This window comes from Glycocaulis sp., assembly GCF_051859565.1.
GTDB lineage: Bacteria > Pseudomonadota > Alphaproteobacteria > Caulobacterales > Maricaulaceae > Glycocaulis.
This window is the reverse complement of sequence record NZ_JBHYFK010000005.1, coordinates 226,333-280,968: the sequence shown is the minus strand read 5'-3', so window position 1 is coordinate 280,968 and position 54,636 is coordinate 226,333. Positions and strand designations below refer to the sequence as shown.

The following is a 54,636-nucleotide window of genomic DNA, read 5'->3' as shown; positions in this document are numbered from 1 at the left end:
GAGCCTTCTCCTCCGGCGCGCCATCAATCTGGTCATACGCACGGAACTCACCGAAATACTTCGTAATCGCCGCCGTCAGCGTCGTCTTGCCGTGGTCAACGTGACCAATCGTGCCAACGTTCGCATGCGGCTTGTTACGCTCAAACTTTGCCTTGGCCATCGCGCCTTGTCCTCGTCGCAACTTGCTGGAAAGGCAGCGCGTGCAGCACTGCCCAGGTTAACTGACGGCGCGGGATAGCGCCCGTCACGGCCTATTGCAAGGGGTTTGCGCGCAAGCATTGCCGCCTGCTTGCAGCCTGTAACCTTGCACCGGGCGGGTAGATGGAGCGGGTGGACGGGATCGAACCGACATATTCAGCTTGGAAGGCTGACATTCTACCATTGAATTACACCCGCGCCGCGCGAGCCGCGCATCCGCAATGCTAGCGGTTGGCCGCTCCCGTGGCGAGATGATTCCCGACCAAGGTATTGCGGCCTGATCAGCCAGAACCCGCTTTGCGGACGATGGCTGGTGGAGGGGGCTGGATTCGAACCAGCGTACGCTTGCGCGGGCAGATTTACAGTCTGCTGGATTTAACCACTCTCCCACCCCTCCGGGTCGCCAGCTACCGGGCGGACCGGCCGGGCCTTCCGATTGGGCCTTGTCAGAAACGCTCTTGCGCGGATGCGCCGGGCGTCCTAACGAGGCTGCCTCGTAAAGCCGGGACGCGACTTATACTTATGGCCCCTGACCAGCGCAACACCTCGAAACCGGCTTTCGCACACGCTCGCGCACAGGGCCGTGGACAGGGCCGCAAACCCGCGCGCCAGCGCGGCGATGCCCTGCCTCCCGGCGAAGGGTGGATATGGGGACGCCATGCGGTATTGGCCGCACTGGCCAACCCCAAACGCGCCCTGCTCTCGCTGCATGTGACGCGCAACAGCGCGAAAGATCTCGATGAGGCAATGCGCTCGCGCATCGAGGCGCGGATCGAAGAGCCGTCCGACATCAGCGCACGCCTGCCGGACACCGCCGTGCATCAGGGTTTCGCCCTAAAGGCCAAAGCGCTGGACGCAGAACCCGTTCAGGCCGTTCTGGACCCCACGCACGGGCTTCTGGTCGTCCTCGATCAGATCACCGATCCGCACAATGTCGGCGCGATCTTCCGCTCTGCTGCGGCTTTTGGTGCCCGCGCCATCATCATGCAGGACCGCAAATCCCCGCCGCTCTTCGGCACGGTGTGCAAGAGCGCGGTGGGGTGCGCGGAGAAAGTCGGCCATGTGGAAGTCACCAATATCGCCGATACGCTGAAAAGCTTCCGCGATGAGGGACGCTTCGTGATCGGACTTGCGGGGGAGGCGGAAATCTCCCTGGCCTCCGCCGTGCAGACCGGCGCGGACACGATGGGCCGCACGACCGGCCTCGTCATCGTACTGGGGTCAGAGGACAAGGGACTGCGCCCGCGCGTGGCCGATCATTGCGATGTGCTGGCGCGCATCCCGATGGGACCGAAGGCCGAGAGCCTGAATGTGTCCAACGCGGCAGCTGTCGCGCTCTACGAGGCCTCCCGGCACGATCCGAGAATCAATCCGGCCTGATCCTTCGAGACGGCCTTCGACCTCCTCAGGGTGAGGGCTTTTCCCTCATGCTGAGGGCGAGCGTAGCGAAGCGTCTCGAAGCACGGGGGAAAAGCGCATCCCCGCTTTACGCCAGCTCTCCCCTCGCGCAAAACTGCATCCATGACACAGCCCCATGCGCCGCGCAGCCAGTTGCGCACCCATAGCGTCTTCAACCAGTCCGAACCGTTGAGCGGGATCAATCTGTTCAGCGCGGACCGCGTGCTGAAAGATGCCGTCAGCCGCAATGGCGGGGATGCCCACCAGGGCCATCTCTCGGCCTTCGGTGCACGCGTGGGCTCGGCTGAAGTGCAGGAATGGGGCCGTCAGGCCAACGAAAACCCGCCAAAGTTCAAACCCTTTGACCGTTATGGCCACCGCATTGACGAGGTGGAGTTCCACCCCGCCTACCATCAGCTGATGCGTGCGGGTCTGGAAGCGGGCGTCTCGGCAGCGGCGTGGAACACAGACACCGCTCCGCATACGCTGCATTCGGCCCTGCTGATGCTGATGGGCCATGCCGATGCGGGCGTGTGCTGCCCCATGTCGATGACCTATGCCTGCGTGCCTGCCCTGCGCCACGCCAGCTGGGCCGGAGACTGGATCAGGGGCGCAACCGCCAGCGCCTACGATCCTGCCATGAAGCCGATGGCCGAAAAGGCGGGCCTGACCATCGGCATGGCTATGACCGAAAAGCAGGGCGGCTCGGATGTGCGCGCCAACGAGACCCGCGCCGTCAGTATTGGCGGGGATGAGGTGGAGCTTACGGGGCATAAATGGTTCTGCTCGGCGCCGATGAGCGACGGTTTCCTCACCCTAGCCTATGAGGGTGACGGTGAGAACGCTGCCCTCTCCTGCTTTCTGGTGCCGCGCTGGCGCCCGGACGGCACGCGCAATACAATCGAGATACAGCGCCTGAAGGACAAGCTCGGCGACCGCTCCAATGCCTCCTCGGAGATCGAATATCACGGCGCTTATGCCCGCCGCGTGGGCGAACCGGGACGCGGCGTTCGTACCATTATCGACATGGTCAACCATACCCGCCTTGATTGCCTGGCAGGGTCAGCGGGCCTGATCCGCACGGCGAGCTTTCACGCCATCTGGCACGCCGACCGGCGCACCGCCTTCCAGCGCCGCCTGATCGACCAGCCATTGATGCGCGAAGTGCTGGCGGAACTGGCCATGGAAGCCGAAGCGGCGATGGCGCTCGCCTTCCGCGTTGCACACGCCTTCGACAAAATGGCCAGCGACCCGAACGAGGCGGCGCTGGCGCGCATCCTCACCCCCATCGCCAAATACTGGATCTGCAAGCGCGCGCCCTACCTCGTCTATGAGGCGATGGAGGCCCATGGCGGCGCGGGCTTTGTGGAAGAATCGCCCCTGCCCCGCATGTTCCGCCAGAGCCCGTTGAACGCTATCTGGGAGGGTTCGGGCAATGTCATCGCCCTCGACACGCTGCGCGCGCTTTCGCGCGACCCTGAGAGCCGCGAGGCGCTGCTGGCCTATCTGGCACGCGGCAAGGGGCAGAATGCGGCGCTCGATGCCCTGATTGGCCGCATCGAGGCTTCACTGGCGGGCGGCATCGGGGAGGCCGATGCCCGCCGGTTCAGCGAGGAAGCGGCGCTCGCTCTCTCAGCCCTTGCCCTGATGGATGCGGGGCTGGATGCGGCATCAGACGCCTTCCTCGCCCGGCGCATCGCCAGCCAGTCGACGACGCTGGGCGCGGGCCACGGGCAGATCGACACCGAAAAACTGATTGAGCGCGGACGGCTGGCGGTCTAGTCGGGATTTGTCTGCGAACGGCAGATTCAAGGCTTCGGGGGACGCCCATGATTCTCGCTGCGCTCATCCTGTACATCCTTATCCAGCTTGGCATTGCCCTGTGGGCATCGCGCAAGATGAGCACGCATACCGACTATCTGGTGGCGGGCCGCAGGCTGGGCTTCTGGGCGGTCGGTATTTCGGTGTTCGCCACCTGGTTTGGCGGCGAGACCATTATGGGCTCCACAGCCACCATCGCCGATGAGGGGCTCTCAGGCGCGCGCGCAGAGCCTGTGGGCTATGCCATCTGCCTGATCGTGGCGGCGCTGTTCGTGGCCGGGCAGCTGCGAGCAAAAGGCTATCTCACGCTTGCCGATTTCTTCCGGGACCGCTTCGGTCCGCGCGCGGAAATCGCTTCTGCCTGCGTCTCCATCCCTACCTCCATCATCTGGGCGGCGGCACAATTGCTGGCGCTTGCCTCCATCATCGCGGTGGCCAGCGATTTGCCGGTGGAGTGGGCGCTGGTGGGGGCCAGCCTGCTCGTCATCTGCTACACGCTGCTGGGCGGCCTGCTGGGCGATGTGGTGACCGACATTCTACAGAGCGTGGTGGTGCTGGCCGGCCTCATCATCCTCACCTTCGCCCTGTTCGGGCGTGCCGGCGGCTTTGACGAAGCCATGGCGCTTATCGACCCGTCACAGCTTGTACTGATTGCCCCCGGCGAAAGCTGGCTGGAGCGCCTCGATGCCTTCGCCATTCCGATTCTCGGCTCCATCGTGGCGCAGGAGATGATTGCGCGCTTCCTCGGCTCGAAATCGGCGAAAATCGCCGTGCGTGGCGGGTTGATGGCAGGCGGGCTCTACCTGGTTGTGGGATTTTTCCCGGTCCTGTTCGGGCTTGTCGGCCCCGGCCTCGGCTTTGACCCGGCAGCGGGCGATCTCTTCCTGCCCAACCTTGCCATGGACCTTCTGCCGAGCGCCCTTTTTGTGGTGTTTGCCGGCGCGCTGTTCTCTGCCGTGCTGTCGACGGTGGATTCCGCGCTTCTGGCCGTCTCCGGCCTGGCAACGGAAAACCTCTATAGCCGGGTGCGCACCAAAGCCTCGCCAGAGGAGAAGCTGCTGGCCGCGCGTGGCTTTACAGTCGTTGCGGGCGTGATGGCCTACATTGTCGCTACAACAGGCGAGACGATTTACGGGCTGGTAGAGCTTGCCTCGTCGCTGGGATCGGCAGGCCTGCTGGTCTCGCTGCTGATCGGCATACGCAGCCAGTTTGGCGGAGAATGGTCGGCGCTTGCCGCGCTGGCCAGCGGGCTTCTGGCTATCTGGCTGGGAGATTTCGTATTCGAGATACCAGGCGCCTTCCTGTTCTCGATCCTCGCCGCGCTGGCGGGTTATGTGGCGATGGGGTTGGCCAGCCGGGTGCTCAGCCCGTCACGCGCATAGGATTTATGCCGGTTCTCCCCCATGCCGAGGGAGCTTCTCGTCTCCAGGCGCGTTGACCCGTTAATCGGGATTTCGTGGAGCTACGTACCAGCACGGCATGAAACTTCTGCGCAGCACGCTATTTGAGATCGCATACTGGGTCACGACGCTATTCTTCGGTGCCATCTGCACCGTTCTGGCCATCGTCCTGGGCAAACGTCTGCTGGGCTATGGGATTTTCAGCTATGCGCGTGTGATCGCCTTCCTGCTGCGGTTCGTCGCCGGAGTGCGCATTGACCTGCGCGGCACGCATCATCTCAGCCACATTCCCAGCGTCATCGCCGCCAAGCATCAAAGCTGGGGTGATCCGCTTATCATGGTGGCGACCGTGCGGCCCCTGGCCTATGTCGCTGGGGATCATCTGGTGAAATATCCTCTCGTCGGTTTTATCCTGAAGAAGACCGGCGCAGTAGTCCTCTCCAATCAGGGCGGCGAGGCTGCCCGCGCGCGCATCGACGAGGGCATGAGGCGCCTGCAGTCGGACAGACGTCACATACTGATCTATCCGGAAGGTCATCTGTCAGCACCCGGCGAGAAGCACCCCTACAAGAAGGGCGTGTTTCATCTGGCTCACGATCTGGACCGTCCGGTCGTGCCGGTCGCCACGAGCCTCGGCCTTGCCTGGGACAGAAAGGCGTTCATCAAGCGGCCGCGGACCGTGGTCGTGGAATTTCTCGAGCCGATACAACCGGGGGAAGACAAGGACGCGTTCATGCTCCAGCTTGAAGAGACGATAGAAGCGCGCACGGCGGAGCTGATACGCGCTGATATAGGGGAGGCATAGCCGGATGAACTTCAGCGTCGCCCTGCACCTGCTGGTGCAGAAGAGGTTCGGCCCGCTCGTGGCTGCGCAGGCAATGGGGGCCTTTAACGACAATCTGTTCCGTTTCGCCCTGGTGAATCTTGCGACATTTCACGGGCTCACGATTATGGGCCTCGACCGGGAACTCATGGTGCCAATTGCGGCGACGGCGCTCACCCTTCCCATTTTCCTCTTCTCGGCAGTCGCCGGCCAGGTCGCCGACCGCTATGACCGCGCCTGGATCATGCGGCGCACCAAGCTGGCGGAAGTTGTCCTTATGCTGGCAGCCTCGGTGGGCTTCTTTCTCAATAATGCGCTCTTGTTGGTGATCGTGCTCTTTTTCATGGGCATGCAGTCGGCCTTCTTCGCGCCCGCGCGTAACGCGGCCATCCCGACCCTGCTCAAGGACAACGAGCTTGTTACCGGCAACGCTCTTGTGTGGGGCACGCTGAACGTGGCCATTCTCGGTGGTGCCGGCCTCGCTGCCCTGTTTGTGATCAGCGACGATTCGGCGTGGCTTCTTTCGGCCACGCTGGCAGCCGTCGCTCTGGCCGGGTTCGCGGTCATGTGCCTGAACAGCCCCGCTCCGCCAGACGCCAAGGACGTTAAGGTCAGCTGGAACATTATCGGCCAGACATTCCGGGTGATGAGCTTTGCGTTCAAGGCGCCAGAGGTATTGCGGCCATTGCTCGGCGTGTCCTGGTTCTGGATGCTGGCAGCCTCTGTGGTGACACTGATGCCCCTGTTTACCGCCGAGGTAATGGGAGGCGACGAAACGGTGGGATTCGCCTTCACTGGCCTCTTTACCATTGGCGCAGCGCTAGGCGCCATTCTTTGCGGCCTGTTCACGAAGGGCAAGGACGCTCTGGGCTTTACCATAGCCGGCGCGTTCGGGCTTGCCATCTTCCCCGCCTTCGTAGCGCTCTATACGCTGGGCTGGCCGGAACCGGACGAAGACGCGCTGGCCGGTGCGCAGGTGTTTCTCGCCGATTCCCGCAACTGGCCTGTCCTGGCCGGGCTGACGCTGTCCGCCATGAGCGCCGGACTTTTCATGGTGCCCTTGCAGGCCATGGCTCAAAGGCGCGCCAACCCGGAACTGCGCGGGCGGGTTCTGGCGGCCGGAGGTATCATGAATGCCGCAAGCGCCAGCCTTGGCCAATTCACCCTGTTTGTGATCGGACTCCTGACTCTTCCCCTTCAGACAGCTTTCGCTTTCATCGCCGTCATTTCCGGGCTTTTCGGCGTGCTGGGAATGTGGCGGCTGGCGAAGCGCGGGAAATCGCAAGAGTAAAGCCCGCTCGCCAAATGGCTTTCGGCGCGCTAAGCGATGGACTCATGGAGCTGATTCAAACGACCGACGCACTGGCCAATGCCTGCACGGTGCTGGGCAAGGACCGTTTCGTTGCGGTCGATACCGAATTCATGCGCGAAAGCACGTTCTGGCCGCAGCTGTGCCTGATACAGGCGGCTGGCTCGAAGGCCGAATTGCTGATCGACCCTCTGGCGGAGGGCATTGATCTGGCGCCGTTTCTGGAGCTGCTGCGCAAAAAGGACACCGTTAAGGTGTTTCATGCCTGCCGGCAGGATCTGGAGATATTCTTCCACAAGGGCGGAGAGCTGATCCCCGAGCCCCTGTTCGACAGCCAGATCGCCGCCGCCGCGGTGGGGCTTGGCGATTCCATCTCCTACGACAATCTGGTCCGCGAGCTGTTGGGCGAGCAGATCGACAAGGGATCGCGCTTTACCGACTGGTCGCGCCGCCCTCTGTCTGACAAGCAAGCGGAGTACGCGCTCGCCGATGTGACCCATCTGCACAAGCTCTACCCGATCCTGCAGGAGAAGCTGGAGCAGTCAGGCCGCGAAGAGTGGCTGAAAGAGGAGCTGCGCCTTCTGACCAATCCGGAAACCTACCGGATGGATCCGGAGAATGCGTGGAAGCGGCTCAAACCCCGCAAGACAACCGCCAAATGGCTGGCGGCGATGAAGGCCGCCGCCCGCTGGCGCGAGATCGAGGCGCAGACCCGCGATATCCCGCGCAGCCGCGTGATGAAGGATGACGGGCTATACGAGCTGGCGCAGTCCGCGCCGGTGTCCCAGGAGCAGCTCGCCGCGCTGCGCGCTGTGCCGAAGGGCTTTGAACGCTCCAAACCTGCCGAGCGCCTGATAGAGATGATGCGCGAGGCGATGGCAGCGCCGGAAAAGCATGCGCCCAAGCTCGCCCGCCAGACCCATCTGCCTAACAATATCGGGCCGGTCGTGGAGCTGTTGAAAGTGTTCCTGCGCGTCGTGGCCGAAGAGGAGGGCGTTGCGCCGCGCCTGATCGCCACCGTGCCGGACCTTGAACAGATCGCCGCAAGCGACAAGGCCGACGTGCCTGCCCTCTCCGGCTGGCGCTACAAGGTCTTTGGCGAGGCAGCATTGAAGCTGAAGCGCGGCGAGCTGGCGCTGATACTCGAGAATGGCAAGGTCGTTGCCATCGAGCTGGAGGACTAGGCGGGATCAAGCACGGCCTTGAGGCCGAGCACGCTGGCCAGCGATTCAAACCGCGTGAATGCCCGCTCGACCACCAGGTCCTCGCGCCCCTTTTCCATGCCGAGTACAAGCTGGTTTTCCGAACGGGCAAGCGTGAAAAACTTCAGCACGCCCGCCGAGCCGCCCGACAGGGCCGAGCCAAGCCTGATGCCATAGCCAAGCTGCAGCGCGGCCTCTTCCTGCGCGTCGTCCAGCATGCGGCGCGACGGGCATTCCTCCGGCCTTGGCCGCTTGCCGGCATAGCGATGATGGATTGTCAGGGCGAGGAAAGCCCGCTCCGGGTGCGAGATGCCGCCAAAGGGCGCGTACAAGACCTCGGTCGCCGCCAGTTCAGCGCGGTGGTCGGGATGCATGCGCGCGCCAAGCTGGGAGAGGCGCGTCGCCGCGCCGCGTAGGACATGGTCGCGTTCGTCATCAAAGACAGGTGCGCTGCCGGCAAACACAGGCTCCAGCCACGAGGCCAGCGCCGGGCCAAACTCCGGATCGCTGGCCGCGTGGCGCGCCATGGCTTCGGCACCAGCCAGCAACGGATCATGACGCTGCTCCAGCGCTGCGCTGCGGCTGAACGCAACCCCTTCACGCAGGCCGTTGGCCGAGAAGATCACGCGTTTGAACTTACCGCGCTTGACGATGCGTTTGAGGAGCTGGGCCGCATACGGCAGCGTGGTCGCCCGCTTGGAGGAGACGCCTGGCGTGGCGGCCAGTGACGCCTCGCTCTGCGCCATCGCGAAATCGGCCGCGCGTGCCACCTGCTGGGCGGACAGCGCATATTGGTGAAGCAGGGTCAGCGGATAGCGGTCGAGCGCCATCGCCAGATGCGCGAAAGACCGCCACGCCCCGCCAACCGCATAAAAGTCTGGCCCGGAGCCGTCCAGCGCACCGGCGGCGGCGTCCAGACCGTCATCAATTTCGCCGCGCACGCGCTTGCTGTCGTCTCCATCGCCATTGAGTACCGATAGCGGCCCTAGCGGCAGCGAGAAGACCGGACCGATCTCGCGGCCCGTGAGGCGCGCGATCTCCAGGCTGGACCCACCCAGATCACCCACGACACCGCTGCCCGCGCCGATACCGGCTACGACCCCAAGGGCCGAGAGGCGCCCTTCCTCCTCGCCGGACAGGACTTCAATCTTCAGCCCGGTCTCCGCTTGCGCCAGCTGGACAAATTCCGGCCCATCTGAGCACTCGCGCACGGCTGCGGTGGCAACCGCGTGCCGGTCCCTGATCCCCTTGGCATCGAGAAGACTGGAAAACCGGCGCAAGGTGACAAGCGCGGTCTTCACACCATCCGGGTTCAGCGAACCGCGCGAGCCCGCGCCCTTGCCAAGCCCTGCCATCGTCTTTTCGTTGAAGACAGGCCACAGCGCGCCGTCCTCCAGCCGGTACTGGACCAGGCGCACCGAATTGGAGCCGATATCGATGACGGCTATGTCCCGGCCCGCCGGGCCGGGCTTTTTGCCCTTGTGCAGCCTCATGAGCGCCGTGCCAGCTGCGGCACCGAGGGCGGCTGGTCATTGCGCAAGGCCTCACCACGCCCCGAGAGGGAGGGGTTGGTCATGAAATAGTCGTGCGCACTGAAGGGCATGGAAATGCCTTGCGTGTTGACGCGCGTATAGCTGCCATCGGGGTTCATGTACCAGCTCTGCGCCTCGTCATTGAGATTGGCGACCATGATCTGGTCGAGAACCTGCCGGTGCACGGTCGGGTTCACCACCGGGCACAGTGTCTCTATGCGCCGGTCGAGATTGCGAGGCATCCAGTCAGCCGAGGAGATCCACACCTCTGCCTTCGCCGACGGCATGACCTCGCCATTGGCAAAGCAGACAATGCGCGAATGCTCCAGAAAGCGGCCCACAATGGACTTGACCCGGATATTCTCCGACAGGCCCGGCACGCCGGGGCGCAGGCAGCAAATGCCCCGCACGATCAGATCCACGCGCACGCCCGCCTGGCTGGCTTCGTAGAGCGCGTCGATGATCTCGGGGTGGACCACCGAATTCATCTTCGCCCAGACAGCAGCGGGCTTGCCGGCACGGGCATTGTCCGCCTCGCGGCGGATTTTCTCCACCAGCAACTCCTTCATGCCCAGCGGCGAGATCGACAGGCGCTCCAGCCCGGTCGGGCGGGCATAGCCCGTCACATAATTGAAAATCCGCCCTGCATCACGGCCAAAGGCCGGATCAGCGGTGAACAGGGAGAGGTCGGTGTAGATGCGCGCGGTGATGGGGTGGTAATTGCCAGTGCCGAAATGGGCATAGGTGCGAAGGGTCGCGCCCTCGCGCCGCACCACCAGTGAAATCTTGGCGTGGGTCTTGTACTCGACGAAACCATAAACGACCTGCACGCCCGCGCGCTCCAGATCGCGCGCCCATTTCAGATTGGCTTCCTCGTCAAACCGGGCTTTGAGCTCCACCAGTGCGGTGACGTTCTTGCCAGCTTCCGCTGCCTCGATCAGAGCGGCGACGATGGGGGAGTTTTTCGAGGTGCGGTAAAGCGTCTGCTTGATGGCCACGACATCAGGATCGTTGGCCGCCTGACGCAGGAACTGCACCACCACATCGAAGCTCTCATAGGGGTGGTGGACGATCAGATCCTTGGCGCGTATGGCCGCAAAGCAGTCCCCGCCATGATCCTTGATGCGCTCAGGAAAGCGCGGCTCGTAGGGCTCGAATTTCAGCTCAGGCCGGTCATCGGGAATGAGCTGTGAAAGCTGGGCGAGGCCCAGATTGCCGTCCACCAGCACGACATCGCGCGATTCTGCATGCAATTGCTGGATGATGAAGCGGCGCAGCTCCTCCGGCATCGAGGCTTCCAGCTTCAGGCGCACCAGCACGCCGCGCCGGCGCTGTTTCAGGCGCGCCTCGAACTCACGTACCAGGTCTTCAGCCTCTTCCTCTATCTCGATATCGCTGTCGCGGATAATGCGGAATGCGCCCTTGCCCAGCAAATCATAGCCGGGGAACAGCGCATCCACGAAGACGATCAGCACGTCCTCAAGAGCGATATAGCGCCTGACGGGCCGCCCGCGCCGGTCCTTGCGGGTACATGGAATGTCTACAAAACGCTTCACCCCGGCGGGCAGCGGCAGGAGCGCGTTCATCACCTTGCCGTCGCGCTGGCGTTTCAGCTTCAGCACGATGGCAAAGCCCAGATTGGGAATGAACGGAAACGGGTGTGCCGGATCGATGGCCAGCGGCGTGATCACGGGAAGCGTGTGGGCGAGAAAGTCGTCCCGCAACCAGGCGCGTTCGGCGCGGGTCAGCTCGTCCGGATTGAGCAGCTGCACGCCGTCCTTCCCCATCAGAACGCGCAATTCCTGCCAGCGTTCCTGCTGGGTGCGCATGAGACGGGACGCGGCCTCATTGATGCGCTCCAGTTGCTCGGTGACGGTCAGCCCGTCCTGCCCGGCGCGGTCCACACCATTGCGCAACTGCGCGCGCAGGCCCGCGACGCGCACCATGTAGAACTCATCGAGATTGCTGGCAGAGATGGACAGGAAGCGCAGCCGCTCCAGAACCGGGTGCGCCGGGTTTTCCGCTTCCTCCAGCACACGCTGGTTAAACTGCAGCCAGGACAGCTCCCGGTTCAGGAAGCGCTCGGGCGAGTCCATCAGTCCGTCGATGGCCTGCTGACGATCCGGGCCGGCCGGGACGCTGGCGGGCACACCTTCCACAATATCGGTCATGACCGCGCGCCGCTCTCCTGATCGGGGTTGCTGTCTGCTGATAGTCCAGCCAGCACGTCGCGTGCAAGCACACGCGTGACGCTGCTCTTGCCGGCCAGAGCCGCGTTGTCGAGGCGAGCGACAAGCAGCCGGGCGAAATCCACCGAGCGCTCCATCCGTGTGAGCAGGTAATCGAGAACACCGGGGCTGAGCGGCGTGCGCCGGTCGCGGAACAGCTTCTCGAGCACCTGGCGCAGCAGGGCATCGTCCGGCTCCTGCAACACAGCCGCCTCCGCTGCGCTGAGCCGGGAGGCCAGATCAGGCAAGGCAATCGGCCAGCTGCGTGCCGGCAAGCGGCCCGTCAGCAACACGCTGATACCGGAATCGCCTGCCGCCCGGTTGAGCAGGTGGAACAGGCCCAGCTCATCCACGCCCTGATCGCCATCCTCGATCACCACGCTGGCACCGCGCTGTATCGACTTGAGCGCCGCCGATATATCCTGCCGGTCCACCCGGGACGCGCCTGTGCGCTGCTGCCACATATGAGCCAGATGGGTTTTGCCTGCCCCTGCCGGGCCCGTCAGCACCAGATGGCCCATACGCCAGCGCGGCCAGCGGTTCACCAGCGCCAGCGCAGCCGCGTTGGCTTCGCTTACAGCAAAGCTCTCCGGGCGGTAGTCCGGCTCAAGGGCGAGATCCAGGGCAAGCTGGGGAGTTGCCATCTGCTGTATCAGTTGCGCGTGCGCGCCACCCAGCCCAGCCCACGCTCTTCCTCAAGCCGCGCGCCGCGCTGGGCCAGCTCGCGTACGAGCTGAGCACGCTCTCCGCGATGGGTGATCGTCATCACCGCGCCGGTGGTCGTGACCGCATCAAGCCGGGCGTTGGAAATGAGGGAGGCGCCGGTTATCGCGCGTTGCAGCGAGCGCCATTGCCCGATCGAGTCGTAGAGTACCGAGACCGTGATCTCGCTGGCTTCGCCGCCGCGCACCACGACCTCGCGCTTCCAGCCCTCCTGCGCGGTCTGCACAACGCGCCGGGCGAGCTCGTTATAGCCGCTCTGGCTGGCAGCAGACTCAAATTCGGACGCCACGGCGTCAGGGCCGGAAAAATCATACACGGTTCCGCTGGCGCGGATAATGCCCTCTCCCTCGCGCGCGGTGATGACCGCCACGCGGGTAACACCGTAAAGGGAAGCCAGCTCGCGCAAGGCGAACTCGTCACCGGATTGCGCTACGGATGCACTGATCACATTGCGCCCGACCGGCACGGCGTCATCACCCTCACCCGTCATCCTTGAGCCAAGGCCGATGAAGGGCGTCAGGGCATTGGCATGTGCGCCGGAAAGCCAGGCCTCATACCAGCTGCCCCCCCAGAGACCCGCGCTCCCGTCGCGCTCCACCACCGGAATGACCAGCGTGCGCGCCGCTTGCGATTCGACGAAGGGGATGTTCTGCCCGCGCAGATAGCTGCGCACCGAACGCGCATCGAAATTCACCGTCATGTTGGCGATATAGCGGTTGGCAGAGCGTCGCTCGTCAGCCACCTGAAGCCCGGCGACCATTTCCTGGGCCACATCAGCGGGAATGGACGTCACGCCGGCATTGATCCGGTCCTCCGGCAGTGTCAGCCGCTCCAGAAGCGCTTGCGCTGCGGCGATCTGGCCTGAGCGAAAGGCTGCCGCCTGCGCCTCGGTGGTGGTGCCCGCGCGTTCATCGACCGGGACGCCTGTCACCGTGAATACGTCCTGCGCGCTGGCAGGCATCGCCAGGAAGGCCACACACAGGATTGCCGTCAGCAGAGCGGCAGCGGCAGCCTGCGTCCGGTGGGTGAGATGGGTCATGGTGGCGATCCTGACTGAAATTGAAGCGTTGGCCCTGACTATACCCTGACCCGCGCCCCGGTGAAGGGCTTACAGGCTGTGGAGCCCTGATCTTCCATCATAATACACCCGATCCGCCGCGTGGGGGTAAGTGACACGTCATTGCCCGCAAGCGGCTGATTTCACGCGCCTGTTGTGGCAGCGAAGCGGGGACAGGCGCTATTTACAGACCCGCCCTCTTGCCAAGCCCGTCCCCTTGCAGTTGTTTGCGCGAGAATCCCGATCCCTTTGCCGGAGCGACGATCTTGGCCAGCAACCCGCCCTCACAAGGCCTCACCTATGCCTCTGCCGGTGTCGACATCGACGCGGGTGACGCCCTCGTAGAGGCCATCAAGCCGCTGGCAAAATCCACCGCCCGGCCCGGCGCGGCAGCAGACCTTGGCGGGTTTGGCGGCGCGTTTGATCTGAAAGCCGCTGGCTTCAAGGACCCGATCCTGGTGTCCGGCACGGACGGGGTGGGCACCAAGCTGCGCCTCGCCATCGATACCGGCATTGTGGACACGGTCGGCATCGATCTGGTGGCCATGTGCGTCAATGACGTGCTGGCGCAGGGCGCTGAGCCCTTGTTCTTCCTCGACTATTTCGCCACCGGCAAGCTCGACCCGGCGCGCGGCGCGGAGATCGTCAAAGGCATTGCCGCCGGGTGCCGCCTTGCGGGCTGCGCGCTCATTGGCGGGGAAACGGCTGAAATGCCGGGCATGTATGAGGGCGAGGATTTCGATCTGGCAGGCTTTGTCGTCGGCGCAGCCGAGCGCGGCAACCTCCTGCCCCGCGAAGCCGACATGATGGCTGGTGATGTGCTGATCGGGCTGGCCTCCTCCGGCCCGCATTCCAATGGCTATTCGCTTGTGCGCCGCGTGATCGAGCATGCTGGCCTGAAGTTCGACAGCGAGGCGCCCTTCGCGCCGGGCCGCAAACTCGGCGAAGCGCTGCTGGAGCCAACCCGCATCTATGTGAAATCGCTGATGCCGCTCATCCGCGCCGGGAAGATCAAAGGCCTAGCCCACATTACCGGCGGCGGGATCACCGAGAACACGCCGCGCATGCTCCCGGGTCACCTGGGCTTCGAGGTCGATTACGCAAGCTTTGAACGCCCCGCCGTCTTCCGCTGGCTGGAAAGCGCGGGCGGCATCGCGGAAAGCGAAATGCGCCGCACCTTCAATTGCGGGATCGGCATGATCGCCGCTGTCGCTGCCGAAGACGCCGATGACGTGCTCGCTGCTCTGAAAGAGGCAGGCGAGACCGCTGCCATCATCGGCCATCTCACCGCGAAATGACCGGCAAGACGCCGATTGCCGTTCTCATCTCCGGGCGCGGATCGAACCTGCAATGCCTGATCGATGCGTGCGCGCAGCCGGACTACCCCGCCCGCATCGTGGCCGTGATCTCCAACCGGCCTGACGCCTATGGGCTGGAGCGCGCAAGAGAAGCGGGCATCGCCGCCATCGCCATCGACCACAAGGCCTTTGACAGCCGGATGAGCTTTGAAGCCGCGCTCGATGCGGCCTTGCGCGAGGCCGGCGCGGAGTTTGTCTGCCTTGCCGGTTTCATGCGCATCCTCACCGAAGGCTTCGTGAACCAGTGGGCCGGGCGGATGATCAATATCCACCCCTCCCTGCTGCCGAAATTCAAGGGCGTGGACACGCATGCGCGCGCCATCGAGGCAGGCGAAGCCGAACATGGCTGCACCGTCCACTGGGTCACGCCTGGCATGGATGAAGGCCCGGTGATTGCGCAGGCCCGCGTGCCGGTCCTCCCCGGCGATACGCCCGAAACGCTCGCCGCGCGCGTGCTGGTGGAGGAGCACCGGCTTTATCCGGAAGCGCTGAAACTGGCGCTTGTAAAGCTACTTTAAATCCATCTTGTCAGAAGAACCAGGTGACGACCGGCAGTAGCAATATGCAAGACAGAAAAATGCGATCAATAAAAAATTAGCACCCCCTATTGCGATCGCCTTTATTAGGTCGAAATTTCTCTGAAAATCAACGCCAGCCCAATAAACGCATATAATTTCAAATATCAATGTAAATATAATCGCAAGGCATAAATTTAATAAAGTGTATAATTTTGATACAGAAAATTCCTTTGGCTCAATAATATCTGTGATTTTTTTATTGTGCGTTTCATTTACGGGGCCATCGCGCATTTCTTTTAAATGGTGGATGTCTTGGGTGGAATGAAATAGCCGTCCTATAACCTCCCGCTCAACAATTTCCGCCCTCAGTTCCCAGATCACTTGCCAACGTTTGGAGCCTCTCGCGACGAGATACGATGCAAACGAAGCCGCCGCTCCTAGCCCGGAAGTCACCATCGCCAAATACAAGTGCGTTGCGCCATCAATTAACGCGTGCCCAGTTCCTGCTGCTGCCAGCGCCACAAAGCCCCAGAAAAACAACCCGCGCTTCCAAACGAGGTCAATCTCGTGGCGCCGGGCGTCGAGGATGATTTTGAGCGCTTCGAGCTTAGGGTCGTAGTCCGTAATCTTTGACATTCACGTCCTCATCGTGACCGTGGACCAGTACGCAAACGTCGCCTTCAGCCGATAATTGTGCAAGCTGTAGTTCGGTCGAGTTCGCTCTTTGCTTCACTGATTCAGACTCGCACGAGCTAGACCAGCAGCCTCAAACCCACTTCAGGCCGACATGCGTATAACTGACGACATCATCCTTGATGAGGGCCTGATAACCGAGCGCTTCGTGAAAGCGTCCGGACCGGGCGGTCAGCATGTAAACAAGACCGCCAGCGCGGTGCAGCTGCGCTATGACGTCGCCGCGAGCGCCCTCGCCCCCGCCATCAAGCAGCGCCTCATCCGCCTGGCCGGCAGCCGCATGACGCAGGACGGCGTGCTTATCCTGCATGTGGAGGATCACCGCTCCCAGGAGCGCAATCGCGCGGAGGCCCGCGCCCGCCTGATACGCCTGATCCGGCAGGCCAGCCGCAAGCCGAAACCGCGCATCAAGTCCCGCCCGTCCTTGAGCTCGATCAAGCGCCAGAAAGACGCCAAGGCGAAGAAGGGCCAGACCAAGGCCCTGCGGAAAAAGCCGGGGATCGATTAGGGGGGGCGGGGCGGGAAAACCCAAAGCCCTCCCCTCGTCATCCCCGCGCAGGCGGGGATCCAGAGATCGAAGAGCGAAGACAGTGCCAATTGGCTCTGGGTTCCCGCCTGCGCGGGAACGACGAGAGGGGAAGTTCTGCACCAGATCCCGGCTCTGCGCTGCGCTTGGCCGGGAGTTCAGGGAATCGCGAAAGCGCTCACCCCTCCAGCAATCTCGCCCCCGGCCCGTCCTTGGCCAGCGCATCGCCCGGATTGCGCAAGGGGCAGTCGGTCAGCGACAGGCACCCGCAGCCAATGCAGCCCTCCAGCTCGTCTTTCAGCTGGGTCAGCGCCGTGATGCGTGCAGCCAGCGCGGCTTTCCAGCCCGCCGATAGCTTCGCCCAGTCCGCCGCATCAGGCGTGCGCCTTGCAGGCAGCGCATCGAGCGTGGCGGCGATTTCAGCCAGCGGCACCCCTGCGCGCTGCGCCACCCGGATCACGGCGACCCGGCGCAATACATCGCGGCCATAGCGGCGCTGATTGCCGCTCGTACGGCTGCTGGCGATCAGCCCTTTTGTCTCGTAAAAGTGCAAGGTGGAGACGTTGACACCGGCGCGGGCGGCCAGCTCGCCAACGCTCAAGCCGCGCACCGGCCTGACCTTCTTCATGGATGACATGTCTTTTGCCTTTGAGCTCAACTTAAGTTGAGGTTCTAGACCATTTCGGGCCGACACGGCAAATCGTCCCCCAAACCCCGGCCGCCGGGGCTCGCCCACAAGGTTTTTTGATGTTCCGCTTTTTTGAATCCCGCATTGATCCCTTCCCCGCCAACGAGCCGGAGGCGCCGCCCAAAACCCTTCTGGGCTTTGTGGCCCATTACACACGGCCCGTCTGGCCGTGGCTGATCACGCTATCGGTGCTGACCGCGATCCTGTCGGTGTTCGAGGTGGTGTTTCTGGGCTTTCTCGGCACGCTGGTGGACTGGCTGGCGGCGGCTGACCGCGAGACATTGTTTGAGGAGCACGGCGCCGGCCTTATGGCCATGGCGGCCTTCATCCTGATCGGGTTTCCGCTGCTGGTGCTGTTCAACTCGCTCATCACCCACCAGACGATTTTCGGCAATTTTCCGATGCTCGCGCGCTGGCTGACGCACCGCTACATCCTTGGCCAGTCCATGAGCTTCTTCCAGGACGAGTTCGCCGGACGGGTGAGCCAGAAGGTGATGCAGACCGCGCTGGCCGTGCGCGAGACGGTGATGAAGGTGCTCGACATCTTCGTCTATGTGGCCGTCTATTTCGTGGGCGCCCTGGTATTGGTGGGCGGGGCCGAGCCCTTCCTGATGATCCCGCTCGTGCTGTGGCTGGCGGGTTATATCTGGCTGCTGGTCCACTTCATCCCGCGCCTGCGTGACATCTCGATGAAGCAGGCCGATGCGCGCGCGGAGATGACCGGCCGCGTCGTCGACAGCTACACCAATATCCAGACCATCAAGCTGTTTGCCCATGCCCGCCGCGAGGAAGGCTATGCCCGCGAGGCGATGAGCGGCTTCATGGGTACGGTTTATAAGCAGATGCGCCTCGTCACCGGGCTCTACACGCTTCTGCAGACGCTGAACGCCGTGCTGCTGGTGGCCGTGACGGCTTCCACCATCATCGCCTGGCAGATGGGTCTGGTGGGTCTTGGCGTGGTCGCCGTGGCGGTCGCCATCGTGATGCGCATCCGCGCCATGTCGGACTGGATCCTCTGGGAGACGGCGGGCCTGTTTGAAGCCGTCGGCACCATTCAGGACGGCATCAACACCATCGCGCAGGAACAGGCGATCCGGGACGTGCCGGACGCGAAACCGCTTGCCGTCTCGCAAGGCGCGATCGGCTTTGAGAATATCGCCTTCCACTATGGCAAGGAGAGCGGCGTCATCGAGGGGCTCGCCCTCGACATCGCGCCCGGTGAGAAGGTGGGGCTTGTGGGCCGGTCGGGCGTTGGCAAGTCCACCCTCGTCAATCTGCTCTTGCGCTTTTACGAGCTGGAAGGCGGACGCATCACGATTGACGGACAGGACATATCTCAGGTGACGCAAGATTCCCTGCGCCGCCAGATCGGCATGGTCACGCAGGATACCTCGCTTCTGCACCGCTCGATCCGGGACAATATCGCCTATGGCTCGGCGGACGCCGATGATGCAGCCGTGATGGACGCGGCCCGCCGGGCGCAGGCCGACGCGTTCATCCCGGATCTTTCCGACATTGATGGCCGAACCGGCTATGACGCCCATGTCGGCGAGCGCGGCGTGAAGCTTTCCGGCGGCCAGCGCCAGCGCATCGCGATTGCGCGCATCCTCCTCAAAGACGCGCCGATCCTCGTGCTGGACGAAGCCACCTCTGCGCTCGATTCTGAAGTTGAAGCTGCCATTCAGGAACAGCTCTACCAGCTCATGGAGGGCAAGACCGTCATCGCCATCGCGCACCGTCTCTCCACCATCGCCATGCTGGACCGGCTGGTGGTGATGGAGGAGGGCCGCATCATCGAACAGGGCAGCCACGACGCGCTGCTGGCGCAGGACGGCGTCTACGCCCGCTTGTGGAAACGTCAGTCGGGCGGCTTCCTCAACGTGGATGCGGACTGGACGGTGGCGGCGAAGTAGCGAGTGGGCCAACAAAAAAGCCCGGCATCGCTGCCGGGCCTTTTTTTTCAGTCCTGCCGGGGGGCGAGCCAGATGGCGCTCTCAGCGAAGTCGACAACCAGGTGAAACCGCGTCAATAGGCCCAGCCCGATATTGGCGCTGCCCGCCTCGCTCTCGCGAGGGTCAATCTCGGCCTCCACCGTGTCGAATACAGCGCCGGCCACCTCCACGCTGCGCGCTTCGAGAATGCGGCGATCAACCGCGCCGCCAATGCCGCCGCCAGAGCGGAGTGTCTCCGCCCGGCCGTCAAGCAGGCCAGCCGCCTCTGCGGCTGTCGTGTCGAGCAACAGCGCGCCTCTGTTTCCGGTATCGAAATCAGCCAGAACCGTCTGGCCCTCGATGGCGATCTCGAACGCCATGATGCCGGCGCGAGACACCAGGGCGCGGCGCGCCCCGTCCGGCTCTGCGGCCCGGTCCATCCGGCACACCTGGCCGGCGTCGAAATCAATGGCGAGGCGGGAGGCGTCGAACGCTTCCCGGCCCAGTATCGCAGGGACCGGACGCCCGACAAGGCGTTCTGAAATATCCGACAGGTCCATGACCGCGATGACGGAGTCAGCCAGCTCGAGCCCTGCCGCGCCGATGCTGACGCCCTGCACCAGACCGGCGCTTACGGTAGCAGCGCCGGTGCCACGGGCCTCGACCGTCTCGGCGTCGCCCTGAATGGCCTGCGCGGCAAAGCCTAGATCTACGACGGTGATTTCCGAGCCGGAATCAAACAGCGCCTCTGTAGCGACGCCATTGATGGTGATGTCCGTCCAGACCCGTCCGTCGACGACACGCAGATCGCCGCACGTCCCTGCGAAGAGCTGGAGGGAAAGGCCGAGCACAAACGCGGTAAGCATGGCGATCCGCCTTTCCCTTTATGTGGTGGCTGTTTACCCCACCAGCTCCAGACCGGCGAAGAAGTAGGCGATCTCGACGGCAGCCGTTTCCGGAGCATCAGAGCCATGGACCGAGTTGGCTTCGATGGATTCGGCAAACAGCTTGCGGATCGTGCCTTCATCGGCATTGGCCGGGTTGGTGGCGCCCATGACGGTGCGGTATTTGGCGATGGCATCTTCGCCTTCGAGCACCTGCACGACGACCGGGCCGGAAATCATGAAGGACACCAGATCGTTGAAGAAGGGGCGTTCGCGGTGCACACCGTAGAAGGTCTCGGCCTGCGCCTTGGTCATGTGGATGCGCTTCTGGGCGATGATGCGAAGGCCCGCATCCTCGATAACGGCGTTGATCTTGCCTGTGAGGTTGCGCTTGGTGGCGTCGGGCTTGATGATGGAGAAGGTGCGTTGCAGCGCCATGGTGTATTTTCCCTTGGGTGATGGTTGGGGAGGTGGTGTTTGGCGCGGCTTATAGCGGCGCTTTCACGGGCCAGCAAGGCATGCTACGCGGCGCCCCATGCTGCACATCAACGACCTCACCTACCGCATTGAAGGGCGCATCCTGTTCGAGCAGGCTACCCTCTTCCTGCCGGCGAAAACCAAGATGGGCCTTGTCGGGCGCAATGGTACCGGCAAGTCGACCCTGTTGCGGCTGATCCGCGGTGAGGCGAGCCCGGAGACCGGCGATATCCGCATCCAGCCGGGCATGCGCATGGGCAGCGTGGAGCAGGAAGCGCCCGGCGGCCCCATCTCCATCATCGATTTCGTGCTGGCCGCCGACACAGAGCGCGCGAGTCTGCTCGCAGAAGCCGAAACCGCCACCGACCCTAACCGCATCGCCGACATCCAGACGCGGCTGGCCGATATTGACGCCCATTCAGCCGAAGCGCGCGCGGGCGCGATCCTGCACGGGCTGGGCTTTTCCAATGAGGAGCAGCAACGCCCCTGCTCGGCCTTCTCCGGCGGCTGGCGCATGCGCGCGGCGCTGGCGGCCACGCTCTTTGCCCGGCCTGATCTTCTCTTGCTCGACGAGCCGACCAACTATCTCGACCTTGAAGGCGCGGTGTGGCTGGAAAACTATCTGCAGAAGTTTCCGGGCGCCGTGCTGCTGATCTCCCACGACCGGGGGCTGCTCAATGCCTCCATCGACATGATCGCGCATCTCAAAGACGCCAAGCTCACCGTCTGGGATGGCGGCTACGACCAGTTTGAAAAGCAGCTCGCCGAGCGCCAGCGCCTGACCATGAAGCTGGTGGAAAAGCAGGAGGATGAGCGCCGCCGCCTGCAGGCCTTTGTCGACCGCTTCAAGGCCAAGGCCAGCAAGGCGAAACAGGCCCAGTCGCGGGTGAAGCGGCTGGAGAAAATGCAGCCCGTGGCGACCTCGGTGGCCGATCCGGTGGCACCCTTCGACCTGCCTGTCGCCCCGCGCCGCATGGCCAACCCGCTGGTGCGCCTTGATGGCGCCGCGACCGGCTATGATGAGGATACGATCATCCTCAAGAACATGGATCTGCGCATCGATATTGATGACCGGATCGGCCTTCTGGGCCGCAATGGCGCGGGCAAATCCACTTTCGCCAAGCTGCTGACCGGGCAGATCCCCGTGCTCGCGGGTGCGATGCGCATGCACAAGAAGCTGGAGATCGCTCATTTCGCGCAGCACCAGATCGACGCGCTGCACCCGAACACGTCTGCCTATCAGCATATTCTCGAACTGATGCCGGATGCGACCGAGGCCCAGCGCCGCGCGCGCCTTGCCCGCTTCGGCCTGCCCGGCGACCGGCAGGAGACGCCCGCCAAATCCCTGTCCGGCGGGGAGAAGGCACGCTTGTTGATGAACCTCATCAGCTTTCACGGCGCGCATTTGCTGATCCTCGACGAACCAACCAATCACCTCGACATGGACAGCCGCGCCGCCCTGATGGACGCCATCAACACCTATGAGGGCGCGGTGATCCTGATCAGCCATGACCGCCATCTGATCGAGGCGTGCGTTGACAGGCTGTGGATTGCCGAAGGTGGCACGGTAAAGCCCTATGAGGGCGATATGGACGAGTACCGCAAGCAATTGCTGCGCCCGGATACGGACGGCAACGCACGCGGGAAAGCCAAGCCGGATGTGAAGCTTGAGCGGCGCAAGGATGCCGCCGAAGCCCGCTCGAAGCTGAAACCTCTCAAGGCCGAGGCGCTCAAATGGGAGCGTGAGGCTGAACGGCTGAAAGCCGTCCTCGCCACCATCGACAAGGGGCTCGCCGTGCCGGGCCTGTGGGAGAAAGACCCCGGCCTTGCCACCGAGCTGACGAAGAAGCGCGCCCGCGCCGAGGAGCTGATCGACGCGGCCGAGATGAAATGGCTGGAAGCCGACGACGCCTATGAACAGGCCCGCGAGGCGGCGGGGGTTTAGGCCCCTACCCGCAGCTCACGCGCTCCACGCGGCCATTATCGCCAATCACGATATTCATCCGGTCAGGCCGGTAGTCCATCGTGACGGCGTCATCGCGGCCATAGATGCGGTAGGGGACTGGCAGGGTGGAGGTATCGATCTCGCCGCGCATCTGGCCAACAAGCAGCTGGAATTGCGCAGCGGGGCAGTCGCCCGATCCCGAGCGGTCGATGACCTCGCCGCCATCAGTACCATCTACGGCGGTGGCGCAGGCAGCCAGCATGGCCAGCGAAGCAAAAGTGGCGGCGTATCGGATCATCCCTGTTTCTCCCAGCGTCCCTGATCGGACTGTTTCCAGTAGGATACGGTCGTTCCCGACTTTTTCATGGCGGACCAGAGTGAGCGCGCGCTTTGCTTGGCGGCCTCATCGCTGTCCTCGAACAGGAGTATAACGCGGCTCCAGCCGTCCGGGTTGCCGGGGTCTGCTCCACCAAGGCAGAACAGCATGTCTGCCTGGTTCACATTGCGCGTTTCGGTAGAGATCAGAACAGGCTGGCGCGGCGCATGGGGCTCGCTATCGCGCCCGTGCGGCAGGAAGCTCTCCTCGCGGAAACTCCATAGTTGTGCGTCCAGCCGGGCCGCGGCCTCATCGTCAGGCACTACGACCAGCGCCCGCGAGCCGCGCTCAAGCACCTTCTGGAGCAGGCCGGGCAGGACATCGCCCACACCGGCCTTTTCCAGATGATAAAACCAGAGCTCGGCCATCAGCGCGCGTTATCAGCTCTCGTAGAAATCGCGGACGAAACGGTCCAGCACGCGCACACCATAGCCCGTGCCGAAGGCGGGCAGGCGCGGATCCTTGGAGCCCGCATACATGGCCGTTCCGGCAATATCCATATGCACCCATGGCTTGCCGTTGACGAAGCGCTGCAGGAACACCGCGCCGGCGATCGAGCCGGCGTTGCGGCCCTGCCCCAGATTTTTCATGTCAGCGATGTCACTGTCGATATGACGGTCATATTCCGGACCGATGGGCAGGCGCCACACGCCTTCGTCAGACGCCTTGCCGGCCGCATAGAGCCTGTCAGCCAGCTTGTCATCATTGGAGAAGATGGCCGCGTGCTCGTGGCCGAGCGCCACCAGAACGGCGCCGGTCAGCGTGGCCAGATCGATGATGAAGGCGGGATCAAACTTCTCTTGCGTGTACCAGAGCGCATCAGCCAGGACGAGACGGCCTTCGGCGTCCGTGTTGAGAATCTCGATGGTCTGCCCGGACATGGAGGTAACGACGTCCCCGGGGCGCTGCGCATTGCCATCGGGCATGTTCTCCACCAGCGCGACAACGCCCACCACATTGGCTTTGGCCTTGCGGCCAGCGAGCGCGCGCATCAGGCCGACCACGGCAGCAGAGCCGCCCATATCGCCCTTCATCTCCTCCATCCCGGCTCCGGGTTTCAGCGAGATACCACCCGTGTCGAAGGTCAGACCCTTGCCGACGAAGGCGAGCGGCTTGTCGCCCTCCTTGCCGCCATTCCAGCGCATGATCACAAGCTGGGCTTCGCGCACCGAGCCCTGGCTGACACCGAGAAGCGACCCCATGCCGAGCTTTTTCATCTGGGATTCGCCCAGTATCTCGACCTCGAGGCCTTCCTTTTCGAGCTTGGAGATGCGCCTGGCGTACTCTTCGGGGTGAAGGATGTTCGGCGGCTCCATGACAAGATCACGGGCAAGCTTCACGCCTTCGGCAACGGACTCCCAGCTCTTCCAGACCTTTTTCGCGGCCTTGTCATCCGCCGCCACGATCTCGACCGTTGTCAGGGAGGGCTTCTTGTCCGATTTCAGCTTGGTGCGGTACTGGTCGAAGCGGTAGGCGGCCATGGTTGAACCGAGCGCCGCACGCGACGCCAGTTCGCCGTCCTCCGCATCAATGTGAACGGAAAGAATTTGCGCACCGCCCAGCAGAAGCTGCTTTACGGCCGCCGCGACAGCTTTCTCGTAAACATTGCCGTTGGCCGTCTTCTTGGACCCCAGGCCGAACAGGACAATCCGCGCAGCCTTCACACCTGCAGGCGCCGCAATCTCAAGCACCTGCCCGGCATCGCCGGTAAACCGTGAGGCCTTGATGGCCCGGGTCAGGCTGCCGCCGCTTGCCTCCTCCAGAGCCTTGGCCGACGGCGACAGGCTCGCCTTCTCGTAAACGGCAACGGCCAGGGCGTCGCCGGAGGGTTTCGAGGAGAACTTGATTTGCATGGAATTCCTTTCTGAACGACACGTACCCGGCTCGGTTTCCGGCAGGCCCGGAGCTCCATCGCGGCACCGGGCAGCCGAACTGCGGGAATTTGGCTGGCTTTAGTGGTATCCGATCTGAAGCCGGGGTAGAAGTCTGTCGTCACACAGAAGACCGCAAAGCATCCAAATGAAGCTGTTTCAGCGTTACGCCTTCCGGCAGGCCATGCTGCCATTCCTCATTACGCTGGCTGCGCTGACTGGCCTGGCGATTCTCACGCAATCGCTGTCCAACCTGAATCTGGTCGCGGACCGGGGCGAAACGCTGCTCGTATTCCTGTGGGTGACCATTCTGGCGGTGCCGCAGATCGTCGCCCTGCTGATGCCCATCGCGGTCTTCATCGCCTGCGCGGGCGCGCTGAACCGGATGATGAGCGAATCCGAGCTGACAGTAGCGGCCGCCGCCGGGCTCAGCCGGAGAGAGAGGCTCTCGCCGTTTTTGCGAGTAGCGATCTACGCAACCCTGATCAATCTGGGGGTGAATCTTTTCATCCAGCCTGCCGCCTACCGGGAGATGCGCCAGGCCATATACGATGTGCGCACGGACATCGCCGCCAGCGTCATGCGGCCAGGCGAGTTCGTCGCCATGGGCGTGGATGTCACCTTCTACGCCCGCACACTGGGCGATGGCGGCGTGATGAGCGATGTCTTCATCGAGGATGGGCGCGGCACTGCCAGCACGGCGTATTCGGCCCGGCAAGGCCAGATCGTACGGGCGGAACGCGGGCCGGTCATGCTGCTGCGCGACGGAGTTGTTTCGCAGATCGAGGAATCCGGCACGCTGTCCAGCCTGACCTTCGACAGCTATGAGTTTGATCTTACCGCCTTCATTGATCCGACCGATGCCTTCTTCTTCAAGGAAAGCGATCGCTACCTGCCCGAACTGTTCAACCCCAGTCCTGGTGAAACGGCCCGGGCAAGGGGACGCGGCAACCTGTTGGCAGAAGGCCATTACCGGCTGGCGGCGCCGCTATATAATCTCGCCTTTGCCATGATCGCGCTTGCCGCCTTCCTGAGCGGCCCGCCCCGGCGGACCGGATATGCACGTGCGGTTGCCCTGGCTGGCGCATGCGCACTGATCGTCCGGCTGACGGGGTTCGCCGTTCAGGCAGGCGCCGCCAGCACGCCGGAACTGAACTGGCTTCAGTACGCGATTCCGCTAGCCGCCATCGCTGGCGCCTACATCGTGATTCACCGTCCCGTACGCTTTGCTGCCCGGCGCCTCTCGCCTCACCATGACAAGGCCGTGGCATGAGGGTGCTTACACGATACCTCCTCTGGCAGACACTTCTGGGCCTGCTGGGCGCCGCGACTGTCGTCATTGCGGTGATCTTGCTCATCGACTTCGTCGAAACCTCGCGCGATATCGCAACGCGGGTGGATATCTCGCCCGCCGACGCAGCCCTGTTCAGCCTGCTGAAGCTGCCGCTGCTCCTGCAGGACACCCTGCCCTTTATCGTGCTGTTCGGTGTGCTCTGGACCTTTTTCCGGCTGAACCGGCGCAGCGAACTGATCGTGATGCGTGCGTCGGGGGTATCGGTCTGGCGCATCATGGCGCCGGTGGCCGCGCTTGCCTTCGCCACCGGACTGGCAGGCAGTTTCCTGCTCAACCCGCTGGGCGCGGCGACCAGCGCGCATTTCGAGGCACGCCGGTCTGCACTGTTCGAGGGCCGCCCTGTGGAGGAAGTCAGCGGGGCGCGGGTCTGGCTGCGTGAAGTACGCGAGAACCAGTTCGTGGTCATCGCCGCACAGGGCATAGATGATTCACGGCTGATCTCGCCAATATTCCGGATTTACAATCCGCAAGGGGCCAATGGCGGCCCGCCCGAACTCGAACAGCAGGTACATGCCAGTCAGGCCAGCCTGGCTGGCGGCTTCTGGCAACTTAGCGGAGCGGTGGAATACCGGCCGGAATCCGGAGCAACCGTACTGGGCGATGTTTCCATCCCTACCACCACCGGACAGGAAGCGCTTTTTGAGCGCACGCGCTCTGCGCAGGGCGTTTCGTTCTGGCGCCTCCCGGAGGTCATTGTTTCGGCGCGCGAAGCGGGACTTTCCACGCGCACCTATGAGCTGCGCTGGCAGTCCCTTCTCGCCCAGCCGCTCCTGCTTGTTGCTGCGGCGCTGCTAGCGATAGCCGCTACCTTGCGTCTCACCCGGCTGGGGGGCGCCGCCGGTTTTGCCCTGGCAGGCGGTGCGGGCGGGTTCCTTCTGTATTTCCTGCAGCGCATGCTCACCGGGTTGGGCAGCGCCGGCAGCCTGGACGTGGTCAGTGCGGCGTGGTCGGCACCGGCTCTGTTCGCGCTGGGCGCACTATTGTATATCGCCGTCACCGAGGATGGCTGAAAGCTGTCATCAAGCTGCCGTTATGATTGCCTACAGGCTCCTGATCAGTATGGTCTGCGGGTCGACAACCAGGAAGCTACACTCATGCCGATTTCGTCCCTGAAGCGTCTGATGCTGTGCCTGGCCGCACCGTGTGCCCTGGTGCTCGCAGCTGGCGCGCAAGCACAGCAGGTCGAGGGCATTGCGGCGATCGTGAATGATCAGCCAATCACCACCTATGAGGTGCGTGACCGGATGCGCTTCATTCTCACCACCTCAGGCATACAGCCCACCGAGGAAGTGCTCGGGCAAGTGCAGCAACAGGCCTTGCGTTCGCTCGTCGAGGAGACGCTGCAGCTTCAGACCGCCCGGCGCTACGAGGTGCCGATTACCGAAGAGGAAGTCGACGAAGCGATTGCCGATATCGCTGCGCGCAATGGCGTTACGGTGGCGGACATTCAGGCAGACCTTGAAAGCGCCGGCGCCAGCATCGACACGATGCGCCAGCAGCTTCGCGCTGAAATCGCGTGGTCCTATCTCGTCAGCGGCCGCTATCGCAGCCGTATCCGTGTTTCGGACGCGCAGATAGAAAGCGCGCTGGAGAGGCTGGCTGAAAGCGCATCCCAGACCCAGTACCGGGTGGCCGAGATACTGGTGAACCTGCCAGCCAGCGGGGACGAGACGGACGCCGAGCGCCGTATCACCACCATTTACCGCGCGCTGGAACAGGGCGCGCCTTTCCCGGCGGTTGCCGAGCAGTTGTCCGATGCTCCCACAGCAGCGTCCGGCGGCGATGCAGGCTGGCTGAGCGCTGCCCAGGTACGCCCGCAGGTCGCTCAGGTTCTGCAGCAAATGCCCGTCGGCAGCATTTCCAACCCCATCCGTGTGCCGGGCGGGTACATGATCGTTGCCCTAGCGGACCGCCGCGACGGTCAGGTGACCGAGCAGTTTACGCTGCAGCAGGTCACACTGGTCACCTCCCAGGTTACGCCTGAGCGGCGTCAGGCACTGGAACGCGCCGCCAGCCGTACTCAAGGGTGCAGCAACGTCCAGGCCGCGTTTCAAAGTGTGCCGCAGGCGATCGTTACAGACATCGGAACGGTAGGCGCAAACGCCCTCGTTCCGCAGATCCGATCAGCGCTGTCCGGCCTGCAAAACGGACAAGCCAGCCCGGTTCTGGAAACCGCAGCCGGGCTTCAGGTCTTCGTTCTGTGTGAACGCAGGCTCGGCGGGCCGGGGCTTCCCGGTTCGAACGAGATCGAAAACCAGATCGTCAATCAGCAGCTTTCCTTGCTGGCGCGCCGCTGGCTGCGCGATCTGCGCAATGACGCCACGGTGGAGATGGTTGGCGATTTCTGATGCCGCAACCGCAGGCGCCTCTGGTCCTGACGCTGGGAGACCCTGAAGGCATCGGTCCTGAAATCGCGCTGAAGGCGTGGGCTGCGCTGCGGCCGGACGGGCCGGTATTTGCTGTGGCAGGCGGGCTGGACATCCTCGCTCATACGGCCCGTTTGCTGGATTTGCCGGCTCCCGCCTCCATTACTGACTGCACATCCGCTCGCGATGCGTTTCCAAATGCCTTGCCGGTTCTGCCGGACGGTCGCGGTTCTCCGGCTCTGGCCTCGATCGAAGATGCAGTGTCGCGCGTGCGTTCAGGCGAGGCAGCTGGCCTTGTAACCAATCCTGTCTCCAAGGCGGCACTATATGCGGAAGGCTTTGCCTTTCCCGGACATACCGAATTTCTGGCCCATCTCACGAATGATATGACAATGCCCGGCGAGCGTGGCCCGGTGATGATGCTGGCGGTGCCGGGGCTGCGCACCGTCCTCGTCACCATTCATCAAGCCTTGCGGGAGGCCATCACCTCGCTGAGCGCCGGACGGGTTGTGCATACCGCCCGCGTCACGCATCAGGCCCTGCAACAGGATTTCAACATCGCCAGCCCCCGTCTCGCACTGGCCGGGCTGAACCCCCATGCCGGCGAAGGCGGCAGTATGGGCCGCGAAGAGATCGACATCCTGGCGCCGGCGCTGGAGCAGTTGCGCAGCGAAGGTATCGATATAAGCGGGCCATTGCCGCCCGATACGATGTTTCACGCCGAAGCGCGCGAGCGCTATGACGCCGCCGTTTGCCTGTATCACGATCAGGGGCTGATCCCGGTCAAGACGCTGGACTTCCATGGCGGGGTGAATGTCACGCTGGGCCTGCCGATCGTGCGCACCTCACCAGACCACGGCACCGCGAAGGACATTGCCGGCAAGGGTATAGCCCGGGCCGATAGCCTGATTGCCGCTATCCAGCTGGCCCGCCAGATCGCCCAAAACCGGAGCCGGGCAGGATGAGTGCCGATACACTGCCTCCGCTTCGCGAGGTGATCGCGGCTCACGGGCTGGCCGCCGACAAGCGCTTCGGCCAGCACTTCCTGCTGGACCTGAACCTAACAGCCAAGATCGCACGGCTGTGCGGCGAGCTGCCGCAAAGCACCGCTATCGAGGTGGGGCCGGGCCCCGGCGGGTTAACGCGCGCGCTCCTGAGCGAAGGCGCAAGGCGTGTCGTCGCGATCGAAAAGGATTCCCGTTTCCTGCCCGCCCTTGCCGATATAAGCCATGCCTTCGAGGGCCGGCTAAGCGTGATTGAGGCAGATGCGTTGAAAGTCGGGCGTGAGGCTCTGGGCCTGCAGGATGGCGAGCGCGCCGTCATTGCCGCCAACCTGCCCTACAATGTTGGCACGGCCCTCTTCACCGGCTGGCTGGAGGCCGAACCCGTCTGGTGGTCGCGTGCCGTGCTGATGTTCCAGAAGGAAGTGGCAGAGCGGATTGTGGCGCGTACTGGCGAGGAGGCCTATGGGCGCCTCGCCATCCTGACGGCCGCGCGGGCAAAAGCGAAATACGCCTTCACCCTGCCGGCCCGCGCCTTCACCCCGCCGCCCAAGGTCGACAGCGCCGTAGTGGTCGTCGACCCGCTGCCTGAAGGCGAACGCTTTGCCGATGTCGAAGCATTGTCCGTCGTGACGGCGAGCGCGTTCGGCCAGCGGCGTAAGACTTTGCGCAAATCGCTGGGTCAGGCCGCCTCTCAGACCCGTGCCAGCGCCGAAGAGCTGCTTTTGTCCTGCGATATGGATCCCGGCGCACGGGCCGAAACGATCCCGCCGGAAGGCTTCATGGCGCTCGCAACAGCGTGGCGGACGGCGCGGGGCTAGCCTTCTTCCATCAAGGCACTGACAAAACCGCTCAGCCAGGGATGGCGGACACGGCGCAGGCGCTCTGCGTGCAGGATCAGCGAGAGGCGTTCGAGCGCTTCGGAAAAATCGTCATTGAGGATGACGTAATCATACTCGTCCCAGTGTTCGATCTCGGCCTTGGCTCTGGCCATGCGGCCATTGATGACCTCGTCTGAGTCCTGCGCGCGCTTGGTCAGCCGGTCACGCAGCAGACTGAGCGACGGCGGCAGGATGAATACTTTCACGCAGTCCAGCGGCGCACCGGCAGCGAGCGCCCGCCCGCCTTGCCAGTCCACGTCGAAGACGACGTCCCGGCCCTCTTCCAACGCTTCTTCCACCGGCCCCTTTGGCGTGCCGTAATAGTGGCCGAACACGCGGGCATATTCGTAGAACTCGTCATTCTCGGCCCGACGCTCAAACTCTTTTTCGGTGAGGAAGACGTAGTCCTGCCCGTCCACCTCGCCGGGGCGGGGAGCACGCGTCGTCGCCGAGACCGACAGCACCAGATCCGGGTTAGACGCGATCAGGCGGCGAGACAGCGTGGTCTTGCCCGCGCCGGAGGGACTGGACAGGACAAGCATCAGCCCGCGCCGCTGTCCGCGGAAAACCGGCCCTGAAAGCGATCCGACAGGCATGGGGCTACTCCAGATTCTGAACCTGCTCGCGGAACTGATCGACGACATGCTTCATGGCAAGCCCGATCTCGGTCAGCCCGCGATCAGAGGATTTGGAACACAGCGTGTTCACCTCGCGGTTGAACTCCTGTGCCAGAAAGTCGAGCTTGCGCCCACATGGCGAGCCGCCGGCCAGAAGGCCTCGTGCCGCCTCGACATGGCCCGTCAGCCGGTCGATCTCCTCGCGTACATCGGCTTTGACGGCGAGTATTGCAGCTTCCTGCGCCAGCCGGTCGGGATCTATGCCCGAGGGCAGGAGATCATCAATCTTCTGTTTCAGGCGCTCGCGGATCGCGTCCGCCGTCGCTGCCGGATGTGCCGCCGCCTGCTGCTTGAGTGCGTCAATTTCACTGATCTGCGCTTCCAGCACCGCTTTCAGCTGCGCGCCTTCATCCTGCCGGGCAGATTTCAGGGCGGCGATAACCTCATCAAGCAGGCTGAGAACAGCAGCATCGGACTGTGCCGTATCCACCTCCTGGCGGCCGGACTGATCTTCGCTGACAATCACACCGCGCAAGGCCAGCAATCCGTCAATGCGTGGCGGTGCGGCCAGCCCCTTGGCGACCAGATCACGCCCGGCAAGCGCCAGAATACGCAGGCGCGCCTCATCGATATGAACCGCAGCCTCAATGTCTGCAGGCTTTTCAAGGCTGATATTGATCGACACCGAACCACGCTCGAACGCCGCCTTGATGCGGCTGCGCGCCTCGGCTTCGAGATGACCTGTGCCGTCGGGCAGGCGCAGACGCATGTCCAGACCACGCCCGTTTACCGAGCGCGCCTCTGCCGACAACGTCCCGAAATTACCGCTTGATGTGGCGCGGGCAAAGCCCGTCATGCCGGACAGCACAGACATGTTACCGCCCCCCGGAGCGGGCGCGCTCGCGTTCGATCTGGCGCCAGCGGGCGACATTGCGATTATGCTCGGCGAGCGTGCGGGCAAAGGCGTGCCCGCCCGTGCCATCGGCAACGAAATAGACGTACTCGCTCTCCGGCGGGTTCAGCACTGCCGCGATAGCCTCCCGCCCCGGATTGGCAATCGGCGTGGGGGGCAGTCCATCGATATGATAGGTGTGATAGGGGTTGGTGGTGTCATCCAGCTCGGAGCGGCGAATGCCGCGGCCCAGTGGTTCACCGCCGGTAATTCCGTAAATGATGGTCGGATCGCTCTGAAGGCGCATGCCGCGGCGCAGCCGGTTTACAAACACTGCCGCCACCATGGGGCGCTCATGGGCAATGCCGGTTTCCTTCTCCACGATGGAGGCGAGATTGATGGCCTCTTCGCGGGTCGAGAAGGGCAGGTTCGGATCGCGGCTGTCCCAGAGCTGGTCGAGAAGGCGCGTTTGCGCAGCCGCCATGCGATCCAGCACGGCCTGACGGCTGGTGCCCCGGTCAACCAGATAGGTGTCAGGCAGTAACGAGCCTTCGGGCGGAACACGCTCGATCTCGCCGGTCAGCACGTCAGATGCTTCGACAATGCGGACGACCATCGCCGTGGTCAGGCCCTCAGGGACCCGGACAGGATGCTGGATCACCTCCCCATAGGCGAGTACATCATAGATTTCCGCCATGGAGGCGCGGGCCGGAATGGCAAACTCGCCTGCACGCATCGGTGCGCGCTCCCGGCCGAGTTCATCATCAATCCTCAACTGAGCCAGAAAAATGCGCTGGTCCGTGATGAGACCGTCTGCTTCCAGCCGCGCCGCGATGGCCCGCACACTGGAGCCACGCTCAAGAAGGATCGTGGTGTCGGCCTCAAGCGGGCCCTCTGCACGGAACTGATACCCCAGCCACGCATAGCCGCCGACAATGGCAGCGCCCGCCATCAACGCGAGCGCGCCAAGCAGGAAGAGGCCGATAATGAAAAGACGCAACGCACCCAGCCCCTTGCTGACCTGTTTGCCGGGAGGCGTGCTATCCGTGCTCATGGCGTAAGGCCCCTCACCCGCAAAAGAGGGCTTTAGTCGACGGCCTTGAGGACCACCGAGGCGTTCGTGCCGCCAAAGCCGAACGAGTTGGAAAGCGCTACCTTGATGTCTTTCTTCACCGCCTTGTGGGGGGCCAGATTGATGGGGCTTTCCACGGACGGATTATCAAGGTTCAGCGTGGGCGGACAGATCCCGTCGCGGATGGCGAGGATGGAGAAGATCGCCTCGATAGCACCCGCAGCACCCAGAAGATGGCCGGTTGCCGATTTGGTCGAGGACATCACGACCTTGCCAGCATGGCCGCCCAGCAGGCGCTCAACGGCTTTGAGCTCGATCTCGTCACCCTTGGGCGTCGAGGTGCCATGGGCGTTGACATAGTCGATGTCGGAGGGGCTGAGGCCCGCGCTCTTCAGCGCAGCGCTCATGGAGCGGAAGCCACCATCGCCATCTTCGGCAGGCGCAGTGATGTGGTAGGCGTCGCCCGACAGGCCATAGCCCACCACTTCAGCGTAGATCGTCGCGCCGCGGGCCTTGGCCGCTTCGTATTCTTCAAGCACGACAACGCCAGCGCCCTCGCCCATGACAAAGCCGTCGCGGTCAGTGTCGTAAGGGCGCGAGGCCGCTTCAGGCCTGTCGTTAAATCCAGTGGACATGGCACGGGCGGCACAGAAACCGCCAAAGCCAAGCCGGGTGATCGCGCTCTCGGCGCCGCCAGCCACCATCACATCAGCATCACCATAGGCGATCAGACGTGCCGCATCGCCAATGGCGTGCGCACCAGTGGAGCAGGCCGTAACCACGGAATGGTTCGGCCCTTTGAGGCCATGGCGGATCGATACCTGGCCGGAGGCCAGATTGATCAGCATGGCGGGAATGACGAAGGGAGAGAGCTTGCGCGGCCCACGCTCATGCAGCGTGATCGAGGCGTCATACATGGTCTGCAGACCGCCAATGCCTGAACCGATCAGAACACCGGCACGCTCGCGCGCGGCATCATCAGCAGGCTGCCAGCCGGAATGGGCGATCGCCTCGTCGGCAGCAGCGATACCGTAAAGAATGAAATCGTCGATGCGTTTGGCGTCGCGGGCGGGCATTACGGCATCGGGATCAAATGATCCGGCGATGTCAGGCCCGCCCCCATTGCGGCCGTCCACGCGGGGGATCACGCCTGCAATCTGGCAGGGAAGATCCTCCGTCTCGAAATGGGTAACCCGGGCAAGCCCGGATTTCCCTGCGAGCAATTGCGCCCAGACATGCTCCACGCCGCATCCGAGCGGGGAGACAATGCCTAGGCCGGTGACGACAACACGACGCTTGGACATGGTCCGGTGCCGGCCTAGCCGACTTTCTCGGAGATGAATTTCACCGCATCACCAACGGTCTGGATGTGCTCGGCTGCGTCATCGGGGATTTCGATGTCGAACTCTTCCTCGAAAGCCATGACCAGCTCGACATTGTCCAGCGAGTCCGCGCCAAGATCATCGATGAAAGAGGCTTTCTCGGTGACTTTATCCTCTTCGACATCGAGATGCTCGATGACGATCTTCTTAACGCGATCAAAAACGTCAGACATGACGGACCCTTTATCTAATATTTCCGGGCAGGGTCATGTGACCCCTTGTGCCCCCTGACTGGAATGGGGCCGGAACACCTGCACCGGCACCCACAAGGTTGCGGCTGATAACACGCCAATTCCGGCAAGGCTAGCAACCTCAGCGGCTTGACGCCAGCGCGAAGACGATCCCCCGTTCCGCCGCGACTCAGCTGGCGGTCAGATCATGGCCATCCCGCCATTCACGTGCAATGTCTGACCTGTCACATAGCCTGCTTCTTCGCTAGCGAGATAAACGCAGGCAGCGGCGATGTCCTTGCCCGTGCCAAGATCGCCGGCAGGGATTTTGGTCAGGATGGCTGATTTCTGCTCATCATTGAGCGCGTCGGTCATCGGCGAGGCGATGAAGCCCGGCGCGACGCAGTTCACGGTGACGCCGCGCGAGGCGATCTCTTGGGCCAGTGCCTTGGAGAAGCCGATCATGCCCGCCTTGGAAGCCGCGTAGTTCGCCTGCCCCGGATTGCCGGTGACGCCCACAACAGAAGTAATGCCGATAATGCGGCCCCAGCGGTTCTTCATCATGCCGCGCATGGCCGCCCGGCAGAGGCGGAAATGGGCTTCAAGGTTCACCTTGATGACCGTCTCCCAGTCCTCATCCTTCATGCGCATAAGGAGCTGGTCGCGTGTCACACCGGCATTTGAGATGAGAATATCGAGCCCGCCGAGCGCCTCGCTGGCGGCTTTCGGCAGATTGTCCACCGCCTCGGCGTCGGAGAGATTGCACAGGACGACCGCCGCGCGCTCACCCAGCTCGTCGGCCAGCTTTTGCAGCACTTCAGCGCGCGTACCCGACAGCGCAACCGACGCGCCTTGCGCATGCAGCGCGCGGGCGATCTCACTGCCGAGCCCGCCCGTTGCGCCGGTCACCAGCGCCTTTTTTCCTTCAAGAGAGAACATGTTACGCATTTCCTTTCAGTGAGGCGGCAAAGGCTTCCAGATCGGCCGGACCGTTGAGGGCCACGCCTTCAACGCCGTCCACCGTACGCTTGAGCATGCCGGATAGCACCTTGCCTGCGCCGGCCTCGGCAAAACGGGTGATGCCGCCCTCGCCTGCCATCCAGATCACGCTTTCGCGCCAGCGCACGCGGCCCGTCACCTGCTCGACCAGCTGGGCGCGGATGGCCTCCGGATCGCTGACCGGACCGGCAGAAACATTGGTCACTACCGGCACTTTGGGCGTATTGATCGTCGCGGCTTTAAGCGCCTCGGCCATAGCATCAGCAGCGGGCTGCATCAGCGTGCAATGGAAGGGCGCGGACACGGGCAGCAGCATCGCCTTGCGGATACCGTCGGCCTTGGCCGCCTCGATGGCGGCCTCTACGGCTTCCTTCGCGCCGGAGATCACGATCTGGCCGGGCGCATTGTCATTGGCAATCTGCACCACACCTGCGGCAGAGCCCGCCTCGACGGCCTTCTGCACCTGAGCTTCCTCAGCGCCGAGAATGGCCGCCATCGCGCCTTGCCCCACCGGCACGGCCTTCTGCATGGACTGACCGCGCAGCCGCAGGAGTTTCGCCGCATCGTCAATGGACAGGGCCCCGGCTGCGGCCAGCGCGGAATATTCGCCGAGCGAATGGCCCGCGACGAACTTCGCCGCCGTTACGTCGATGCTGAACCCCTCTTTCAGCGCCGCCATCACGGCTAGCGATGTGGCCATCAAAGCGGGCTGCGCGTTCTGGGTAAGGGTGAGGGTCTCGATCGGCCCGTCCCAGATCAGCGCGGAGAGCTTCTCGCCCAGCGCCTCGTCCACCGCCTCATAGACGGCGCGGGCCGCCGGGAAAGCCTCGGCCAGCTCGCGGCCCATGCCGACCGCCTGGCTGCCCTGACCGGGAAATATAAACGCAAGCGCCATGAAGGCGTCCTCCCTTATGGTTCATTGCCTGCCCGGATAGACTGTCAGGGATAGGGAAGGCAAGCCGGGGCGTGGGGTGGCAAGCTAGAAATGCGCGTCGGGCAACATGTGACTGTGCAGCACGCGCACGATCTCCACGCCATAAGTTTGAGGCCGGTAGAAGATGGCGTGCGAGCCGCATAACCGCTGGCGGTATCCTTCGCGGATATCGCTGGCATCCTGCCCGGAAAGCGGGAAATCGGCGAGGGCCGCAAAGGCGTCAAACAGAAGCGAGATGTAGGTTTCGGCCTGCTGCACTGACCAGCGTTCCGCCGTGTCCCGCCATATGCCTTCAAGATCAGCGCGTGCAGCCGGACGCAGCCGGAACTCAGCCATGCGCCGGGGCTTTGGCGCGCATCGCCGCCACGAACTGCTCACGCGTTATGGCTTCTGCAGGACCGCTCTGCTCGCCCTGTTCCAGAGCATGGCGCAGCGCTGTCAGCCGCGCCTCACGCTCTTGCAGAAGACGCAAACCAGCCCGCACGACCTCGCTCGCCGAGCCGTAGCGCCCGGACGCCACCTGCTCATCAATATAGCTCGCCAGCTGGTCGTTGAGAGCGATGGAGGTGTTGCGGCTCATCGGGCGCTCCTTGTCTGAGGTTTGCAGATTACCAGAAATTGGTAATTTGAGCCAGCCGGATGCCCCGCCCTGCTTCAACCAGCCATTATCCCCGCTCGCCGCGACCTTGGCGGATAGTTCAACCTGGAAAAGCCGGCTAACAGGCTCACTTAATTTAGAGTTGGATAATGGGGATGGACCACCTAGTCTTTCCGCAGGAGGGGCCGTGGGTCATCCGTCGATTTCCCGTGCCTGCGCAGGTAACCGTTGGACGCAGCCATGCGATAGTGCTGACATGTCGGTAAGAGATAAGTGGATCGTCGGAATTTGGTTGGCGGTGGTCGGCGCGTATGGACCACTTGGTATAGCTATATTTATACTATTTAACCCTCCGATTTGGCCATTTTTTGTTTGGTTTGTGTTGATCGCGGGATATGCATTGATTTTTCCACACACTCTCGGCAGATTTTTCTTTCCGTGGCGGTACTAAACTGATTTTTATTTTGGGCGCGTGCTGAACAAGCGCCCCTATACGCATGGCATTCAGGGCGGAAAACAACTGATGGGATGAACGTCTAAGTAGACCTCGCTCACGCGCGGTAATGGCGCGGTGACCGGGTTCACTTACGATGCGTCAAGCCGCCTGACCGAGCTGACGCAGGGTTTCAGCGGGATCGCCAACGACCAGACCCCCTTTCCTTTACCTATAATGCCGCTAGCCCGATCGCCAGCCGCTCACAGGCCAACGACATCTATGCCTTTTCCCCGTGTTTGCCCTGCGGGCAAGATACGGGGGATCTGGCCTGCCGCCGATCAACGCCCTTCCCACTTCGAGCCAAATTAGCTAAATTAGCCCAATCAGCCAATCGGAGCCATCCCATGCGCACCTTCACCGCCGCCGACGCCAAGAACCGTTTCGGGGAACTGCTCGACACCGCAAGGCGCGAGCCGGTGCGCATCGAGAAGCATGGCCGCGCGGTTGCCGTGATGGTGTCGGAGGAAGACTATGGTCTCCTTCAGCAGATGAAGCGGGAGGCATTACGGGAGGTGCTGGCCGAGGGCGCGGCTGACGCGGCGGCTGGGCGTACCATCGACGGCGAGGCTCTGTTTGCGAGGCTTGCCGCGACGGGGCGAAATTGATGGGGGATATTATGTTGGCCAAACTGACAGCCGTTTCATTCGCAACGGCTTCCCTAGCATCGAGCGCACAGTACTTCCCCCAGGAAACGTTGATGCCAGCTAGCCATGCGCTTTACACGATAGCCGCATGGAACAGATTGATAGATCAGACTGATAGTGATTGCGCGTCGATTTTTGATCACAACGTTCGAATTGAAGAAACGCAAACCACTGTAAATATTACAATTTCTTGGAAATCCGTCAGCTATGAGTACGATCCGCACCGGGGGTCGTGCTACTTTTATCTTGCACGCATCCGGTGTGACCGATGGGACGATAATTCATGCGAAGTGCGAGATTTGGATTTTGGCTACCCACCTCCCCTGCCTGAGTCTCTCAACTAACGCCTGCAAAACACAGCCGGGCCGGATTGCTTACGCCCGGCGATGCAGTGGGCCATGACGCGGCCCCCAGCCATTGAGATCCGCCCCTCACGCTTGCCCTTTATGCGCTGATAGCGTATGTCCCCTCGCCTTCACCGGCTGCGGTCTGGTGGGCATCACCGTTCCTGACATGGTGTCGGGGCGAGCCCATCCAGAGCCATCGCGGGTTTTTGCCTTCCCTGGCAGACCTCGTGCCGCAGCCACAGAAAACAGGGACTAAACATGGCATACTACGAACACGTGTTCGTTGCCCGCCCGGACGTGTCTCCGGCGCAGGTGGAAAGCCTCCTTGAGGAGCTCAAAGCCCTCATCGAGGAAAAAGGCGGCAAGGTCGGCAAGACCGAGTACTGGGGTCTTCGCACCCTGGCCTACCGCATGCACAAGAACCGCAAAGGTCATTACGGCCTGATCGACATGGAAGCGGGCGCAGACGTGCTCGAAGCCATCGATTCCCGTCAGCGCTATTCCGATGACGTGATCCGTTACATGACCGTGCGCCTGGAAGAGCTCTCCGAAGAGCCGTCCGCCGTTCTTCGCAAGAGCGAAGAGCGCAAGCGCCGCGACCGCCAGTAGGAGATACGATCCATGGCTAGCGATATCCCCACAATCGGCGCGCCTGTGCGCCGTCCGTTTGCCCGCCGCCGGAAAGTCTGCCCGTTCTCGGGTGAAGGCGCGCCGGTCATCGATTACAAGGACGTGAAGCTGCTCCAGCGCTACATGTCCGAACGCGGCAAGATTGTCCCCTCGCGCATCACGGCGGTCTCCGCCAAGAAACAACGCGAGCTGGCCCGCGCCATCAAGCGCGCGCGCTATATGGGCCTTCTGCCCTACGCGCTCGATTAGGAGAGAAACCCATGAAAGTTGTTCTTCTTGAGCGCGTGGAAAAGCTTGGCACCATTGGCGATGTCGTCAGTGTCCGCCCCGGCTTTGCCCGCAACTTCCTCCTGCCGCAGCAAAAGGCGCTGCGCGCAACCGAGGCCAACATGGCCCGCTTCGAGCGTGAGCGCGAAATCCTTGAAAAGCGCAATGCCGAGCGTGCCGCAGCGGCCCGCACCGAAGGTGAGCACCTGGATGGTGCCAGCTTCGTGCTGATCCGCCAGGCGTCCGAATCCGGCCAGCTCTATGGATCGGTTGCTTCGCGTGACATCGCGGAAGCGGCGTCCAGCGACAGCCTGACCGTGACCCGCGCGATGGTCGACCTCAACACCCCGATCAAGACGCTGGGCGTGCACTCTGTGCGCGTTGTCCTGCACCCGGAAGTGACCGTCGACATCACCATCAATGTGGCGCGTACGCCTGAAGAGGCTGAGCGTCAGGCCAAGGGTGAAGACGTCATCGCCTCTGCGGCGGAAGAAGACCGCGCCCTTGCCGATGCGCAAGCGGCCGAGCTTTCCGAAGCCTCTGCCGAAGGCGCTGAAGAGCGTGGCGGCGACCGCGACGAGGAATAGTCCTCGCAAATCACGCCTTGCTTGTTGCAAGATTTGGGGCGGCTCCTTTTAAGGGGCCGCCCTTTTTCTTGCGGAGAAGGAAGAGGCCCATGCTCATACGAGACTACACACGCGCTGACGCCAACGACCTGGTGGCGATCTTCCAGAGCGCGGTTCTGGAAGGCAGTGCGCCGCTCTATTCGGCCGCGCAGAGGACAGCATGGGCATCGCGGATCACTGACCCGACCGCCCTGCATGACCGTCTGAAGGATCAGACCTGTCTCGTTGCTGTCGGCGATAGCGGCGCTCTGGGCTTTACCGCCCTGCTGGCCAATGGCCATCTCGACATGCTGTTCGTACGGCCCGGCCAGCGCAGGCGGGGTACGGCTGGCGCGCTGCATGACGCGCTACTGGAGCGCGCGGCCTCGGACGGCCATGCCGGTCTGTCCGTTCACGCCAGCCATCTTGCGCGGCGCTTCCTTGCAAAACGCGGCTGGCAGTTCGTGCGCACCGAAACGGTAAACCTGCACGGCGTGACGCTGGAGCATCACTACATGACGCTCCAGCTTACTCACGCGGGATAACCCTAGGCGCGCTCTGAACGCATCCGCTCGATACGCAGTTCCAGCCTGCGGATTTCGGTCAGCAGGCGGTTCTCGCTGATATACGGCGTCATGCTGGTCTTGATGACAATCGCCATGACAAACAGCGTCACAGCCGGAAGTCCGTAGCGCAGCGCGTCCAGCACATCATCGGCCTGGTAGAACTGCCAGGCCAGCCAGACGCCGACAAAAAACATGATGCCCTGGCTGACCAGCATCACCCAGTTGGCCCACGCGCGCGGCCCGGTCAGAAGCGGCCAGAAGCCGCCAAGAACACCCGGCTCCTTGCCCAGCGCCTTACGAAGGGCGCGGTCTTCATCGTCCAGAGCCTGTTCGATCAGGCGGTCCACATCACTCATTCCTGCCTCCTTCGAGACTGTCGCGCAGCTTGCGCCGCGCATGCATCAGGCGGGTCTTCACCGTGCCCGCCGGCACGTCCAGAGCGATGGCGGTCTCCGCCACGCTCAATCCTTGCAGGTGAAACAGCGCCATTGCCGCGCGCTGGTCGGGCGGCAAATCGGCCATGGCCCGTTTTACCCGCGCGCCATCACCCTCATCGTGTGTGTCCTCTGCGCCTGCCTCACGCGGCTCAACCTCCACGGCCCGCGCAAGCCGCCTGTCTGACTGGCGCCGTGCGATCAGCCGGGCGCAGCGCCGCGTGGTAATCCGGTAGGCCCAGGCCGAGAAGGCATAGTCGTCCCGCAAGCCGCCAAGCCCGCGCAGTATCTCCAGCCACGCCTCCTGCACCGCGTCGGCGGCCAGTTCATGATCGCCTGTCAGCCGCCAGGCATGGGCGGTGAGCAGCGGATACCAGCGCGTTGCCAGATGGCGCATCGCATCCCTGTCCCCGGCCCGCGCAGCGGCAGCCAGAAAGGCATCCAGAGCATAGTCGGCGGGCTTGCGCATCGGGCTTCCTGTCACACGTTCAGGATAAAGGTGCGCAGCAATGCGTGATCGGTTCAATCGGCATGCAGTTTTCCACAAACGGCGTTTGACCGGGGAAAAGCCCACACCACCGCTCGCACAGTCCGGCCCTATCCGCTATCACCAGAACCATGACCGCAGAAACCGCAGACATGAGCTTCGCCAGTGATGGCGGAGACGGGACCAGCCCGCCCCACAATATCGAGGCGGAGCAGGCATTCCTTGGCGGGCTTCTCTACGATAACGAGATATTCAACCGGGTCTCCGACTGGCTGCTGCCGGAGCATTTCTACGATCCGTTCCATGGCCGGCTTTACGCCAAGGCGCGTGAACTGATCGGCAGCGGGGCGCTGGCCGACGCCGTCGTGCTGAAAAACCGCCTCGCAGACGATGACGGCCTGAAACAGCTGGGCGGCCCGGTCTATCTGGTCGATCTGATGCGTGAGGCGCCTGACAGTGTCAGCGCACCGGAATACGCGCGCCTGGTCTACGAGCTGGCCCTGCGCCGCGAGCTTATCGCCATTGGCGAAACCATCTCTTCGCAGGCCCGTGACACAAGCGAGCAGGGCAATGCCAACAGCCTGATCGAAAACGCCGAGCGCGAGCTGTTCAGCCTGGCCGAAAAAGGCACCGCACAGAAGAGCTTCCAGCCCTTCTCTGCTGCACTGGCCCAATCGCTGGAAGTGGCTGCTGCCGCCTACAAGCGTGGCGGCCAGCTGTCAGGGATTGCGTCAGGCCTGAAGACGCTCGACGAGAAGCTGGGCGGGCTTCACCGCTCCGACCTCATCATCCTTGCGGGCCGCCCTTCCATGGGCAAGACGGCACTGGCAACGAATATCGCATTCGCGGTGGCGCGCGCCGCCGAGTTCGAGGAAGGCCCTGACGGCAAGCGCCGGGTCATAAAGGGGAAGGGCGGCGTGGTCGGCTTCTTCTCGCTGGAGATGAGCTCAGAGCAGCTCGCGACGCGTCTGATCGCCGATTATACCGGCATTCCCGGCTATCTGATCCGGCAGGGCCGCATCGACCAGAACCAGTTTGGCGAAATCAATGACGGTGTGCGCGAAATCTCAGAGGTTCCGCTTTACATCGATGATACAGGCGGCATCTCGATTGGCGCGCTGGCAGCGCGCGCGCGCAGGCTGAAACGTACCGTCGGTCTCGACCTTCTGGTTATCGACTATCTCCAGCTGATTACAGGCGGGTCGCGGCGCAGTGAAAGCCGGGTGCAGGAAATCTCCGAGATCACCATGGCGCTCAAATCGCTCGCCAAGGAGCTTGATATTCCGGTGATCGCGCTCTCCCAGCTCTCCCGTCAGGTCGAGCAGCGCGATGACAAGAAGCCCCAGCTGTCTGACCTTCGCGAGTCCGGCTCCATCGAGCAGGATGCCGACGTTGTGATGTTCGTCTACCGTGAGGCCTATTATCTTGAGCGTGCCGAGCCTAAAGAAGGCAGCGAAGAACATCTCCGCTGGGAAGATGAAATGCGCGAGATCCGCAATCTCGCCGAAGTGATCATTGGCAAGCAGCGCCACGGCCCGATTGGCGCGGTGAAGGTGGCGTTTGACCCTGAGCGGACCAAATTCTCCGACCTTGAAGACTCAGGACGCTATTCCAGCCGCGACTAGCGCCGGAGAACCGGCGCGCCTCGTCATCGATCTGGCGGCTCTGCGCCATAATTATTCCGTGCTGGCAGAGCTGGCTGCGGGCGCGCGCTGCGCTGCGGTGGTGAAGGCGGATGCCTACGGGCTGGATGCAGACCGGATCGCCAGCTGCCTTCGTGATGCGGGCTGCCGCGATTTCTTCACCGCCACACCGGAAGAAGGCGCTGCGGTGCACCGGGCCCTTGGCCCATCTGTCACGATCTACGTTCTCAACGGCTATCAGCCAGGCACACACGAGCTTCATGCGCGCCATGGCCTGACCCCGGTAATCGGATCGCTGGAAAGCCTGCAGGCGTTTCACGACGAGGGCGGCGGGGCGTTTGCCCTGCATGTCGATACCGGCATGAACCGGCTGGGGCTTAACGTGAACGAGGCGCTCGCCCTGCCCGCAGCGCAAAAGGCGGGCCTGCATCTCGTGATGAGCCATCTGGCGTGCTCGGACCTGCCAGATCATCCGATGAATGTACGCCAGCTGGCGCGCTTCCATGACGTCCTGAAAGCCTTCCCGGGCATTCCTGCCAGCCTTGCCAATACGGGCGGCGTGCTGCTGGGACCAGACTATCATTTCGACCTGGTGCGTCCCGGCGTCGGCCTATACGGCGTCAATCCGGCCAGCGAGAGGGCCGAGCCTTTCCGGCCCGTGCTGCACGTTGATGCGCCGATACTGCAGATACGTACAGTGCCGCCGGGCGAAACCATCGGCTATGGCGCGCGCTATGTTGCGCAGAGCGAGCGCACGATCGCCATTGCCGGTTTCGGCTATGCTGACGGATTGCCCCGCGCGGCCTGGCAGTCCGGCACAGCCCGGCTTGGCGGCCACCCTGTTCCGGTTGCCGGAATGGTGTCGATGGATCTCACGGCGCTGGACATTACCGGGCACGAGGCCCTTGCCCGCGCAAGCAGACGCGTGCAGTTCTACGGGGAAGACCTTGGACCCGTGGCCGGAGCATCGGGCACTATCGGCTATGAATTGCTGGTCCGGCTCGGCAGCCGGCTGAAACGTGAGTATCGCGGACAATGACACTGTTTAATCCCGTCAGAGCCCTTGGCCGAGGTGTGCTGTCGCTCCTGCGGTCCATCGGCGCGATCGCGATTTTCGCCGGCCTCAGCCTGCGCGCCATTATCGGGCCGTTCTTTTTCGGCCAGTTCACCCAGCAGCTGGTGCGCATCGGCTTTCTGTCCCTGCCTGTGGTGGGCCTGACGGCGCTGTTTACGGGCGCGGCACTGGCGCTGAACATTTATGTCGGCGGTGAACGCTTCAACGCGGAAAGCTTTGTGCCCAACATTGTGGCCCTTGGCATTGTGCGCGAGCTGGGCCCGGTCATTGCCGCGCTGATGCTGGCCGGACGGGTCTCTTCGGGCATTGCTGCGGAGATTGGCGCGATGCGCGCGACCGAGCAGATTGATGCCCTGCACACCCTGACCATCGACCCGATGCGCTTCCTTGTGGTGCCGCGCGTGCTGGCCGGGATCGTCGTGCTGCCCCTGCTGGTGCTGGTGGCGGACGTGATCGGCATATTCGGCGGGTTTCTGGTCGGCGTTACAACGCTGGAATTTGATCCGACCGTCTATGTACGTAATTCGGCCGACATTCTTGAGCGCTGGGATGTGATCTCCGGCCTCATCAAGGCGGCCGTGTTCGGCTTTCTGCTGACACTGATGGGCTGCTATCACGGCTATCACGCACAAGGCGGGGCGCAAGGGGTCGGCCGGGCGGCCACCCATGCGGTGGTGTCAGCCGCCATGCTGATATTCGCCGCCAATTTCATCCTCACCTCGATGTTTGTGTAAGGGGGGGATGATGAGCGGCACCGTCAAAATCGCGTGGAAGAATGTCACCAAGCGCTTCGGCAACCGGACCGTGCTCGATGGGCTGTCGCTGGAAGCTTACGAGGGCAGATCGCTCGTCATTATCGGCGGGTCGGGCACCGGCAAGTCAGTGACGATCAAGACCGCTCTGGGCCTGATCGCGCCGGACAAGGGCCTTGTCGAGATTGACGGCCAGAAGGTCCGCCCCGGCGACCCGTCTGATCCCGGTCTTGACCAGATCGGCATGCTCTTCCAGTCCGGCGCCCTGTTCGACTCCCTGACCGTCTGGGAGAATGTCGCGTTCAAACTGCTGAAAGCCCACAAGATGAAACGCGCCGAGGCACGCGCCCGCGCGATCGAGGCGCTGGAGCAGGTGGACCTTGAACCCGATGTCGCCAACCGCGCCCCGCGCGAGCTGTCCGGCGGCATGCTGAAACGCGCATCCCTGGCACGCGCCATCGTCACACGGCCGGCCATCCTGTTCTTTGACGAGCCCACGACCGGCCTCGATCCGGTCACGGCAGACGTCATCAACCGGCTGATCGTGCGGCAGGTGAAGTCGCTGGGCGCAACCGCCGTCACCATCACCCACGACATGGCCTCCATGCGCATGATCGCCGACGAGGTGGCGATGATCGAGGACGGCAAGATACGCTGGCGCGGCGGGCTGGACGGCATCGATGCCTGCGCTGATCCAGCCGTGTGCGCCTTCGTGCAAGGCCGCTCGATCAACGACTAAACCGCCCAGGCGCCAGCCGGAGACCTGATTTGGCCCGTTCCGACACCGTCTATGTCTGCCAGTCCTGCGGGGCGGTCCATGCCAAATGGGCCGGGCGCTGCGATGATTGCGGCTCATGGAACACGCTGCAGGAGGAGACCCAGTCGGCCCCTCTGGGCACGCAGGCCAGCGCGCCCAAACGCACCGGCTCCCGCCGGGCGCGCCTCGAACTGGTGGACCTTGGCAGTGCCACCGATGATCCCGCCCGGTTTGAAACCGGCATGGCGGAGTTTGACCGGGTGGCAGGCGGCGGGCTGGTGCCCGGCTCTGCAGTGCTGGTCGGCGGTGATCCCGGTATCGGCAAATCCACCCTTCTCCTGCAAGCGGCGGCACGGCTGGCGCGCAGTGGGCAGCGCGCGGTCTATATCTCTGGCGAGGAGGCCGCAGACCAGGTGCGCCGCCGCGCCCGCCGTCTGGGTCTTGCCGACGCGCCCGTTGAGCTGGCGGCCGAAACGTCGCTGGAAAGCATTCTGGACGGGCTGAAAAGCGCGCCGCCCGCCATCGCCATTCTCGATTCCATCCAGACGCTATGGTCGGACCAGCTCGCCGCTGCGCCGGGCACGGTCGCCCAGGTTCGCGCCTGCGCGCAGGAGCTGGTGCGCTTTGCCAAGAAGCGCGGCACGATCGTCATCCTTGTCGGCCACGTGACCAAGGACGGCCAGATCGCCGGCCCGCGCGTTGTCGAGCACATGGTCGATGCGGTGCTCTACTTTGAGGGTGAGCGCTCGCATCAGTTCCGAATCTTGCGCGCGGTGAAGAACCGCTTCGGGCCGACCGACGAGATCGGCGTATTCGAGATGAGTGATGCCGGGCTTGGCGAGGTCGCCAACCCCTCTGCCCTATTCCTCGATGGCCGTGGCAGTGCAGCGCCGGGCGCCGCCGTGTTTGCCGGCATGGAAGGCACGCGCCCCGTCCTCACCGAGATACAGGCTCTTGTCGCGCCAGCTGCCTTCGGCACGCCGCGCCGGGCCGTGGTGGGCTGGGATTCGGGGCGCCTTGCCATGGTGCTCGCCGTGCTCGAGGCACGCTGCGGGCTGGGGTTTGGCGGCAAGGATGTCTATCTGAACGTTGCAGGCGGGCTGAAAATCGCTGAACCCGCCGCCGATCTCGCCGTGGCTGCGGCACTGATTTCCTCGGCCTTTGATGTCGCCCTGCCCGCTGAAGGCGTGGTGTTTGGTGAGATCGCGCTATCAGGCGAGGTACGCAAGGTAGGCCGGGCCGAGGCACGCCTGAAAGAGGCGGCAAAGCTTGGCTTTTCGCGCGCGATTGTACCGGCTGGCGTCGAAGGCGCCGGTCTGGAGGTGACGGGAATCGATACAGTGCATACACTGGTCTCCCGGCTCGATCCGGGACCGCAATAGGGGGATTGCGATGGAAGCCGGTCTTGCAGGTTTTGACCTATTCGCACTTCTGGTGCTTTTCGTGTCAGGCATACTGGCGCTCATGCGCGGTTTTGTGCGTGAGGCGCTGACGATTGCCGCCTTTGTCGCCGCCGCGCTGGCCGCGCTCTGGAGCCGGCCGGTCTTTGCCGGATTGCTGGAAGGCCTGCTGGGTTCGCCGCTGATTGCGAACATCATCGCCCTGGCTGGCGTGTTCATCCTGGTCTATCTGGCGGTCAGCTTCGTGACCTCTTCCCTGCAGCCCAACGCCAAGGCTGGCGAGGACGTGAACGTCATCGACCGTTCGCTGGGATTTGTTTTCGGGCTGGTGCGCGGCCTCGTGCTTCTGGGCCTGTTCGTGCTGGTCTTCAAAAACACCCTGCCGGGCGCACAGCCCGAATGGCTGCAGGGCGCGCGCATATACCCGCTGGCCAATGCCACAGCGACGCTGCTGCAACGCCTTGCTCCGGAAGGCTCCTGGGCCGAAGGCCCACGCGAAAGTGAAGTGCCAGATGCACCGCCTACTGATGAAGACCTTGACCGCGACGCGATGGACAGGCTTATGCGGTCCGTGAGCCCAGAATAGCCGCTTCTATCGAGGTTCGGATGTCCGTTTCAGCTCCCTTGCCGACCCTCACCTATGATCCGGTAACCGACCGAGCGCGCGAAGAATGCGGCGTGTTCGGGGTGCGCGGCGCAGACAAGGCCGCCGTACTGGCCGCCTTCGGCCTGCAGGCCCTGCAGCATCGCGGTCAGGAAGCGTGCGGGATCACCAGCTATGATAATGGCCGCTTCCATTCAGAACGTCATCAGGGGCTGGTGGCCGACCATTTCACCGATCCGGTAAGGCTCGACCAGCTGGCAGGCTCCATGGCCATCGGCCATGTGCGCTATTCCACCTCCGGCGCGCCGGTGCTGCGCAATGTGCAGCCGCTCTATGCCGATGTGCGCGGCGGGGGGCTCGCCATCGCGCATAACGGCAATCTGACCAATGCGCGCATACTGCGCGAGGAGCTGGTACAGGCTGGCGCCATCTTCCAGTCCACGTCCGACACTGAAGTCGTGCTGCAGCTGGCGGCCCGTTCGCGCAAGACCAAATCGGCTGACCGGCTGCTTCATGCGCTCAAACAGGTCGAAGGCGCCTTCGCGCTGGTTGCCATTTCCAATGACAAGCTGATTGGCGCACGCGACCCGTTCGGCATCCGCCCGCTCGTGATGGGCGAGCTGGAAGGCGCAGTGATCCTCGCCAGCGAGACCTGCGCGCTGGACATGATCGGTGCGCGCCTGATCCGTGAGATCGAGCCGGGCGAGGCCGTCATCATCAGCGATAATGGCATTGAGAGCGTGCGCTATGCGCCGGTGCGTCCGCCGCGCCCCTGTGCCTTTGAATACATCTATTTTGCCCGGCCCGATTCGGTGATTGCGGGGCGCTCGGTCTATGACGCGCGCAAGCGCATGGGACGCAGGCTTGCCGAAGAAGCACCCGCCGACATTGATGTGGTCGTGCCGGTTCCCGATAGCGGCATCGCCGCGGCGCTGGGTTATGCCGAGAAGATCGGCAAGCCGTTCGATCTGGGGATTATCCGCGCGCACTTTGTGGGCCGTACCTTCATCCAGCCGACACAGGCCAAGCGTGATCTGGGCGTAAGGCGCAAGCATGCGGCCAATGCTGCTGTACTGAAGGGCAAGCGTGTCCTGCTGATCGACGATTCCATCGTGCGCGGCACCACCTCGAAGAAAATCGTGCGCATGGTACGCGAGGCCGGAGCCACGGAAGTGCATTTCCGCTCGGCCTGCCCGCCCATCACCCATCCGGACTTTTACGGCATCGACATGCCGATGCGCGAAGAACTCATGGCGGCCAGCCATGATCCTGAGCGCATGCGCACGCTGCTGGAATGCGATTCCCTCGGCTTCCTGTCGGTCGAGGGCCTCTACTGGGCGGTGTGTGACGCACCGCGCAATGACGACCAGCCGCAACTGGCAGACCATTATTTCACCGGCGAGTATCCCACCCGGCTCGCAGACCGCGACCGGGCCAGCTCCGCCAAGGACCAGCAACTTTCCCTGCTCGTGGACGCATGACCGAAAACAACTCCCTCTCCGGGCGCGTGGCACTCGTCACCGGCGCCTCGCGCGGCCTCGGCCATGCCACGGCGAAAGCCCTTGCCGCTGCTGGCGCACACGTTATCGCGACCGCCCGCACGCGTGGCGGGCTGGAAGCGCTCGATGATGAAATCAGCGCGGCTGGCGGCTCTGTCACGCTGGTGCCGATGGATTTGATGGCGCCGGACGGCATCGAGAAGCTGGCCGAAGCCGTCGCCGAACGCTGGGGCAAGCTCGACATTCTGGTGGCCAATGCCGGCGCGCTCGGCAAGCTGATGCCCGCCCATCAGATACCGTCCAAGACCTGGAACGAAGTGCTGGCCGTCAATCTCGTCGCCCCTGCCCGACTGATCCGGGCATTCGAGCCGCTCTTGCGCAAGTCAGACGCTGGCCGCGCTATTTTCGTTACGACATCTGAAACGGCCAAGACCCGCGCCTACTGGGCCGCCTATGGCGCGTCCAAAGCGGGCCTCGAAGCGCTGGTGAAAAGCTGGGCCGCAGAACTCGCAGAGAGCTCTGTTCGCGTAAACCTTCTCGATCCGGGCCGCATGCGCACCGCCATGCGCACCCGCGCCGTGCCGGGCGAAGACCCGCAGACCGTGCCGCTGCCCGAAACCGTCACGCCGCTGATCGTGGAGCTCTCCTCGCCTGCCGAGGCCCGCCATGGCGAAGTGGTCAGGGCTGGTTAGCCTCAAGCCGCATGAACTCCCGGACGGCGAAGCCGATCCGGGACCTGTTGCAGGTGATACGGAGACAGGCCCCGGATAGCCCTTCGGGCTTCCGGGGTTTCAAGTCTCCCTACCCCTTATCCGCATACGGGTTCTTGCCCGCCTTCACGATCAGGCGGATCGGCACGCCTGGCAGATCGAACGCCTCGCGCAGACCATTGACCAGATAGCGTTTGTAGCTGTCGGGCAATTTTCCTGCCCGCGAGGCCATCAGCACGAAGGTGGGCGGGCGAGCCTTGGTCTGGGCCATATATTTGGGGCGGATGCGCTTGCCGTCCACCGCAGGCGGCGGGTGGCGGGCCACCATCTCGGCCAGCCAGTCATTAAGGTCGCGCGTCTTCACCTTCACCGACCAGTTCTTGTGCAGGGCGACGACCGCCGGCATGATCTTGTCGAGACCAAAGCCGGTAAGCGCCGACACCGGAATGAGCGGCGCACCGCGCACCTGCGGCAGCATGCGCTCGAACTCCTCGCGCAGCTCGGCAAGCATCGCCTGCTTCTCCTTGACCAGATCCCATTTGGTCACAAGAACGATCAGGCCACGCCCCTCGCTCTCCACGCGGTCAGCAATGGTGAGATCCTGCTTTTCGAGCGGGTGTTCGGCGTCGACCAGCAAAAGTACGATTTCGGCGAACTTGATCGCGCGCAGCGTATCAGCGGCGCTCATGCGCTCCAGCCGGTCATCCACCTTGCCGCGCTTTCGCAGCCCCGCCGTATCGTGGAGGCGCACACGCTGACCATCCCATAGCCAGTCGACGGCGATCGCATCGCGCGTCAGGCCCGCTTCCGGCCCGGTAATCAGCCGTTCCTGACCGATCAGCGCATTGATGAGGGTGGATTTGCCGACATTGGGCCGCCCCGCCACGGCAATGCGCAAAGGCGCGCCTTCCTCCTCATCGGTATCGGGCGTAGGCCCATCATCTATCCCTGCCTCGCCAAGCGCGGCGCGGATGGCCTGATAGAGATCACCCATACCCTCGCCATGGGCCGCCGAGATGGGGATGGGTTCGCCGAGCCCCAGATTCCAGGCCTCCAGAATGCCCTCATCGCCCTGCTTGCCTTCGGCCTTGTTGACCAGAAGGATGACTGGCTTGGAGGCACGGCGCAGCAGTTCACCAAAGCGCTGGTCCAGCGCAGTAACGCCCTCCCGGCCATCGATCAGGAACAGGCAGACATCGGCTTCGGCCAGCGCGATTTCCGTCTGCTGGCGCATGCGCACTTCGATGCCGGTTTCCTTGTCCTCATAGCCCGCCGTATCGACCAGGCGCAGCTCGAGATCGCCCAGCCGCCCGCGCGCCTCGCGCCGATCGCGCGTGACGCCGGGCCGGTCATCGACCATGGCAAGGGGCTTGCCTGCCAAGCGATTGAACAGGGTCGACTTGCCGACATTGGGCCTGCCGACAATGGCAAGGCTGGCTATACGTTCGGGAGACATGGGAGAGGCTCCCGTACCTTTCTCTATCGCAGCGCGATCAGGCGGCCGCTATCGGTCACGATATACACCGTCTCATTGGCAATGACCGGGGCGATAAACACCGGATCACCGAGACTGCGCCGTTCCTGAACCGAGCCATCGGCCGGGTTGATGATAACCAGGTCACCGCGCGAGGATGCGGCCAGCAGGCGGTTACCCGCCAGCACAGGGCCAGCCCAGGCGATGCGGTCACGGCGGCGGCGCTCATTGCGGAACGCTTCAAGCTGGGTAATCCAGACCACGTTCCCCGTCTGACGCTCGAACGCCACCAGCTGCGCTTCACTGGTCAGCACAAACAGGTAATTGCCGGCCAGCCAGGGCGCATGAAGGGCGCTGGCTGGCTGTGTCCAGTTGCGTTCGCCCGTGCGCATGTCGAACGACGCCATGATGCCTGAATGGCTCAGCGCATAGACTTCCGATCCGCCGATCACCGGCGATCCGGCGATGTCATTGATCGAGGACATGGGCGTGAGGCCGCCGGCGCGCGTGAGCGAGTCGCTCCACAGAACCGTTCCGTTCTGCGCACGCAGCGCGATCAGCTCACCGGAGCTGAACGGCGCGACGACGACATCGCCGAGGACCGCAACGCTGGGCGCCGTGAGAAGGCGCGCAGAATCGGCAATCGCCCGGTGCGTCCACTGGATGTTGCCGGACGAGGCGTCGAAGGCGATCAGCTCGTTTTCATGGGTGATCGAGTAAACGCGCCCGTCTGCGACCGTAGGTGCCGCGATCAGCGGCGTGAGCGCCGTTTCGCGCCAGATCTCTTCGCCGTTGGAGGCATTCAGGGCAGCCAGGAAGCGGCGCCCTGTGTGAACATAGACGCGGCCGCCATCAACGGCGATGCCGGCGCCGAACGCATAGCGGTCCGGTCCGCCGCCTTCGCGGCCGATAAACGGAATCGGCAGCGAAATGCCGCCACCTTCGGCGTCGTCCCGGGCGGTCAGGCGAACCTGCCACTGGCGCGCGCCGGTTTCGGCATTGGTGGCTGTCACGCGGCCATCGCCATCGACGGTATAAACCGTTCCGTCCAGCACGACCGGACGGGCATTGATGCGGCGGTCGCGGCTGGAACCGGCCCCGATATCCACGCGCCAGATGCGCTGCAGGCTGCCGCGCGCCTGCGTGTGCTGCATGGAATGGGTCGGGAAACCGTCCGGCTGGGGCCAGCGGTCGTTCACATAGGCAGGCGGCAGGTTAACCCGGCCGTCTCCACTGACTTCCAGGCTTTCGCCGACGCCCAGAACCGGCACGCGCTGATCGCGCGGCGGCGCGTTGGGGTCGTCTCGGCCTCCCCCGGAGAAGGGATTCAGCCGGGACAGCTGCTCACCGGCAGAGCAACCGGCCAGCAAAAAACTGCCCGCCAGCGCCGCCAGCACGGCGATACGAAGGGTAGAAGTCATTCGACAGTATCCTCTTCCTCAGTAGCCGCCTCTGCCGTATCGGGCGTGGCGGCGGCACCTGCAGCGTCCACCTGTTCATCAGCGGACTCTTCGGCGGGCACTTCCTCAGGCGCTTCACGCGCAATCACCGCCAGAGCATCACGCGCCCGGGTACGCATGGCTTCGGAGGCATCAATGGACAGTTGCACGAACTCGTAATGGCGGCGCGCCTCGGCCCACCGCTGGTCGCGCAGCGCCGCTGCGCCGATCAGCTCGCGGGACAGCAGGGCAAAGCCGCTGCCACCAGACACCAGCGGATCCAGGCGAAGGGCCAGATCATCGCTGGACAGCGTGTCAAAGCCGGCTACGGCAGACTGGTAACGGGCGAGGTCCCTGACGAGGGCAACAGGCGAACGCTGGACAGCCTCGTCGTAGAGGCGCGCCGCTTCCTCGTTATTGCCCGCTTCGCTGGCCAAGGCGGCCTGGTGCAGAAGAGCCAGGGTTGCATAGCCGCGCGGGCCTTCACTGGCGAGCAAAGCATAGGCGCTGATGGCCTCTTCTGTCTGCCCGGCCTCATGCAGGGTGCGAGCCTCTGCAAACCGGGTTGAGGCCTGCGCGCTCTCATTATCCTGCCAGGCGCGCCAGCCCTGATAGCCCGCAACACCCGCAATGACGGCCACCGCCGCGCCGAGCACCCACGGGCCCCAGCTGCGCAGCATCTGCATATAGCGCTCTTTGCGCAGTTCTTCTTCTACTTCGTCGAAAACGTCGACCAAGGCCCGCCTCGCAATTCATGCCGGTTCAATGTCCGGCGGACCCTAGCGGCCCTGCAGGGCCGCCGCAATACGCGCAAGCCGCGTTAGGCGCGTGTTATGCGGTAGACCTGATCCGGTCCGGGGAAGCGGCGGGCCCGCACATCGTCCGCATAGGCCTTTACGGCGTCCTCTGTCAGCCCCTTGAGATCGGCATAACGCTTCACAAAGCGCGGCGTCCAGTCGAACAGGCCCAGCATGTCGGGCGTGACGAGAATCTGCCCGTCACAACTGGCCGATGCACCAATGCCAATGGTCGGCGCAGCAACAACTCCTGTAAGCTCTGCAGCAAGGTCCTCCGCGACGCCCTCGACAACGATGGCAAAAGCGCCAGCCGCATCGGCGGCCCGCGCCTCGTTTAGCACCCGGGCGCGTTCGTCCTCACTGCGCCCTTTGGCCTTGAACCCGCCTTCTGCAAGCGCTGCCTGCGGACGCAGGCCCACATGCGCCATGACGGGGACGCCCCTGTCGACCAGATAGCGGATGGTATCGGCGATATAGACACCGCTTTCAAGCTTCACCGCCTGTGCGCCCGTTTCCCGCAATATCCGGGCAGCATTCATGAAGGCCTGCTCCGGCGAGGCCTCGTAGCTGCCAAACGGCATGTCAACGACCACCATGGCCCGGCTGGCCCCGCGCATCACCGCCTGGCCATGCAGGATCATCATGTCCACCGTGACCGGGATCGTGTTGGGCAGGCCGTGCACCACCATCCCGACCGAGTCGCCAACCAGCAGCACATCACAATGCGGATCGAGCAGGCGCGCCGTGGGCGCATCATAGGCCGTGAGGCAAACAAGCGGCTCGCCC

At 63.6% G+C, this 54,636-nt stretch carries 56 protein-coding genes and 2 tRNA genes (1 of these 58 only partly in view); 29 read left to right on the top strand and 29 right to left on the bottom strand.

Going from position 1 to position 54,636, the window contains the following annotated elements:
• The 3 genes from ACTIGC_RS09575 to ACTIGC_RS09565 form a co-directional block, all read right to left on the bottom strand.
• Window positions 1-160 (bottom strand): GTP-binding protein (locus ACTIGC_RS09575; protein WP_439634184.1); only part of this gene is annotated, 160 nt, incomplete at its 3' end.
• A gap of 162 nt (window positions 161-322) precedes the next feature.
• Window positions 323-396, bottom strand: a tRNA-Gly gene (locus tag ACTIGC_RS09570).
• Window positions 397-509: 113 nt separating this feature from the next.
• Window positions 510-595: transfer RNA gene (locus ACTIGC_RS09565), tRNA-Tyr, on the bottom strand.
• 125 nt (window positions 596-720) lie between these two features.
• Here ACTIGC_RS09565 and rlmB point away from each other — a divergent pair.
• The 6 genes from rlmB to rnd all read left to right on the top strand — a co-directional run bounded on the left by rlmB (window position 721) and on the right by rnd (window position 8,133).
• Window positions 721-1,578 carry a 23S rRNA (guanosine(2251)-2'-O)-methyltransferase RlmB gene (rlmB, locus tag ACTIGC_RS09560; protein WP_439634178.1) on the top strand — a complete coding sequence of 286 codons (858 nt, stop codon included), beginning with the start codon at window positions 721-723 and terminating at the stop codon, window positions 1,576-1,578.
• Between the two features lie 141 nt (window positions 1,579-1,719).
• Window positions 1,720-3,378, top strand: a complete 1,659-nt coding sequence (locus tag ACTIGC_RS09555; RefSeq protein ID WP_439634177.1) for an acyl-CoA dehydrogenase family protein — start codon at window positions 1,720-1,722, stop codon at window positions 3,376-3,378.
• 47 nt (window positions 3,379-3,425) lie between these two features.
• Entirely contained in the window at window positions 3,426-4,799 is a 1,374-nt protein-coding gene (locus ACTIGC_RS09550) for a sodium:solute symporter family protein (RefSeq protein ID WP_439634176.1), read from the top strand.
• A 97-nt stretch (window positions 4,800-4,896) separates the two neighbouring features.
• Window positions 4,897-5,622 (top strand): lysophospholipid acyltransferase family protein, encoded by a 726-nt coding sequence (locus ACTIGC_RS09545; RefSeq protein ID WP_439634175.1) that lies wholly within the window; start codon window positions 4,897-4,899, stop codon window positions 5,620-5,622.
• Window positions 5,623-5,626: 4 nt separating this feature from the next.
• Window positions 5,627-6,931, top strand: a complete 1,305-nt coding sequence (locus ACTIGC_RS09540; RefSeq protein ID WP_439634174.1) for an MFS transporter — start codon at window positions 5,627-5,629, stop codon at window positions 6,929-6,931.
• A gap of 44 nt (window positions 6,932-6,975) precedes the next feature.
• Window positions 6,976-8,133 (top strand): ribonuclease D, encoded by a 1,158-nt coding sequence (rnd, locus tag ACTIGC_RS09535; RefSeq protein WP_439634173.1) that lies wholly within the window; start codon window positions 6,976-6,978, stop codon window positions 8,131-8,133.
• On the opposite strand, the gene ACTIGC_RS09530 is transcribed toward rnd, so the two are convergent.
• From ACTIGC_RS09530 to ACTIGC_RS09515, 4 genes are read right to left on the bottom strand one after another with little or no spacing between them, the layout of a single operon-like run.
• Window positions 8,130-9,644, bottom strand: a complete 1,515-nt coding sequence (locus ACTIGC_RS09530; RefSeq protein ID WP_439634172.1) for a Ppx/GppA phosphatase family protein — start codon at window positions 9,642-9,644, stop codon at window positions 8,130-8,132. The two genes, rnd and ACTIGC_RS09530, sit on opposite strands and share 4 nt — an antisense overlap.
• Complete coding sequence (locus ACTIGC_RS09525) at window positions 9,641-11,854, bottom strand: RNA degradosome polyphosphate kinase (protein ID WP_439634171.1); 2,214 nt, start codon at window positions 11,852-11,854, stop codon at window positions 9,641-9,643. Before ACTIGC_RS09525 ends, ACTIGC_RS09530 begins: the two co-directional genes overlap by 4 nt.
• The gene (locus ACTIGC_RS09520) at window positions 11,851-12,555 is read right to left on the bottom strand and encodes a hypothetical protein (RefSeq protein WP_439634170.1); all 705 of its coding nucleotides are present in this window, start codon (window positions 12,553-12,555) and stop codon (window positions 11,851-11,853) included. Before ACTIGC_RS09520 ends, ACTIGC_RS09525 begins: the two co-directional genes overlap by 4 nt.
• Window positions 12,556-12,563: 8 nt before the next feature.
• The gene (locus ACTIGC_RS09515; RefSeq protein ID WP_439634169.1) at window positions 12,564-13,673 is read right to left on the bottom strand and encodes a DUF2066 domain-containing protein; all 1,110 of its coding nucleotides are present in this window, start codon (window positions 13,671-13,673) and stop codon (window positions 12,564-12,566) included.
• 284 nt (window positions 13,674-13,957) lie between these two features.
• Between ACTIGC_RS09515 and purM the strand changes: the two genes are divergently transcribed.
• Together purM and purN are read left to right on the top strand one after the other, a co-directional pair.
• Window positions 13,958-14,989 carry a phosphoribosylformylglycinamidine cyclo-ligase gene (purM, locus tag ACTIGC_RS09510; protein WP_439634168.1) on the top strand — a complete coding sequence of 344 codons (1,032 nt, stop codon included), beginning with the start codon at window positions 13,958-13,960 and terminating at the stop codon, window positions 14,987-14,989.
• Window positions 14,986-15,567 carry a phosphoribosylglycinamide formyltransferase gene (gene purN / locus ACTIGC_RS09505; RefSeq protein ID WP_439634167.1) on the top strand — a complete coding sequence of 194 codons (582 nt, stop codon included), beginning with the start codon at window positions 14,986-14,988 and terminating at the stop codon, window positions 15,565-15,567. The genes purM and purN overlap by 4 nt, the downstream gene beginning before the upstream one ends.
• Here purN and ACTIGC_RS09500 read toward each other — a convergent pair.
• Window positions 15,559-16,203 (bottom strand): RipA family octameric membrane protein, encoded by a 645-nt coding sequence (locus tag ACTIGC_RS09500; protein ID WP_439634166.1) that lies wholly within the window; start codon window positions 16,201-16,203, stop codon window positions 15,559-15,561. The genes purN and ACTIGC_RS09500 overlap by 9 nt on opposite strands.
• 151 nt (window positions 16,204-16,354) lie before the next feature.
• Between ACTIGC_RS09500 and arfB the strand changes: the two genes are divergently transcribed.
• Window positions 16,355-16,768, top strand: coding sequence for an alternative ribosome rescue aminoacyl-tRNA hydrolase ArfB (gene arfB / locus ACTIGC_RS09495; protein WP_439634165.1), 414 nt, complete (start codon window positions 16,355-16,357; stop codon window positions 16,766-16,768).
• 196 nt (window positions 16,769-16,964) lie between these two features.
• Here arfB and soxR read toward each other — a convergent pair whose 3' ends face one another.
• On the bottom strand, window positions 16,965-17,414 hold the full coding sequence (soxR, locus tag ACTIGC_RS09490; protein ID WP_439634183.1) for a redox-sensitive transcriptional activator SoxR: 450 nt from the start codon (window positions 17,412-17,414) through the stop codon (window positions 16,965-16,967).
• Window positions 17,415-17,533: 119 nt separating this feature from the next.
• Here soxR and ACTIGC_RS09485 point away from each other — a divergent pair, with 119 nt between their 5' ends.
• Complete coding sequence (locus tag ACTIGC_RS09485; protein WP_439634164.1) at window positions 17,534-19,387, top strand: ABC transporter ATP-binding protein; 1,854 nt, start codon at window positions 17,534-17,536, stop codon at window positions 19,385-19,387.
• Between the two features lie 47 nt (window positions 19,388-19,434).
• On the opposite strand, the gene ACTIGC_RS09480 is transcribed toward ACTIGC_RS09485, so the two are convergent.
• Both ACTIGC_RS09480 and ndk read right to left on the bottom strand, forming a co-directional pair.
• Window positions 19,435-20,271 (bottom strand): pepsin/retropepsin-like aspartic protease family protein, encoded by an 837-nt coding sequence (locus ACTIGC_RS09480; RefSeq protein ID WP_439634163.1) that lies wholly within the window; start codon window positions 20,269-20,271, stop codon window positions 19,435-19,437.
• 33 nt (window positions 20,272-20,304) lie between these two features.
• On the bottom strand, window positions 20,305-20,727 hold the full coding sequence (gene ndk / locus ACTIGC_RS09475; protein WP_439634162.1) for a nucleoside-diphosphate kinase: 423 nt from the start codon (window positions 20,725-20,727) through the stop codon (window positions 20,305-20,307).
• Between the two features lie 97 nt (window positions 20,728-20,824).
• Here ndk and ACTIGC_RS09470 point away from each other — a divergent pair, with 97 nt between their 5' ends.
• Window positions 20,825-22,711 carry an ATP-binding cassette domain-containing protein gene (locus tag ACTIGC_RS09470; protein WP_439634161.1) on the top strand — a complete coding sequence of 629 codons (1,887 nt, stop codon included), beginning with the start codon at window positions 20,825-20,827 and terminating at the stop codon, window positions 22,709-22,711.
• Between the two features lie 4 nt (window positions 22,712-22,715).
• Here ACTIGC_RS09470 and ACTIGC_RS09465 read toward each other — a convergent pair whose 3' ends face one another.
• From ACTIGC_RS09465 to ACTIGC_RS09455, 3 genes are read right to left on the bottom strand one after another with little or no spacing between them, the layout of a single operon-like run.
• On the bottom strand, window positions 22,716-23,009 hold the full coding sequence (locus ACTIGC_RS09465; protein WP_439634160.1) for an I78 family peptidase inhibitor: 294 nt from the start codon (window positions 23,007-23,009) through the stop codon (window positions 22,716-22,718).
• Complete coding sequence (locus tag ACTIGC_RS09460) at window positions 23,006-23,455, bottom strand: DNA polymerase III subunit chi (protein WP_439634159.1); 450 nt, start codon at window positions 23,453-23,455, stop codon at window positions 23,006-23,008. Before ACTIGC_RS09460 ends, ACTIGC_RS09465 begins: the two co-directional genes overlap by 4 nt.
• 12 nt (window positions 23,456-23,467) lie before the next feature.
• Complete coding sequence (locus tag ACTIGC_RS09455; RefSeq protein ID WP_439634158.1) at window positions 23,468-24,940, bottom strand: leucyl aminopeptidase; 1,473 nt, start codon at window positions 24,938-24,940, stop codon at window positions 23,468-23,470.
• Between the two features lie 166 nt (window positions 24,941-25,106).
• On the opposite strand from ACTIGC_RS09455, the gene ACTIGC_RS09450 reads away from it, so the two are divergent.
• The 5 genes from ACTIGC_RS09450 (at window position 25,107) to rsmA (ending at window position 30,500) form a co-directional block, all read left to right on the top strand.
• Window positions 25,107-26,231 carry an LptF/LptG family permease gene (locus tag ACTIGC_RS09450; protein WP_439634157.1) on the top strand — a complete coding sequence of 375 codons (1,125 nt, stop codon included), beginning with the start codon at window positions 25,107-25,109 and terminating at the stop codon, window positions 26,229-26,231.
• Entirely contained in the window at window positions 26,228-27,322 is a 1,095-nt protein-coding gene (locus ACTIGC_RS09445) for an LptF/LptG family permease (RefSeq protein WP_439634156.1), read from the top strand. Before ACTIGC_RS09450 ends, ACTIGC_RS09445 begins: the two co-directional genes overlap by 4 nt.
• 84 nt (window positions 27,323-27,406) lie before the next feature.
• Window positions 27,407-28,660 carry a peptidylprolyl isomerase gene (locus ACTIGC_RS09440; protein WP_439634155.1) on the top strand — a complete coding sequence of 418 codons (1,254 nt, stop codon included), beginning with the start codon at window positions 27,407-27,409 and terminating at the stop codon, window positions 28,658-28,660.
• Window positions 28,660-29,643, top strand: coding sequence for a 4-hydroxythreonine-4-phosphate dehydrogenase PdxA (pdxA, locus tag ACTIGC_RS09435; RefSeq protein WP_439634154.1), 984 nt, complete (start codon window positions 28,660-28,662; stop codon window positions 29,641-29,643). Before ACTIGC_RS09440 ends, pdxA begins: the two co-directional genes overlap by 1 nt.
• Window positions 29,640-30,500: a 16S rRNA (adenine(1518)-N(6)/adenine(1519)-N(6))-dimethyltransferase RsmA gene (gene rsmA / locus ACTIGC_RS09430; protein ID WP_439634153.1), complete on the top strand. Its 861-nt coding sequence runs from the start codon at window positions 29,640-29,642 to the stop codon at window positions 30,498-30,500. Before pdxA ends, rsmA begins: the two co-directional genes overlap by 4 nt.
• Here rsmA and gmk read toward each other — a convergent pair.
• From gmk to ACTIGC_RS09385, 9 genes are all read right to left on the bottom strand, one after another.
• Window positions 30,497-31,156 (bottom strand): guanylate kinase, encoded by a 660-nt coding sequence (gmk, locus tag ACTIGC_RS09425; RefSeq protein WP_439634152.1) that lies wholly within the window; start codon window positions 31,154-31,156, stop codon window positions 30,497-30,499. The two genes, rsmA and gmk, sit on opposite strands and share 4 nt — an antisense overlap.
• A 4-nt stretch (window positions 31,157-31,160) precedes the next feature.
• Window positions 31,161-32,051, bottom strand: coding sequence for a YicC/YloC family endoribonuclease (locus ACTIGC_RS09420; RefSeq protein WP_439634151.1), 891 nt, complete (start codon window positions 32,049-32,051; stop codon window positions 31,161-31,163).
• A 1-nt stretch (window position 32,052) separates the two neighbouring features.
• Window positions 32,053-33,123 carry an endolytic transglycosylase MltG gene (mltG, locus tag ACTIGC_RS09415; RefSeq protein WP_439634150.1) on the bottom strand — a complete coding sequence of 357 codons (1,071 nt, stop codon included), beginning with the start codon at window positions 33,121-33,123 and terminating at the stop codon, window positions 32,053-32,055.
• A gap of 32 nt (window positions 33,124-33,155) precedes the next feature.
• Entirely contained in the window at window positions 33,156-34,445 is a 1,290-nt protein-coding gene (gene fabF, locus ACTIGC_RS09410) for a beta-ketoacyl-ACP synthase II (protein WP_439634149.1), read from the bottom strand.
• Window positions 34,446-34,459: 14 nt separating this feature from the next.
• The gene (locus ACTIGC_RS09405) at window positions 34,460-34,696 is read right to left on the bottom strand and encodes an acyl carrier protein (protein WP_036511926.1); all 237 of its coding nucleotides are present in this window, start codon (window positions 34,694-34,696) and stop codon (window positions 34,460-34,462) included.
• Between the two features lie 198 nt (window positions 34,697-34,894).
• Window positions 34,895-35,632 carry a 3-oxoacyl-[acyl-carrier-protein] reductase gene (gene fabG / locus ACTIGC_RS09400; protein WP_439634148.1) on the bottom strand — a complete coding sequence of 246 codons (738 nt, stop codon included), beginning with the start codon at window positions 35,630-35,632 and terminating at the stop codon, window positions 34,895-34,897.
• A 1-nt stretch (window position 35,633) separates the two neighbouring features.
• Entirely contained in the window at window positions 35,634-36,587 is a 954-nt protein-coding gene (fabD, locus tag ACTIGC_RS09395; RefSeq protein WP_439634147.1) for an ACP S-malonyltransferase, read from the bottom strand.
• 84 nt (window positions 36,588-36,671) lie between these two features.
• Window positions 36,672-36,962, bottom strand: a complete 291-nt coding sequence (locus tag ACTIGC_RS09390; RefSeq protein WP_439634146.1) for a type II toxin-antitoxin system RelE/ParE family toxin — start codon at window positions 36,960-36,962, stop codon at window positions 36,672-36,674.
• A complete protein-coding gene (locus tag ACTIGC_RS09385; protein WP_439634145.1) occupies window positions 36,955-37,206 on the bottom strand; it encodes a type II toxin-antitoxin system ParD family antitoxin in 252 nt (83 codons plus the stop codon). The genes ACTIGC_RS09390 and ACTIGC_RS09385 overlap by 8 nt, the downstream gene beginning before the upstream one ends.
• Window positions 37,207-38,064: 858 nt before the next feature.
• On the opposite strand from ACTIGC_RS09385, the gene ACTIGC_RS09380 reads away from it, so the two are divergent.
• From ACTIGC_RS09380 to ACTIGC_RS09360, 5 genes are all read left to right on the top strand, one after another.
• A complete protein-coding gene (locus tag ACTIGC_RS09380; protein ID WP_439634144.1) occupies window positions 38,065-38,325 on the top strand; it encodes a type II toxin-antitoxin system Phd/YefM family antitoxin in 261 nt (86 codons plus the stop codon).
• A 644-nt stretch (window positions 38,326-38,969) separates the two neighbouring features.
• Window positions 38,970-39,320 (top strand): 30S ribosomal protein S6, encoded by a 351-nt coding sequence (gene rpsF / locus ACTIGC_RS09375; RefSeq protein ID WP_127565754.1) that lies wholly within the window; start codon window positions 38,970-38,972, stop codon window positions 39,318-39,320.
• Between the two features lie 12 nt (window positions 39,321-39,332).
• Complete coding sequence (gene rpsR / locus ACTIGC_RS09370) at window positions 39,333-39,590, top strand: 30S ribosomal protein S18 (protein WP_127565753.1); 258 nt, start codon at window positions 39,333-39,335, stop codon at window positions 39,588-39,590.
• An 11-nt stretch (window positions 39,591-39,601) separates the two neighbouring features.
• Entirely contained in the window at window positions 39,602-40,195 is a 594-nt protein-coding gene (gene rplI / locus ACTIGC_RS09365) for a 50S ribosomal protein L9 (protein ID WP_439634143.1), read from the top strand.
• Window positions 40,196-40,284: 89 nt separating this feature from the next.
• On the top strand, window positions 40,285-40,758 hold the full coding sequence (locus ACTIGC_RS09360; RefSeq protein ID WP_439634142.1) for a GNAT family N-acetyltransferase: 474 nt from the start codon (window positions 40,285-40,287) through the stop codon (window positions 40,756-40,758).
• 2 nt (window positions 40,759-40,760) lie between these two features.
• On the opposite strand, the gene ACTIGC_RS09355 is transcribed toward ACTIGC_RS09360, so the two are convergent.
• Both ACTIGC_RS09355 and ACTIGC_RS09350 read right to left on the bottom strand, forming a co-directional pair.
• Complete coding sequence (locus ACTIGC_RS09355) at window positions 40,761-41,135, bottom strand: DUF6768 family protein (RefSeq protein ID WP_439634141.1); 375 nt, start codon at window positions 41,133-41,135, stop codon at window positions 40,761-40,763.
• A complete protein-coding gene (locus tag ACTIGC_RS09350; protein ID WP_439634140.1) occupies window positions 41,128-41,682 on the bottom strand; it encodes an RNA polymerase sigma factor in 555 nt (184 codons plus the stop codon). The genes ACTIGC_RS09355 and ACTIGC_RS09350 overlap by 8 nt, the downstream gene beginning before the upstream one ends.
• Before the next feature lie 149 nt (window positions 41,683-41,831).
• Between ACTIGC_RS09350 and ACTIGC_RS09345 the strand changes: the two genes are divergently transcribed.
• Genes ACTIGC_RS09345 through ACTIGC_RS09310 form a run of 8 tightly spaced genes read left to right on the top strand, consistent with a single transcriptional unit; the run spans window position 41,832 to window position 50,122 of the window.
• Window positions 41,832-43,325 (top strand): replicative DNA helicase, encoded by a 1,494-nt coding sequence (locus ACTIGC_RS09345; RefSeq protein WP_439634139.1) that lies wholly within the window; start codon window positions 41,832-41,834, stop codon window positions 43,323-43,325.
• Window positions 43,291-44,382 (top strand): alanine racemase, encoded by a 1,092-nt coding sequence (alr, locus tag ACTIGC_RS09340; protein WP_439634138.1) that lies wholly within the window; start codon window positions 43,291-43,293, stop codon window positions 44,380-44,382. Before ACTIGC_RS09345 ends, alr begins: the two co-directional genes overlap by 35 nt.
• Complete coding sequence (locus ACTIGC_RS09335; RefSeq protein ID WP_439634137.1) at window positions 44,379-45,152, top strand: MlaE family ABC transporter permease; 774 nt, start codon at window positions 44,379-44,381, stop codon at window positions 45,150-45,152. The genes alr and ACTIGC_RS09335 overlap by 4 nt, the downstream gene beginning before the upstream one ends.
• Before the next feature lie 7 nt (window positions 45,153-45,159).
• Complete coding sequence (locus ACTIGC_RS09330) at window positions 45,160-45,909, top strand: ABC transporter ATP-binding protein (RefSeq protein ID WP_439634136.1); 750 nt, start codon at window positions 45,160-45,162, stop codon at window positions 45,907-45,909.
• 29 nt (window positions 45,910-45,938) lie between these two features.
• Window positions 45,939-47,309 (top strand): DNA repair protein RadA, encoded by a 1,371-nt coding sequence (gene radA, locus ACTIGC_RS09325; RefSeq protein ID WP_439634135.1) that lies wholly within the window; start codon window positions 45,939-45,941, stop codon window positions 47,307-47,309.
• Between the two features lie 10 nt (window positions 47,310-47,319).
• The gene (locus ACTIGC_RS09320) at window positions 47,320-47,913 is read left to right on the top strand and encodes a CvpA family protein (RefSeq protein ID WP_439634134.1); all 594 of its coding nucleotides are present in this window, start codon (window positions 47,320-47,322) and stop codon (window positions 47,911-47,913) included.
• Between the two features lie 20 nt (window positions 47,914-47,933).
• Entirely contained in the window at window positions 47,934-49,412 is a 1,479-nt protein-coding gene (gene purF, locus ACTIGC_RS09315; RefSeq protein WP_439634133.1) for an amidophosphoribosyltransferase, read from the top strand.
• On the top strand, window positions 49,409-50,122 hold the full coding sequence (locus tag ACTIGC_RS09310; RefSeq protein ID WP_439634132.1) for an SDR family NAD(P)-dependent oxidoreductase: 714 nt from the start codon (window positions 49,409-49,411) through the stop codon (window positions 50,120-50,122). Before purF ends, ACTIGC_RS09310 begins: the two co-directional genes overlap by 4 nt.
• Window positions 50,123-50,231: 109 nt before the next feature.
• Here ACTIGC_RS09310 and der read toward each other — a convergent pair whose 3' ends face one another.
• The 4 genes from der to panB all read right to left on the bottom strand — a co-directional run.
• On the bottom strand, window positions 50,232-51,596 hold the full coding sequence (gene der / locus ACTIGC_RS09305) for a ribosome biogenesis GTPase Der (protein ID WP_439634131.1): 1,365 nt from the start codon (window positions 51,594-51,596) through the stop codon (window positions 50,232-50,234).
• A gap of 23 nt (window positions 51,597-51,619) precedes the next feature.
• Window positions 51,620-53,035, bottom strand: a complete 1,416-nt coding sequence (locus ACTIGC_RS09300) for an outer membrane protein assembly factor BamB family protein (RefSeq protein WP_127565738.1) — start codon at window positions 53,033-53,035, stop codon at window positions 51,620-51,622.
• On the bottom strand, window positions 53,032-53,790 hold the full coding sequence (locus ACTIGC_RS09295) for a tetratricopeptide repeat protein (RefSeq protein ID WP_439634130.1): 759 nt from the start codon (window positions 53,788-53,790) through the stop codon (window positions 53,032-53,034). The genes ACTIGC_RS09300 and ACTIGC_RS09295 overlap by 4 nt, the downstream gene beginning before the upstream one ends.
• A gap of 83 nt (window positions 53,791-53,873) precedes the next feature.
• A protein-coding gene (gene panB / locus ACTIGC_RS09290) for a 3-methyl-2-oxobutanoate hydroxymethyltransferase (RefSeq protein ID WP_439634129.1) crosses the window boundary here: on the bottom strand, window positions 53,874-54,636 show its 3' portion. The gene runs 65 nt beyond the window's last position; only the last 763 of its 828 coding nucleotides appear in the window; its start codon lies beyond the right edge, outside the window; its stop codon occupies window positions 53,874-53,876.

Coding starts and splice junctions, on each gene's coding strand:
- arfB (WP_439634165.1), top strand. CDS start 16,355: ATGCGTATAACTGACGACATCATCCTTGATGAGGGCCTGATAACCGAG.
- ACTIGC_RS09355 (WP_439634141.1), bottom strand. CDS start 41,135: ATGAGTGATGTGGACCGCCTGATCGAACAGGCTCTGGACGATGAAGAC.
- ACTIGC_RS09350 (WP_439634140.1), bottom strand. CDS start 41,682: ATGCGCAAGCCCGCCGACTATGCTCTGGATGCCTTTCTGGCTGCCGCT.
- ACTIGC_RS09405 (WP_036511926.1), bottom strand. CDS start 34,696: ATGTCTGACGTTTTTGATCGCGTTAAGAAGATCGTCATCGAGCATCTC.
- ACTIGC_RS09470 (WP_439634161.1), top strand. CDS start 20,825: ATGCTGCACATCAACGACCTCACCTACCGCATTGAAGGGCGCATCCTG.
- ACTIGC_RS09530 (WP_439634172.1), bottom strand. CDS start 9,644: ATGAGGCTGCACAAGGGCAAAAAGCCCGGCCCGGCGGGCCGGGACATA.
- der (WP_439634131.1), bottom strand. CDS start 51,596: ATGTCTCCCGAACGTATAGCCAGCCTTGCCATTGTCGGCAGGCCCAAT.
- ACTIGC_RS09460 (WP_439634159.1), bottom strand. CDS start 23,455: ATGGCCGAGCTCTGGTTTTATCATCTGGAAAAGGCCGGTGTGGGCGAT.
- rpsR (WP_127565753.1), top strand. CDS start 39,333: ATGGCTAGCGATATCCCCACAATCGGCGCGCCTGTGCGCCGTCCGTTT.
- fabD (WP_439634147.1), bottom strand. CDS start 36,587: ATGGCGCTTGCGTTTATATTTCCCGGTCAGGGCAGCCAGGCGGTCGGC.
- gmk (WP_439634152.1), bottom strand. CDS start 31,156: ATGCCTGTCGGATCGCTTTCAGGGCCGGTTTTCCGCGGACAGCGGCGC.
- ACTIGC_RS09485 (WP_439634164.1), top strand. CDS start 17,534: ATGTTCCGCTTTTTTGAATCCCGCATTGATCCCTTCCCCGCCAACGAG.
- pdxA (WP_439634154.1), top strand. CDS start 28,660: ATGCCGCAACCGCAGGCGCCTCTGGTCCTGACGCTGGGAGACCCTGAA.
- rlmB (WP_439634178.1), top strand. CDS start 721: ATGGCCCCTGACCAGCGCAACACCTCGAAACCGGCTTTCGCACACGCT.
- mltG (WP_439634150.1), bottom strand. CDS start 33,123: ATGAGCACGGATAGCACGCCTCCCGGCAAACAGGTCAGCAAGGGGCTG.
- fabF (WP_439634149.1), bottom strand. CDS start 34,445: ATGTCCAAGCGTCGTGTTGTCGTCACCGGCCTAGGCATTGTCTCCCCG.
- ACTIGC_RS09540 (WP_439634174.1), top strand. CDS start 5,627: ATGAACTTCAGCGTCGCCCTGCACCTGCTGGTGCAGAAGAGGTTCGGC.
- ACTIGC_RS09445 (WP_439634156.1), top strand. CDS start 26,228: ATGAGGGTGCTTACACGATACCTCCTCTGGCAGACACTTCTGGGCCTG.
- ACTIGC_RS09385 (WP_439634145.1), bottom strand. CDS start 37,206: ATGAGCCGCAACACCTCCATCGCTCTCAACGACCAGCTGGCGAGCTAT.
- ACTIGC_RS09525 (WP_439634171.1), bottom strand. CDS start 11,854: ATGACCGATATTGTGGAAGGTGTGCCCGCCAGCGTCCCGGCCGGCCCG.
- ACTIGC_RS09545 (WP_439634175.1), top strand. CDS start 4,897: ATGAAACTTCTGCGCAGCACGCTATTTGAGATCGCATACTGGGTCACG.
- ACTIGC_RS09520 (WP_439634170.1), bottom strand. CDS start 12,555: ATGGCAACTCCCCAGCTTGCCCTGGATCTCGCCCTTGAGCCGGACTAC.
- purN (WP_439634167.1), top strand. CDS start 14,986: ATGACCGGCAAGACGCCGATTGCCGTTCTCATCTCCGGGCGCGGATCG.
- ACTIGC_RS09450 (WP_439634157.1), top strand. CDS start 25,107: ATGAAGCTGTTTCAGCGTTACGCCTTCCGGCAGGCCATGCTGCCATTC.
- ACTIGC_RS09515 (WP_439634169.1), bottom strand. CDS start 13,673: ATGACCCATCTCACCCACCGGACGCAGGCTGCCGCTGCCGCTCTGCTG.
- ACTIGC_RS09500 (WP_439634166.1), bottom strand. CDS start 16,203: ATGTCAAAGATTACGGACTACGACCCTAAGCTCGAAGCGCTCAAAATC.
- ACTIGC_RS09420 (WP_439634151.1), bottom strand. CDS start 32,051: ATGTCTGTGCTGTCCGGCATGACGGGCTTTGCCCGCGCCACATCAAGC.
- ACTIGC_RS09345 (WP_439634139.1), top strand. CDS start 41,832: ATGACCGCAGAAACCGCAGACATGAGCTTCGCCAGTGATGGCGGAGAC.
- ACTIGC_RS09555 (WP_439634177.1), top strand. CDS start 1,720: ATGACACAGCCCCATGCGCCGCGCAGCCAGTTGCGCACCCATAGCGTC.
- purF (WP_439634133.1), top strand. CDS start 47,934: ATGTCCGTTTCAGCTCCCTTGCCGACCCTCACCTATGATCCGGTAACC.
- ACTIGC_RS09335 (WP_439634137.1), top strand. CDS start 44,379: ATGACACTGTTTAATCCCGTCAGAGCCCTTGGCCGAGGTGTGCTGTCG.
- ACTIGC_RS09550 (WP_439634176.1), top strand. CDS start 3,426: ATGATTCTCGCTGCGCTCATCCTGTACATCCTTATCCAGCTTGGCATT.
- ACTIGC_RS09300 (WP_127565738.1), bottom strand. CDS start 53,035: ATGACTTCTACCCTTCGTATCGCCGTGCTGGCGGCGCTGGCGGGCAGT.
- ACTIGC_RS09455 (WP_439634158.1), bottom strand. CDS start 24,940: ATGCAAATCAAGTTCTCCTCGAAACCCTCCGGCGACGCCCTGGCCGTT.
- ACTIGC_RS09380 (WP_439634144.1), top strand. CDS start 38,065: ATGCGCACCTTCACCGCCGCCGACGCCAAGAACCGTTTCGGGGAACTG.
- ACTIGC_RS09310 (WP_439634132.1), top strand. CDS start 49,409: ATGACCGAAAACAACTCCCTCTCCGGGCGCGTGGCACTCGTCACCGGC.
- rplI (WP_439634143.1), top strand. CDS start 39,602: ATGAAAGTTGTTCTTCTTGAGCGCGTGGAAAAGCTTGGCACCATTGGC.
- ACTIGC_RS09465 (WP_439634160.1), bottom strand. CDS start 23,009: ATGATCCGATACGCCGCCACTTTTGCTTCGCTGGCCATGCTGGCTGCC.
- ACTIGC_RS09330 (WP_439634136.1), top strand. CDS start 45,160: ATGATGAGCGGCACCGTCAAAATCGCGTGGAAGAATGTCACCAAGCGC.
- ndk (WP_439634162.1), bottom strand. CDS start 20,727: ATGGCGCTGCAACGCACCTTCTCCATCATCAAGCCCGACGCCACCAAG.
- ACTIGC_RS09320 (WP_439634134.1), top strand. CDS start 47,320: ATGGAAGCCGGTCTTGCAGGTTTTGACCTATTCGCACTTCTGGTGCTT.
- fabG (WP_439634148.1), bottom strand. CDS start 35,632: ATGTTCTCTCTTGAAGGAAAAAAGGCGCTGGTGACCGGCGCAACGGGC.
- rpsF (WP_127565754.1), top strand. CDS start 38,970: ATGGCATACTACGAACACGTGTTCGTTGCCCGCCCGGACGTGTCTCCG.
- rsmA (WP_439634153.1), top strand. CDS start 29,640: ATGAGTGCCGATACACTGCCTCCGCTTCGCGAGGTGATCGCGGCTCAC.
- soxR (WP_439634183.1), bottom strand. CDS start 17,414: ATGAAGAAGGTCAGGCCGGTGCGCGGCTTGAGCGTTGGCGAGCTGGCC.
- rnd (WP_439634173.1), top strand. CDS start 6,976: ATGGAGCTGATTCAAACGACCGACGCACTGGCCAATGCCTGCACGGTG.
- ACTIGC_RS09390 (WP_439634146.1), bottom strand. CDS start 36,962: ATGGCTGAGTTCCGGCTGCGTCCGGCTGCACGCGCTGATCTTGAAGGC.
- ACTIGC_RS09360 (WP_439634142.1), top strand. CDS start 40,285: ATGCTCATACGAGACTACACACGCGCTGACGCCAACGACCTGGTGGCG.
- ACTIGC_RS09440 (WP_439634155.1), top strand. CDS start 27,407: ATGCCGATTTCGTCCCTGAAGCGTCTGATGCTGTGCCTGGCCGCACCG.
- ACTIGC_RS09480 (WP_439634163.1), bottom strand. CDS start 20,271: ATGCTTACCGCGTTTGTGCTCGGCCTTTCCCTCCAGCTCTTCGCAGGG.